Raw genomic sequence first — 55,903 nt, 5'->3', positions numbered from 1 at the left:
GCCGCAGGCCGAACTCCAGATCGGGCAGGACCTCCTGCGCGAACTCGGTCTGCGGCGCGCCGACGGATTCGAAGGTGCCGTCGTCGATCATGCTGGCCAGGATCGGGTACTGACCGGTCCGCGCGCCGAGCGTCAGCGCGGTGGCGAAGTCCTCCAGCGGCTTGAGGTCGACCGCGAGCCGCGCGAGGCTGAAGGTGGCGGCGTTGACGAACATCGTCACGCTGATCCGTTCTCCCTTGTCCAGCCCCGATCCTTCCAGCGCGCGCAGCGCCGCCTCCAGCCAGGCGAGCCCCTGCGGCCCTGACGGCGGGCCCTCGATCTTCACCGACATCAGCCACGAATGGGCGCGGTAGCCGTCCCAGAGCGCACGCACCCAGGCTTCGATCTCCTCGCGCCAGTCCCCGCCCCCGGGTCCGGGCGGCGGGCCGAGCGCGGCGTCGGCCATCAGCGCGACGAGCTGGTCCTTGCCGGAAACGTAGCGGTAGAGCGACATCGTGGTGTAACCGAGTTCGCCCGCGACACGCTGCATGGACAGCGCTTCGAGCCCCTCGCTGTCGGCCACCCGCACCCCGGCCCGCACGATCTCGTCCAGCGTGAGCCCCGGCCGCGGTCCTCGCGACGGCCGCTCCCGGCTCCCCCACATCAGTTCCAGATTGCTGGCCCGGTCCTTCGGCATCTCCCACCCATCTTCGGCACGCTTGACGGCCATCCTAGAACTGTGTATCACTTACACCATTGTGTGTACGAGATACACAGTTCGAGGGGATGACCATGATCGAAGTGCACGGGCTGGCGAAGTCCTTCGCCGGTCACCGCGTGCTCACCGGGGTCGACCTGCGGGTCGGGCCCGGTGAGATGCTCGCGCTGCTCGGCCCGAACGGGGCCGGGAAGACCACCGTGGTGCGCATACTGAGCACGCTGCTCAAGGCGGACGCCGGGCGCGCCGCGGTGCTGGGGTTCGACGTGGCGCGGCAGGCCGCGCGGGTCCGGCGGTCCATCGGGCTGACCGGGCAGTTCTCCGCGGTGGACAAGCTGCTCACCGGCCGCGAGAACCTGGTGCTGATGGCGAAGCTGCACCACCTCGGCCGTGGCGCGAAGGCACGCGCCGACGAACTGCTGGAGCAGTTCGACCTGACCGAGGCGGCGGACCGGCCGGCGAAGACCTACTCGGGTGGCATGTTCCGGCGGCTGGACCTGGCGGCGAGCCTGATCACGGCGCCGCCGGTGCTGTTCCTCGACGAGCCGACCACCGGGCTCGACCCGCGCAGCCGCACCGGCATGTGGGAGGCGATCCGGCAGCTGCTCGCCGGGGGCACCACGATCCTGCTGACCACGCAGTACCTGGAGGAAGCCGACCAACTGGCCGACCGGATCGCGGTGCTCGACGGCGGGCGGGTGATCGCCGAAGGCTCGGCCGACCAGCTGAAGGCGAAGGTCGGCGACGAGCGCGCCGAACTGTCCTTCGCGGACACGGCGGCCACCGAACGGGCGTACGCCGTGCTCGCCGGGGAGGACGTGCTGCGCGGAGACGGCCTGTCGGTGCGGATCGGCGGTGTGCGGGAACTGCGGCTGCTGCTGGAAAAACTCGACCGGGCCGGGCTCGAACCGGTGGCGCTCCGGATGAAGAAGCCGACGCTGGACGACGTGTTCCTGAGCCTGACCGGTGAGAAGGCGGGTGCGGCATGACCACGGCGCTGAGTGATTCCCGTGCGCTGATCGGCCGTTCGCTGCGGCACATCGTGCGGAACCCGGAGCAGGTGGTGGTCGCCGTGCTGATGCCGGCGGCGATCCTGCTGATCTTCCGGTACATGTTCGGTGGCGCGATGAACACCGGCTCCACGGCGTACGCCGACTACCTGATCGCGGGCATGATCGTGCTGAGCGTGTCGATGAACGCGACCGCCACCACGACGGGCGTGCACGCGGACCTGTCGGAGGGCTTCGTCGACCGGCTGCGCTCGATGCCGGTGCTCAGCTCGGCGGTGATCATCGGGCACGTGGCCGCGGCGGTGGTGCGGAACCTGCTCTCCACGCTGGTCATGCTGGGCGTCGGCATGCTGGTGGGCTTCCGGCCGCGCGCGGACCTCGACGGCTGGCTGGGGGTGGCCGGGCTGCTGCTGTTGTACTCGGTCGCGATCGCCTTCCTGGCCGCGATCCTCGGCATGATCGCGAAAACCGTGGAGGGCGCGAGCGGGCTGAGCGTGCTGCTGGTCTTCGCGCCGTACCTGAGCAGCGCCTTCGCCCCGGCGGACACGCTGCCGGGCTGGTTGCGCGTGGTGGTGGAGAACCAGCCGATCACGCTGGTGATGGACACCGTGCGGCCGCTCCTGCTGGGCCTGCCCACCACCGGCGACGGCTGGCTAGCGGTGGTGTGGTGGACAGCCATCCTGCTGGTCGCCGTGCCGCTGGCCGGTCACCTCTTCCGCCGGCGCTGACCGCACGCCGGGGTCAGCGGGCGGTGGCGGCGAGGCGGCCGCCGAGCACCGCGTGCCGCATGGCGCGTGCCATGCCGGGCGGGTCCGGCGCGGTCGCCACGGCGGTGTTGACCAGCACGGCGTCCGCGCCGAGTTCGAGGGCCCTGGCGGCGTGCGCGACCGAGCCGATGCCGCATTCGACCACGATCGGCACGGTCGCCACGCCGAGCACCGTGCGCAGCGCGTGCTCGTCGGTGATGCCGCGCCCGCTGCCCACCGGTGACGCGACCACGCGGATCGCCGCGCACCCGGCGTCGGCGAGCCGCGTGACCAGGTGCGGATCGGCCTCGACCAAGGGAAGCACGGCGAAGCCCTCCGCGAGCAACTGCTCGGCGACGGTCACCGTGGCCGGGCCGTCCGGCAGGTTCGCCACGTCGCGGACGTCGAGCTTGACGATGTCGACGCCGAGCGAGGACCGCAGCAGCCGCGCGGTGCGGAGCGCCTCGTCACCGGTGCGCGCGAAGGAGGTCGTGCCGACCCAGGTGAAGGTGTCCACGTCGACGAACCGGGACAGTTCCGACAGCGCCACCCCGGACCGCCCGGCCCCGAGGTCGAGCGTGGTGATGAACGCGTCGCAACCGCCTGCCTCGAGCACCTCACCGATCAATTTGGCCGAATCGTAGAGTTCCGCACCGAGCAGCAACCGCGACCGGAACTCCCTGCCCTTCACCCGCAACCAGGCGTGCACACCCCAACCGTACCCCGATTCCGCCGAATTCGACCTTTATTGCACAATGCGCAATCCGCCATTGTGTGAAATGAATTTCATCATCCACCGGCCGGGCGCGGCGACCATTTTCCGACGAAGCTGCCGCAGGTGACCGGCTGCCCGGTCAGGATGGCCCTGATGTCGTTCTCCAGGTCCGCGTGGTCGAAGATCGGCGCGTCCGGGCTGGTCCAGCGCGGGACCTCCCCGCCAGCCGCCAGCACTTCCGGCTTCACCGTCTGGAACAGCACCAGGTAGTCGCCCTCGTGGTTGAGCTGGTGGGTCCGCTCGATCATCCTGGCCGGCCCGTCGCCGACCAGTTCCAGCGGCAGCGGCCATTCCAGCGGATACGGATTCCGCAGGCCGAACACCGGATAGGCGAACGGATTGTCCGGCAGCACCGCCACCTTCGACGCCGGGAACCGCCGCAGGCAGGAATTCAGCTGCGAAACGTAGCGGTAGGTGGCCGGATTTGTCATCACCCCGCGCATTTCCGGGGTGATGAGCCCGAGGTCCTCGGTCAGCCGTTCGCGCGGCTGGTCCAGGTACGGCGCGCGGTCGTGGCGGTGCACCACGGTGAACCCGGCGACGGCGAACACCACCACCCCGGCGAGCGCGGTGATCGCGCGGCCCGGCGACGGCACCGGCGGCATGCCCTCCACCAGCAACAGCACCGTGGTCAGCCCCAGGGTCCCGGCGAGCAGCGTGGGCGTGTCCACGCCCCACGACAGGCTGATCATGTACCCGAGCGCCACCACCAGCAGCGCCGCGGGCGGCACGCGCCGCCGTGACACGGTGGCCACCGCCAGCGCGGCGACCGCCGCCCACCACAGCACGTCGGCCCAGCGCGGCTCGCGGGCGAAGAAGCCCCAGCCCAGGGCGGCCACCACCGTCGCCGTGCCCGCGAGCACCAGCGCGCGGTCGAGCAGCGGCCACCGCCCGGCGAGCCGGACCACCACCAGCAGTCCGGCGATCACCGCGGACACCACGATCAACGGCACCGGCGTGTGCGGCAGCGGCACGCCGTGCGGCGTGAAGAAGAACTCGTCCACCCAGAACGCGACCAGCCGCTCGCCGTACGCCGGGAACCCGGTCGCCACCTGCGCGTACATCGACTCGTACCCGTCCGCCAGCCACACCACCGCCACGTAGGCCAGCGGGAAGGCGCCGAGCACCAGCAGATCCGCCACGGTCCGCCGCCACCACCGCCAGGTCCGCAGCGCACCCGCCCGGCTCGCCGGGTGCAGCAGCAGCCACACCGCCGCCAGCACGATCCCGACCAGGAAGCCCTGCTTGACGAACCCGGCGACGCCGAACAGGAACAACCCGAGCCGCCGCGGCCACGCCCGGCCCGACCGCAGGCCTGTGTCGAGCGCCCACGCCCCGCACGCCACCAGCGCGATCCCGTCGATGGTGTGCCAGGCCATCATCGGGAACCCGTTCAGGTTCACCAGCGCCGCCGCGGCCACCAGTGCGGTGAACCCGGGCCCCCAGGTCAGCACCGGGCGCCGGGTGACCAGCGCGGCGAGCGCCACGGTGGCCACCGTGAGCTCCAGCATCGACAGCACCCCGGAGACCACGAAGAGCGGGCCTGGGACGAAGAAGTCGACGGTGTGCAGCAGTGCCGAAGCCAGTGGCCGCGCCGAGACGATGTCCGCGTGCGGGATCTCGCCGTGCAGGATCCGCCAGCTCTGCGCCAGCACGAAGCCCTGGTCGGAGGGGTGGAAGCCGAACCGGCCGATGCGCAGTTCGGCGAGCACCGCGAGCGCGAGGATCCAGCTCGCGTGCAGCAGGATCCGGCCGCGCCGGGGCACCGTGGCGGTTCGCCGGACGGGTGGCAGTTGCTCACGAACCGGACTGGCAACGACCACGCGCGCGTCCCCCCGACGGGTGTGCGGATTTCACCGGATCAACGGCCGCGGGCTCCCCCAGGTTTCCGCGGCCCCACACCTTTTCCTTTGCCGGACCTTCCCACAGCGTTTCACTCTTGTGATTCAGATCACAGTTCAGCGAAAAGAAGTGGCCCGCCGATCCGCCCGGAAACTGGGGCCCGGCCCCAGTCCGAGGAGGATCGCCCGTGCGCATCACCGTCGCAGGCTCGATCGCCACCGACCACCTGATGACCTTTCCGGGAAAGTTCCGGGAACTGTTCATCGCCGACCACCTCGACCGCGTCTCGCTGTCGTTCCTGGCCGACCGGCTGGAGGTCCGGCGTGGCGGGGTGGCCGCCAACATCGCCTTCGGCCTCGGCAGGCTCGGGCTGCGCCCGCTGCTGGCCGGCGCGGTCGGCCCCGACTTCGGCGACTACGGCACCTGGCTGCGCGAGCACGGCGTCGACACCAGCGCGGTGCTGGTCAGCGCGCACCGGCACACCGCGCGGTTCACCTGCACCACCGATCTCGAGCAGAACCAGATCGCCACCTTCTACCCCGGCGCGATGGCCGAGGCCAAGGAGATCGACCTGACCCGCGTCGGCCCGATCGACCTGGCCGTGCTCGCGCCCGACGATCCCGAGGCGATGCTGCGGCACACCGGGCAGTGCCGTGAGCTGGGCGTGCCGTTCGCCGCCGATCCGTCGCAGCAGCTGGCCACGCTGGACCGCGAGCAGACCAGGCAGCTGGTGACCGGCGCGCAGTTCCTGTTCACCAACGAGTACGAAGCCGCGTTGCTCTGCGAACGCACCGGCTGGACGCGGCTGCAGGTGCTCGACCGCGTGCGCACCTGGATCACCACCTACGGCGGTGAGGGCGTGGCCATCGACGGCGGGCGGTCGCTGCGCGTGCCCGCGGTGCCCGCGCACGACGTCGCCGATCCGACCGGGGTCGGCGACGCCTTCCGCGCCGGCTACCTGGCCGGGTTCGCCTGGGGCTGGCCGGACGACCGCGCCGCGCAGCTCGGCTGCACGCTGGCCACCGCCGTGCTGGAGACGGTCGGGCCGCAGGAGTACAAGCTGGTCGCCGCCGATCTCGCCGCCCGCGCGGCGGAGAGCTACGGGCAGGCGGCCGCCGACGAAATCGAGACGCGATTGGCGGACCTCGCATGACGGACCGGGTACGCGCGCTGCGTGAAGCGCTGGCCAGCCGGGTGGTGGTCGCGGACGGCGCGATGGGCACCATGCTCCAGGAGCAGAACCCGACCATGGACGACTTCCAGCAGCTCGAAGGCTGCAACGAAGTCCTCAACGTGACGCGGCCGGACATCGTGCGCTCGGTGCACGAGGCGTACTTCGCGGTCGGCGTGGACTGCGTGGAGACCAACACCTTCGGCACGAACCTGGCCGCACTGGGCGAGTACGAGATCGCGCACCGCATCTTCGAACTGGCCGAAGCTGGCGCGAAGATCGCCAGGGAGGTGGCCGACGAGTTCGCCGCCGACGGCCGCCCGCGCTGGGTGCTCGGCTCGATCGGCCCCGGCACCAAGCTGCCCACGCTCGGCCACGCGCCCTACGCCGACCTGCGTGACGCCTACCGCGACAACGCCGCCGGGCTGATCTCCGGTGGCGCCGACGCGCTGCTGGTCGAGACCACCCAGGACCTGTTGCAAACCAAGGCCGCGGTGATCGGCGCCAAGCGGGCGCTCGCCGAAGCCGGTGCGGACCTGCCGCTGCTGGTGCAGGTCACCGTGGAGACCACCGGCACGATGCTGCTCGGCTCGGAGATCGGCGCCGCGCTGACCGCGCTCGAACCGCTCGGCATCGACATGATCGGGCTGAACTGCGCCACCGGTCCCGCCGAGATGAGCGAGCACCTGCGGTACCTCGCGCGTCACGCGCGGACCCGCGTGTCCGCGATGCCGAACGCCGGGCTGCCGGTGCTCGGCGCGAACGGCGCGCACTACCCGCTGAGCCCGGCCGAACTCGCCGACGCGCACGAGTCGTTCATCCGCGACTACGGCCTTTCCCTGGTCGGCGGCTGCTGCGGCACCACACCGGAACACCTGCGGCAGGTGGTCGAACGGGTCCGCGGCCTGAGCCCGTCGCCGCGTGACCCGCGGCCCGAACCCGGCGCCGCCTCGCTGTACCAGTCCGTGCCGTTCCGCCAGGACACCGCGTACCTCGCCATCGGCGAACGCACGAACGCCAACGGTTCCAAGAAGTTCCGCGAGGCCATGCTCGACGGCCGCTGGGACGACTGCGTCGAACTGGCCCGCGAGCAGATCCGCGAAGGCGCGCACCTGCTCGACCTCTGCGTGGACTACGTGGGCCGCGACGGCGTCGCCGACATGGCCGAGATCGCCAGCCGGTTCGCCACCAGCTCCACACTGCCGATCGTGCTGGACTCCACCGAACCGGCCGTGCTCCAGGCGGGGCTCGAAAAGCTCGGCGGGCGCGCGGTGATCAACTCGGTCAACTACGAGGACGGCGACGGCCCGGACTCGCGGTTCGCCAGGATCACCAAGCTGGCCGTGGAGCACGGCGCCGCGTTGATCGCGCTGACCATCGACGAAGAGGGCCAGGCCCGCACGCCGGAGCACAAGGTCGCGGTGGCCGAGCGGCTGATCGCCGACCTCACCGGGAACTGGGGCGTGCGGGAGTGCGACATCATCGTCGACTGCCTCACCTTCACCATCGCCACCGGGCAGGAGGAGTCGCGAAAGGACGGTATCGCCACGATCGAGGCGATCCGCGAGCTGAAGCGGCGTCACCCCGAGGTCCAGACCACGCTGGGGCTGTCCAACATCTCGTTCGGCCTCAACCCGGCCGCGCGCATGGTGCTGAATTCGGTGTTCCTCAACGAATGCGTCGAAGCCGGGCTGGATTCGGCGATCGTGCACGCGGCGAAGATCCTGCCGATCGCGCGGCTGGCCGACGAGCAGCGCGAAGTGGCGCTGGACCTGATCTACGACCGCCGCCGCGAAGGTTACGACCCGCTGCAGAAGTTCCTCGCCCTGTTCGAGGGTGTGGACAGCAAGTCCATGCAGGCCGGGAAAACCGAGGAACTGCTCGCGTTGCCGCTGGACGAACGCCTGCAGCGCCGCATCATCGACGGTGAGCGCAACGGGCTGGAAGCCGATCTCGACGAGGCGCTGGAGTCGCGGCCCGCACTGGACATCGTCAACCTCACGCTGCTCGAAGGCATGAAGGTGGTCGGCGAGCTGTTCGGCTCGGGGCAGATGCAGCTGCCGTTCGTGCTGCAGTCCGCCGAGGTGATGAAAACCGCGGTGGCCTATCTCGAACCGCACATGGAGAAGTCCGACGCGGCGGGCAAGGGCACCATCGTGCTCGCCACGGTGCGCGGCGATGTGCACGACATCGGCAAGAACCTGGTCGACATCATCCTGTCCAACAACGGTTACACCGTGGTGAACCTGGGCATCAAGCAGCCGGTGTCGGCGATCCTGGAGGCCGCCGCCGAGCACAAGGCGGACGTGATCGGCATGTCCGGCCTGCTGGTGAAGTCCACGGTGATCATGAAGGAGAACCTGGAGGAGCTGAACCAGCGCAAGCTGGCGGCGGAGTACCCGGTCATCCTCGGCGGGGCCGCGCTCACCCGTGCCTACGTGGAGCAGGACCTGCACGAGATCTACGACGGCGAAGTCCGGTACGCGCGCGACGCGTTCGAGGGGCTGCGCCTGATGGACGCGTTGATCGCGGTGAAGCGCGGTGTGCCGGGCGCGAAGCTACCCGAGCTGAAACCACGGCGGGTGGCGAAAACTTCTACCGCCGAGGTGCTGGCGCCGCCGCCGGACGAGGGTTCGGTGCGTTCCGACGTCGCCGTCGACAACCCGATCCCGGAGCCGCCGTTCTGGGGAACGCGGGTGGTCAAGGGCATTCCGCTGAAGGACTACGCGTCCTGGTTGGACGAAGACGCGTTGTTCAAGGGGCAGTGGGGGCTCAAGCAGGCACGCGGGAACGGACCGTCCTATGCGGAACTGGCGGAAACCGAAAGCAGGCCGCGGCTGCGTGGCTGGCTGGACGAGCTGCACACGGCGAACCTGCTCGAGGCCGCGGTGGTCTACGGGTACTTCCCCTGCGTGTCCAAAGGGGACGATCTGATCCTGCTGTCCGAGACCGGTTCCGAGCGCACCCGGTTCACCTTCCCCCGCCAGCCGCGCGGGCGCAGGCTGTGCCTCGCGGACTTCTTCCGGCCGGAGGAATCGGGTGAGGTCGACGTGGTCGGCTTGCAGATCGTCACGGTCGGCTCACGGATCGGTCAGCGGACGGCCGAGCTTTTTGCCGCCGACGCCTACCGGGACTACCTGGAGCTGCACGGGTTGTCGGTGCAGCTGGCCGAGGCGCTCGCCGAGTACTGGCACGCGCGGGTGCGCGCGGAACTGGGGTACGCGCACGAGGACCCGGCGGCGGTGGAGGACATGTTCGCGTTGAAGTACCGTGGTGCGCGGTTCTCGCTCGGTTACGGGGCGTGCCCGGACCTGGAGGACCGCGCGAAGATCGCCGCGCTGCTCGACCCGTCGCGCATCGGTGTCGAACTGTCCGAGGAGTACCAGCTGCACCCGGAGCAGTCGACCGACGCGATCGTGCTGCACCACCCGGAGGCGAAGTACTTCAACACGGGAGCCCGCCGATGAGCACGCTGCGTGAGGAACTGGCCACCGGCCGCCCCAGCTTCTCTTTCGAGTTCTTCCCGCCGAAAACCGAGGCGGGCGAACGTCGGTTCTGGGACTCGGTGCGGCGGGTGGAGGCGCTCGCGCCAACCTTCGTCTCGGTGACCTACGGCGCGGGCGGTTCGTCGCGGGAGCGCACGGTGAAGGTGACCGAGGCGATCGTCGCGGACACGACGCTGCGCGCGGTGGCGCACCTGACCGCCGTCGGGCATTCGGTGGCGGAGCTGCGGCAGATCATCGGGCAGTACGCGGGCGCGGGCATCCGGGACGTGCTGGTGCTGCGCGGGGATCCGCCCGGCGACCCGCGGGCGCGGTGGATCGCGCACCCGCAGGGCTTCACCTACGCGGCCGAGCTGGTCTCGATGGTGAAGTCGATGGGCGACTTCTCGGTCGGCGTGGCGGCGTACCCGGAGCTGCACCCGCGTTCGTCCGATGTGGACAGCGACACCCGGCACTTCGTGGCGAAGTGCCGCGCGGGAGCCGACTACGCGGTGACGCAGATGTTCTTCGACGTGACGCACTACCTGCGGCTACGGGACCGCGTCGAGGCGGCGGGCTGCAGCACGCCGATCATCCCGGAGATCATGCCCGCCACCGACTTCAGGCAGATCCACCGGTTCGCCGAACTGAGCGACGCGTCCTTCCCGCCGGAGCTGGCGCGGGCACTGGAACACGCCACCCCGGCGGACGCGTATCGAATCGGCGTCGACCACGCCACCGCCATGGCTGACCGGCTACTGGCCGAAGGCGCGCCGGGACTGCACTACATCACGCTCAACAAGTCGGATGCCGCCCTGGACATCCACCGCCACATCCTCACCGGCCCAGCCAGCCGCGCCGCCTGACCCGCCGGACACGAATGTCGCTTTCGCGAGCGTTTCGCCCCGACCGCTGATGTCACGAATGTGGCTTTCGAGACGCCAAAGGTCTCGAAAGCCACATTCGTGACGTCTTCACCGGTGCTGACCGGCGGAAACCGGGCGGTGAAAGATGTGGTCGTGACCGTCGTAGCCGGGGCCGTCCAGGTGGGTGGCTCTGGTCAGGCCCGCCCGTGCGGCGACCTTCGCCGAGGCGTGGTTGGCCGGGCGCACCCTGGCGATCACCGAATGCTCCGGCCGGTGCGCGGCGGCCCATTCCACCGCGGCGGTGGCGGCCTCGGTGGCCAGGCCGGCTCCCCAGTGCGCCGGGGCGAAGCGGTAGAAGAGGTTCAGCACCATCTGCCGCCGGAACTCCACCACTTTCAATCCGCAGAAACCCACCGGCTCGCCGGCCCCGGCGGGGCGCACGGTCCAATAGCCGAAGCCGTGGCCCGACCAATGCGCGTCCCAGCGGTGGAAAAGCTGTTCCGCTTCGTCACGCGCGGTGAGCTGGTCGGACGGATTGTGCGCGCAGGCGCGTGGATCGCGGTGAATGGCGAGGATGGCGTCGATATCGCCGGGAGCAGGGCGGCGCAGGCTCAGCCGCCTGGTCACCAGTTCCTCGTGCCCCACGGCGGAAGCCTAAACCGGGCGTGCGCCCCGGCGCCACCGGTCCGGAATGGAGGGTCCGGGTCCGGTGGCGCCGGAGGAACACCGCACTACTTCGCCGCGGCCTTCTTGCGGGTGGCGCGCTTGCGCGTGCCGCCCTTGGCAGCGGCCGGCTTGCGCTGCGCCTCTTCGTAGGCCTCGGTGATCTCGGCCGAGATCCGGCCGCGCTCGGAGACCTGGTAGCCGTTCTCCCTGGCCCACTCCCGGACCTGCCGCGCCCGCTCCCGGTCCGCCCCGCTGGAGGAGGAAGCCGACTCGCCGGTGGCCAGCCGCACCTTGCGGCCACCGGTGCGCCGCCCGGCCGCGATGAAACGCGCGAGCTCTTCGCGGAGGTTGGCGGCGTTCTCGTCGGACAGGTCGATCTCGTAGGACACACCGTCCAAACCGAACGGCACGGTCTGGGTGGCGATCTCGCCGTCGATGTCGTCGATCATCTCGACCAGAACCTTCTGCGCCATAATGTGCTCTCTTCCCGCTTCGTTGATCAGCCAGCCGCACCATAACGGGCGCGACCGTCGCGGCGTGCGAGGGCCCCGCCGTTTATAGTTTGTCATTCTCGCCGCCGAAGACGAAATCGGGATCACGAACAGCACGTCAATCCGGTTGCACGCCGGACAAGAAACGTGCGGTCCACACAGGACGCTGCAGTTCAGGGCCCCGCGCCAAGGCCGGCCGCGGCGCTCAGCGGGAAGGGCGAAGCGGCTGCGACGGCGAGAAGCGGGCGAACGCCGGGGCCGCCGGGGCGTAACTGTTCGTCGGATAGTCGTAAACCGTGCCGAACTCGGGGCCGAGGCGTCCGGCCTGCGCATTCAGCGTCCGCGGCGAAACCTCCGGCCAGCGGCCCGAATCGATCCGGGTGAACAAAACGCGCAGCGTGACGATCTCCTCGGCGGGCGTGAACGCGCAATGGGTGGCCCGATCGGCGTAGAGCTGACGCAGTTGCCGCGGCGAACCGTGCTGCCGCACCTGCCCGGCGTACCAGCGCTCGTGCTCGGCGACCGCGGCGTCCGCGGTGTTGTGCAAGGTCACCACCGGCGCCGGGGTCCTGCCTTCCGGCACGCCGTGGCTGTCCAGCCAGTGCTTCGCCGCCGGATCGGCGGCCACCCGCGGCGCCGCGTCGAGCCGGGCCAGATCCGCGGCCGGGTCCATTCCCGCCGCCCGGTACGCCTCCCGCACCAGGTCGCGCTGATCGGACTTGGCGAGCTGTCGCCGGTAATCGATTCCCACATTCCAGGACGGATTCCCGCCTGCCCGCTGTTCCAGATCCACGCGGCCCGTTGGGCCGAAAGCCCAGATGTGCACCGCGGCCAGTTCGGCCATTTGCCGGATGCGGTCGGCGAGCGCGGCCGGTTCGGGGTGGAGCGCGGAATTCCAGGACGGCACATTCCCGAGCGCACCGGCCAGCGCGAGCCGCGCCCGGCCCTCCGGTGTGGTCAGCGCCTCGTCCACCGCCGACTGGAGCGCCTGCGCGCTCCCGGCCGGATCCCGTGGCCGCACCAGGTCGATGTCCGCTTCCGGCGCCAGCAGGGTGCGCAGCGCGAAGGTGACGTCGAGAGAGAGGTTCCAACTGCCCGCCAGGTCCAGCGGGCCGCACAACGCCGCCACGCCGTGGATCCGCTCGGGATTCCGCTCGGCCAGCAATACCGAAAGCGCCGCCCCCATCGACGAGCCGAGCGCGACCGTCCGCCGCGGTTTCCCGATGTTCGCTTCGATCCAGTCCAGCAACGCCAGCTGATCACGCGGCGCCTGGTCGTAGACCGCGCCGACCCGCCCGGTGAAATCGGAGGCCGCCAGCGCGTAACCGGCGCCGAGCAGCCAGTTCTCGGTTTCCGGGCGGTTCGCCAGCCCGATTCCCGGCGGCATTCCCTCGACGTAGTACGGATGGCTGTAGAGCACCAGTGAACCGTTCCAGTGCTCGGGCATTTCCACCCGGTACTCCGCACCGCCGAGCCATCCGGTGTAACTGCGGCGCCCGCTTTCGGGGGCGGCCGACGCGGCATCCGGCGCGACGGCCAGTCCGGCGGTGAGCAAGGCAACGGCAGCGAGTGCGGTGAGTGCGCGTCTCATCACGGTGTCTCCATTCCAGCGACCAGTGCGGCACCGCGAAAGATACGTGACCATTTGGTCACATGTCAATGAGTGTCCTTTGTGGTGCGGTACGGGGTGAGCGGCCCGCCCGGCCAGGTGGAGAAGATCAGGTGCGTCTGCAGCCTGGCCACCTCCGGCCGGGCGGTGAACTCGTCGAGCACCAGCCGCTGCAGGTCCTGGCTGCTGCCGCAGGCCACGTGCACGATGAAGTCGTCGGGCCCGGTCACGTGGTGCACCGCCCTGGTCTCCGGCAGGCCGAGCACGTGCGTGACGAACGGGTCGACCAGCGGGCGCGCGTGCGGCTGGACCTGCACCGCGAGCAGCGCCTCGATCGGACGGCCGATCGCCGCGGGATCGACCTGCGCGGTGTACCCGGTGATCGCGCCGGCCCGCCGCAGCCGCGCCACGCGGTCCAGGCAGGTCGACGGCGCGATGCCGACCGCCGCCGCCAGCTCCTTGTTGGCCATCCGGCCGTCGTTCTGCAAGCGCCGCAGGATCTCGGCGTCCACCGAATCCAGGCGCACATTCTCCGTCATGCGCCGAACATAGTCCGGACCTCGTGGCCGTGTCCCGGCTCGCCTGCCAGGTTCGGCGCATGACCACACTGAACACCCGTGCCGTGCACGCCGGCCGCGACGACCTCGTGGAACTGGGCGTGCACGCGGTCCCGCTGGACCTGTCCACCACCTACCCCTCGCGCGACAGCCGGACCGAAGCCGACCGGCTCGACGTGCTCTGCACCGGCGCGCAGGTGGACGGCCCGCCGGTGTACGCCCGCGTCGGCAATCCGACCGTGGCCCGGTTCGAAACGGCGATGGCCGAACTGGAGGGCTGCGAGGCCGCGGTCGCCTTCGCCAGCGGCATGGCCGGGCTGTCGGCGTGCCTGCTCGCCGGGGTCTCGGCAGGCAAACCGCACGTGGTGGCGGTCCGGCCGCTGTACGGCAGCAGCGACCACCTGATCGCCTCCGGCCTGCTGGGCAACGAAGTCACCTTCGCCAGGCCGGACGAGGTGGCCGGCGCGATCCGCGACGACACCGGGCTGGTCATCGTGGAGACCCCGGCGAACCCGACGTTGTCCGAGACGAACCTGCGCCGCCTGTCCGACGCCTGCGGCCCGGTGCCGCTGCTCGCCGACAACACCTTCGCCACTCCCGCCCTGCAGCGCCCGGCCGAGCACGGCGCGCGGATCGTGCTGCACAGCGCGACCAAGTTCCTCGGCGGCCACGGTGACGTGCTCGGTGGTGTGGTCGCCTGCGACGAGGAGTACGCGCGCAAGCTGCGTCAGCTGCGCTTCCTCACCGGCGCGACGCTGCACCCGCTGGCCGGATACCTGCTGCTGCGCGGGCTTTCCACGCTGCCGCTGCGCATGCGGGCCGCGTCCGAAACGGCCGCCGAGCTGGCCGCGCGCCTGTCCGAGCACCCGCGGGTCGCCAAGGTGCACTACCCCGGCCGCAACGAGCACCGCCCGGAGAAGCAGATGACCGGCGGCGGCCCGATGCTCGCGGTCGAGGTGCACGGCGATCCGCACGCGGTGATCGGGGCCGTCCGGCTGTTCACGCCGGCGGTCAGCCTCGGCAGCGTGGACAGCCTGATCCAGCACCCCGGTTCGCTGAGCCACCACATCATGGACCCGGCCGACCGCGCCGACGGCGGCATCAGCGAGCAGCTGCTGCGGATCTCGGTCGGTCTCGAAGACGTCGAGGACCTGTGGGCGGACCTCGATCAGGCACTTGGGGGATCATCGACGGCGTGAACCTCGCTGAAGCCGCCGAAGCGAATCTCGCCGAGCACGCCTGCCACCTGCACCGCGGCACGGCGGGCATGACCGTGCGCGAACCCGGTGATGTGGTCGTCTCCGACAGCGGGCTCGACGACGACACGTTCAACATCATCGCCGCCGCCCGGTTCACCGAGCGGAACGCGGACCGGCGGATCGCGGAAACGCTGCGTGGCCTCGGCCCGCGCCCGTTTTCCTGGTGGGCAGGTCCCGCGTCCGGACCGCGGGACCTGCCCGCCCGGCTCGCCGCGGCCGGGCTGCCCGCGGCGGAGACCGAGGCCGCGATGTCCACCATTGTGGACGGTCCGCTACCGCGGGAACCGCATCCCGGCTTGGACATCCGCCTGGCACGGACGGCCGCCGAGCTGGCTGACTACGCGCGGGTGCTGGCGGCCAACTGGGATCCGCCGGCGGCGACCGTGGTGGAGTTCGTGGCCAGCACGGCCGCGCTCGCGCTGGCTCCCGGCTGCCCGGCGCGCTACCTGGTCGGGTACGCCGACGGCGTGCCCGTGTGCACCGGCGAGGTCTTCCTGCACGCCGGGGTCGCCGGGATCTACAACATCAGCACGCTCGCGAGCCACCGGCGGCGCGGCTTCGGCGGCGCGATGACGCTGGCGACCATGCGCACCGCCGTCGACGCGGGCTTCCCGGCGATCGTGCTCCAGGCCTCCCCCGAGGGTGAACCGGTCTACCGGCGGCTCGGGTTCACCGTGGACGGCTCGTTCACCGAGTACGCCGCTCGCCCGGCCGAGTCCGCCACGCTCGGTTAACTTGGGTGGATGAAGCGCATACTGCTGACCGTGGCGGGAGTGCTGATCCTGGCCATCGGCATCGTGCTGCTGGTGCTGCCCGGCCCCGGGCTCCTGCTGGTGCTGGCCGGACTGCTCATCCTCGCCTCGGAGTTCCCGAAGCTGGAGCGCTACGTCGATCCGGTGCGGGACCGCGCGATGAAGGCCGCCGAGGACAGCGTGTCCTCCCCGCTGCGGATCACCGGTTCGGTGCTGGCCGGGCTGGCGCTGATCGCCGCCGGCGTGGTGTGGGGACTGGTGCCCGGCCTGCCGCTGGCCGGGTGGAGCACCGGCACCAGCCTGATCCTGTCCGGCATCGTGCTGCTGGTCCTGCTCGGTTACAGCTACCGGCGAGTAAGGGCCCGGCGCGGCCTAGCATCGGGGACATGACAAAGAAGGCGTTCGCATCCTCGGCCGACCTGGAAGAGAAGCAGCGCACCCTGGAGGTGCTCGGCGACGGCGTCTACGCGCTGACCGCCGAGGGCGATCCGAACATCGGGGCGATCGAGGGCGAGGACTTCCTGGTCTGCTTCGAGGCTCTCGCCACCCCGGTCGCCGCCCGCGAATGGCTGGAGCTGCTGCGCCAGCACACCGGCAAACCCGTGCGCTACCTGGTGCTTTCCCACTACCACGCGGTCCGCGTGCTGGGCGCTTCGGCGTTCGACGCCGACGTGATCGTGGCCCACGAGAACACCCGCGCGCTGATCGCCGAACGCGGGCTCGCCGACTGGAAGAGCGAGTTCGGCCGGATGCCGCGCCTGGCCAAGGGCGCCGCTTCGGTGCCGGGCCTGACCTGGCCCACGCTGACCTTCTCCGACCGGCTGACCATCGATCTCGGCGGTGAGCGCGGTGATCTCGAGCTGCACTACTGCGGGCGCGGGCACACCGAAGGCGACCTGGTCGCCTGGCTGCCCCGGCAGCGCATTCTCTACGCCGGTGACCTGGTCGAGGCCGAGGCCGCGCTGTACACCGGCGACGCCTTCCACCACGACTGGTCGTCGTCCACTTTGGACCAGGTGCGGGCGTTCGAAGCCGAGGTGCTGATCGGCGGGCGCGGCGGGGTGAGCCGGGGTCGCGAGGCGGTCGACGCGGCGATCGAGCAGACGCGCGGTTTCCTGGAGGTGATGATCCGCGAGGTCGGTGCCGTGCGGGAGCGTGGCGGCACGCTCAAGGAAGCTTTCGACGCCACGCACGCGGCGCTGGTGGACGACTACGGCCACTGGCCGATCTTCGAGCACTGCCTGCCGTTCGACGTGTCACGACTGTGGGACGAGCTGTCCGGCATCGAGCGCCCGGTGATCTGGACGGCCGAACGGGATCGTGAGGTCTGGGCACAGTTGCAGGGATGACCGCCAGGACGCCGGTCGCGGTGCTCGGCAACGGGCCCGTCGGCCAGACCACCGCGCTGCTGCTCGCCCGCCGCGGCGTGCCCTCGCTGCTGCTGGACTCCCGGCCGCACCGCGATCTCAGCGGGTCGCGCTCGATCTGCCAGCAGCGGGACGTGCTCGACGTGTGGGACTTCGCCGGGCCGGGCAGGCGCATCGCCGCGGAAGGCGTCACCTGGACCACCGCGCGGACGTTCTACCGCGACCAGGAGCTGTTCTCCTACACGCTGCCCGATCACGGATCGTCGCCGTTTCCGCCGTTCGTGAATATCTCCCAGGCACGGACGGAGCAACTGCTCGACGAGCAGATCGCCGCGGAACCGCTGATCGGGGCACGCTGGGGTCACCACGTCGACCGGATCGAGCAGGACGAGCACGGCGTGACGATCGGCTGCGCCTCGGGGCTGGAGGTGCGCGCGGACTACGCGGTCGCCTGCACCGGGGCGCGGAGCGCCGACCTCCGCGCCGCGCTGGGCGTCGACTTCGCCGGGCGGTCCTACGACGACCGGTTCCTGATCTGCGACATCCGCGCCGAGCTGCCCGGCTGGGCACACGAACGGCGGTTCTACTTCGATCCGGCCTGGAACCCCGGGCGGCAGGTGCTGATCCACCCGTGCCCCGGCGCCACCTTCCGCATCGACTGGCAGGTGCCCGCGGACTACGACCTCACCACCGACTCGCTCGACGAACGCATCCGCGCGATCATCGGCGACCGGCCGTACGAGATCGTCTGGAAGTCGGTGTACCGGTTCCAGTCGCGGGTGGCCAGCCGCCTGCGCGTGGGCCGGGTGCTGCTGGCCGGGGACTGCGCGCACCTGTACTCGCCGTTCGGCGCGCGCGGGCTGAACTCGGGGGTGGCGGACGCGGAGAACGCCGCGTGGAAGCTGACCTACGTCCTCAGTGGACAGTCCGGCCCTGGACTGCTGGAGTCGTACCACACCGAACGGCACGCCGCCGCGCTGGAGAACCTGGAGATCACCACGGCGACGATGGACTTCCTGGTGCCGCACGATGAAGGGCAGCGGCGGCACCGGCTTTCGGTGCTGGAACGCGCTTCGGCGGACCCCGCCGCCCGTGCCGAGGTGAACTCCGGCAGGCTCTCGGAACCGTTCTGGTACCCGGATTCCCCACTGACCACTGTGGACCCGGCACGCCCGTTCGCTGGGCGGCCAGCCCGCGGTTCCGTGCCGCCGCCGGGACCCGGTGTGCTGGTCCCGGATGTTCCGGCCGACGGCAGGCGGTTGCGTGAGCTGGCCAGGGAAGGCTTTCTGGTGCTCAGCTCGGACGACCTGCCCGAGCCCCACCTCCGATTCACCCCGGCGCTGCGCGAGGCCCTCGGCGCGCGGGACGGCGAAATCTGGCTGCTGCGCCCGGATGCGTACGTGGCGGCGGTGCTCACCGACCCGGCCGAACTGCCCGCCGCCCGCGCCCGCGCGCTGGGCTGGTGACGCTCGGCCCGGCTACTTGTGGTGCAGGACCTTCTCCGCTCGGGCGAGCACGCGGTCGACCAAGGCGGACGACGCGCCGAGGTAGTCCTCCGGTGCGCTGAGGTCGGGCAGGCCGCTCAGTTCCTCGGCGCCATCCAGCGAACCTTCGCGGTTCAACCGTGCCAGCAGGTCCTTGGCCGCGGCCTTGCCCATGGTCGCCGCCAGCGCGATGTTCAGGCGTTCGGACACGATGCCACGGCCGGTCAGCGCGAGGTTCTCCCGCATGCGTTCCGGGTGGACCTCCAGCCCGCCGGTCAGTTCGGCCGCGGTGCGGGCGGCACCGGCGGTCAGCCGCAGGCATTCCCGCAGCGGCTGCCATTCCGCGTGCCAGCCACCGCCGTCGCGTTCGTCCTCGGCGACCAGGCTCTGCGCGAGCACCAGCGCGTTCGCCGGTACCTGCTTCGCCGCCGAGAGCAGCAGCGTGGCCAGCACCGGGTTCCGCTTCTGCGGCATGGCCGAGGACACCCCGCGTCCTTCGGCCGCCGGTTCGGTCACCTCGCCGATTTCCGTGCGGGACAGCGTTTGCACGTCCACCGCCAGCTTGCCCAGCGCACCCGTGGTGAACGACAGCGCGGCACCGAGGTCGGCGATCGGTGTGCGCGCGGTGTGCCACGGCAGCACCGGCACGGCCAGCCCGAGCTGCCGCGCGAACACCTCCATCAGCTCCGGCCCGTTCGGCTTCCGGCCCGCGTATTCCTCATACGAGGCAAGGGTTCCCGCCGCCCCGCCGAGCTGCGCCGGTACCACCACGGCCCGGACGCGCTCGAGCGCGTCCAGTACCAGCTGCAACCAGGTGGCGGCCTTGAGCCCGAACGAGATCGGCACGGCGTGCTGGGTCAGCGTGCGCCCGGCCATCGGCGTTTCGCGGTGCGCGGCAGCCAGTCCGGCCAGCGAACCGGCCGCGCGCCGCAGGTCGGCGTCGATCGCGTCGAGCGCCCGCCTGGCCACCAGCATCGAAGCGGAGTCGAAGATGTCCTGGCTGGTGCCGCCGCGGTGCACGTACTCGGCGGCCTCCGGCCCGGCGGCCGCGGTGAGCTGCTTGACCAGCGCCACCACCGGATTCGCCGCGCCACGGGCCTGCTCGGCGACCGCGGCCAGGTCGAACTGTCCCTTCTGGACGCATTCGGTGATCCGCTCGGCGGCGGCCGGCGGGATCACGCCCAGCTCCGCCTGTGCGCGCGCGAGCGCGGCCTCCGCTTCGAGCATCGCGCGCAGCCAGGCTTCGTCGGACACCAGGTCCGCGAGCCCGGTGCCCGCCCACACCGGCGCGAGCAGGCCGGAATCAGCGTTCATGCCCGCCATGCTAGTGGCTGGCGGAGACCCGCCACACCACGTTCCCCGCGTCGTCCGCGACCAGCAGGTCCCCCGCCTGGGTGCCGATCACCCCGACCGGGCGGCCGTAGGTGTCCGCATTGTCCGGGTCCGGCTTGAACCCGGTGAGGAAGTCCTCCGGCGGACCGCTCGGCATGCCGTCGCGGAACGGCACGAAGTTGACCGAGAAGCCCACCGAGTGACCGCGGTTCCACGAACCGTGCTCACCGATGAACGCGCCGCCGCGGAACCGTTCCGGGAAGGCTTCGCCCCGGTAGAAGGCCAGGCCCAGCGGGGCGGTGTGCGCACCGAGCGAATAGTCCGGGGTGATCGACTTCGCCACCAGGTCCGGCCGTTGCGGCTCGACCCGCTCGTCCACCCGCTGCCCCCAGTAGCTCCACGGCCAGCCGTAGAAGTCACCGTCGCGCACGCGGGTGAAGTAGTCCGGCGGCGCGTCGTCACCGAGCAGGTCGCGCTCGTTCACCACCGTCCACAATGTACCCGTGGTCGGCTCGAAGTCGAGGCCGTTCGGATTGCGCATGCCCGAGGCGAGCACCCGCTCCCCGCTGCCGTCCGGATTGATCTCGAGCACCATCGCGCGCCGGATCTCGTTGTCCAGCCCGTTTTCGGCGATGTTGCTGCCGGAACCGACGGTGATGTACAGCTTCGAGCCGTCCGGTGCCGCCACCACGTTGCGGGTCCAGTGATTGTTGTACCCGCCCGCGGGCAGGTCGAGGATCTTCTGCCCCGGCGCGCTGATCCGCGTCTCGCCTTCGGTGTACGGGTAGCGCCACACGCTGTCGGTGTTGCCCACGTACAGCGAACCGCCGGCCAGTGCCATGCCGAACGGCTGGCTCAGGTTCTCCAGGAACGGCGTGCGGAACTCGGCCACGCCGTCACCGTCGGCGTCACGCAGCAGGGTGATCCGGTTCGCGCTCTGCTTGCGTGAGCCGTCGTTGCCGCGGATGAGGTCGAACAGCGAGCCGAAGAGCGAATCGGCCGGGGCCGTCGCCGATTCGGCGGCCAGCACGTCACCATTGGGCAGCTGGTACAGCCAGCGCGGGTGGTCCAGCCCGGCGGCGAACCGGGTGACGGTGAACCCCGGCGGCGCGATCGGCGCCTTGTCATCCGGCCAGCCGATCACATTGGCCGCGTTGACCGTCGGAATGGTCTGCTCGTCGGGTGGCGCCACCTGCGGGTTCGCCCCCAGCCCCGCCGGATCGGGCGGATCACCGCCGGGATCGAGCGCGTACGCGCCCAGCCCGATCAGCAGCGCCACCACCAGCACAAATCCCAGCGCCACCCAGCCGAGTCGCCGCCGGAGCCGCCCCTTCGGTTTGCCGTTCTCCGGCATGACCGCCTCCTTGTCCGTTTGCCCGGTGACCCCAGCTTGGCCGAGGCGGCGGCACGCGGCATCTGTCAACTCGACTGGCCGAAGACCAGATCCAGCTGCGCGGTCAACGCGGCCCGCGCGGTTTCGATCGAGTGGTAACCGGAGACGACGTAGGCGGACAGGCCGGTGGCCAGCGCGAGCAGATTGGTCGCGACCAGCCGCGCTTCGGCCAGCCCGGCGGCCGCCAGCAGCTCGGTCAGCAGTGGGTGCAGTTCGTCGGGACCGGCGGCGTGCGGCTGCGCGGCGAGCAGCGGATCGGTCAGCGCGAGCGCGGCATACGCGGCGTGGACGCAGTACAGATCGGTGCTCGCCTCGTCGTTCGGGAGCAGCTCCGCCAGGATCGCGCGCACCCGTCGTTCGGGATCGCCGGGCAGCGCGTCGAGCCGCTCGCGCAGCCGTTCGGTGATCCGCTCGCGCACGTACACCAGCCCGCCCCGCAGCAGCGCTTCCTTGGTCGGGAAGTAGTACTGCACCAGGTTCAGCGAGACCCCGGCCTCGGCCGCGACCTCGCGGAACCCGGTCGCGTGCAGGCCGCGCTCCCGGGCGCAGCGCACCAGCGCGGCGGCGAACTCGCGGCGTCGCTGCTCGTGGTCCACTCGCTTCGGCACCTTTTTATCGTACCACGGTACGATAAAACCATGATCCCGACGCGCACCTGGAAGATCGCCGCCGTCACCGGGCTCGGCGCGCTGCTCGCGATGCTCGACTCGACCCTGGTCAATCTCGCGGTCGAGGCCGTGCGTGCGGACCTGGGCAGCACGCTGCCGGTGGTGCAGTGGATCGTCACCGGCTACCTCGTCGCGCTGGCGGTCTCGCTCCCCGCGTCCGGCTGGCTGGGCGGCCGCTTCGGCTACGGTCGCGTGTGGACGGTCGCGCTGGCCGTTTTTGTGCTGGCTTCGGCGTTGTGCGCGCTCGCGCCGGGCGTGCCCGCGTTGATCGCCGCCCGGGTCCTGCAGGGACTGGCCGCCGGGCTGCTGGTGCCCGCCGGGCAGGCGGTGCTCGGCGCGGTCGCCGGACCGGCGCAGCTCGGCAGGCTGATGGGCGCGCTCGGCGTGGTGGTCAGCCTCGGCCCGGCGGTCGGCCCCGCGCTGGGCGGGCTGCTGCTGGACCTGGCGTCGTGGCGCTGGCTGTTCTGGCTCAACCTGCCGATCGGGCTGTTCGCGCTGGCCGCCGCGCGTGGCCTGGTCCCGCCGGGCGAGCGCGACCACACCCGGCCGCTGGACCTGACCGGGCTGGTCCTGCTCGGCGGCGGTCTCCCGCTGCTGCTCTACGGCGCCACCAGCCGGTCGATCCCGCTCCTGCTGGCCGGCGGAGTGCTGATCGCGTGGTTCGCGCGGACCCCGCGATCGCTGCTCGACCTGCGGCTGCTGCGCGATCGTCGGTTCGCCGCGGCCACCGTGACCACCGGGTTCACCGGCGCGAACATGTACGCGGGCCTGCTGCTCCTGCCGTTGTTCCTCCAGCTCGACGCCGGCCTCGACAGCACGGCGACCGGATTGCAGCTGCTCGCGATGGGCCTGGGCAGCGCCGGCGCGCTCTACTTCGGCGGTGCGCTGACCGACCGGCACGGCGCCGGGCTGGTCACGCTCGCCGGTGCCGTGCTGCTCGTGGTCACCACGCTGCCGTTCCTGCTGCCGCTGCCCGTTCCGGTGCTGACCGCGTTGCTGGTGGTGCGCGGCGCCGCGCTGGCACTGGCCCAGCTGCCCGCGACAACGGCGGCCTACGCGTCGGTCACCGCCGACCGGCTCGGCGACGCGACCACCCTGGTCAACATCGTGCAGCGGGCGGGCGGCGCGATCGGCGCGGCCGGGATCGCCGTACTGCTCACCCAGTCCGGGTACGGGTGGGGGTTCGGCGCGCTGGCCGTCCTGTCCGGACTGACCGTGGCCAGTGCGGCCGTTCTGCACACCGGCGCCCGGTGAATTTGGCATATTCGCGGGCATGACCCAGGAGCACCCCGCCCACGCCAGCCTGTACGGGCTGCAGGTCGGTGACGCGTTCGGCGCGCAGATCAGGTTGCCGGGCGACCACCCGGACGTCGTCGGGCGTGTGCTGCCTCCGGCGCCTTGGGCGTGGAGCGACGACACCGAGATGGCGTGCTCGGTGTTCGCCGTGCTGACCCGGCACGGCCGCATCGACCAGGACGACCTGGCCTGGCACTTCCAGCACCACTTCGACCCGGACCGCGGATACGGCTCCGGCGCCGAGCGGGTGCTGCTGCGCTACCGGCGGGGCGAATCGTGGCGGGACGTCGCGCCGTCGGTCTTCGGAAACGGGTCATGGGGCAACGGTGGCGCGATGCGCGTGGCCCCGCTCGGCGCCTGGTTCGGCCCGGACCTGGACGCGGTGGTCGCCGAGGCCGCCCGCTCGGCCGAGGTCACGCACGCCCATCCCGAAGGCGTCGCCGGTGCGGTGGCGGTGGCCGTCGCGGCCGCGCTCGCGTGCACGACCTCGCTTACGGGCGGCGATCTGCTCCGGGCGGTGGCGGCCCGGGTGGCGCCGAGCGAGGTCCGGCGGCGGATCGAGGTGGCCGCCGGATCGGGTGGTCCCGCCGAGGAGGTCGCCCGCGAACTGGGCAACGGCCGGGAAGTGAGCGCGGCCGACACGGTCCCGCTCGCGCTTTGGCTGGCCGCGCACCATTTCGGCGATTTCCCCGGTGCGATGTGGACAGCCGCACGCGTCGCCGAGGACATCGACACGGTGTGCGCGATGACCGGCGGTGTGCTCACCGCACGCACCGGCAGCGGCGCGATCCCGGTCGAGTGGTGGAATTCCTGCGAACCGCTGCCGTTGTGGTTCACCGGTCCGCCCGCGCCGCCGCCGGACCAACCCCAGGTGGTGCAGTGGGACGAATGGCAGGTCATCCACCCGCCGCCCGACGTGTGGTCCGGCGGCATGACGATGGTCTGCGGGGACTTCGAAATCGGCGTGCCGAACTGGGTCTCGCGGGAGGACGCGCTCGACTACGCGCGCGCTGTCCGCGACGGGAAAAACCCCAAAGCGCCGTTCTGACACACCTTCGCACCAACAAAATCGCGCGCGGGTGATGAACACACCGTGACCGCGCGCACCGGACGGGTTCCGCGCGTGGCCCGCCTTCACCCCACCGGTGCCCCTTGCGCTCGGCCCCTTACCGGCACTCTGCGTTGCTGATACGTTACGTTTTGCAACGATTTGCCTTTCCCGCTTTTCTGCGATCGAGGGGATCACCATGCGCAAAACCTTTTCCATGGCCGCGGTGGTCGCGGTCATCGCGACTTTGCTCGGCACCGCACCCGCCTCCGCCGCGGCCGGCCGGGTGGTGGTGTTCGAACTGGAGGTCATCGAACTGACCGTGTACCGGAATCCGGACGGCTGCTACAAATTGCCGCTGGCCGCGCACGTGCTCATCAATGAGACGAACGACACCGTGCGCATTTACGGTGATCCGTTCTGCCTCACCCCGTCGCTGAGCGTCGCGCCCGACTACGGCTCACACGTGGCCCCCGGCAGCGGAAGCTTCTCCGTTTGACCGCCCTGGTGGTCATGGGGCTCGGTTACGTCGGCCTCCCGCTGGCCAGGCTCGGCTGCCGGACCGGCCTGCCCACCCGGGGCTTCGACCTGGCCGAACCGGTGGTGACCAGCCTGAACGCGGGCCGGTCACCAGTGCACGGGGTGAGTGACGACGACCTCGCCGAAATGCGTGCCGCGGGGTTCACCGCCACCACCGGCACCGCCGTGCTGGCCGATGCGGACACCGTGGTGATCTGCGTGCCGACCGGGCTGACCCCGCAGGGAAAACCGGATCTGCGGGCGGTCCGTTCGGCGGCGGAAATCCTGTCCGCCCGGTTGCGGCCCGGCACGCTGGTGGTGCTCGAATCCACCAGTTTTCCCGGTACCACGGAGGAGGTGGTGCGGCCCATTCTGGAAAACGGCAGCGGCCTGGTCGCCGGGGAGGATTTCCACCTGGTGTATTCACCGGAACGGATCGATCCGGGAAATCCGCGGTTCGACATCTCGAACACCCCGAAGGTGATCGGCGGATACACCCCGCTCTGCGCGAAGCACGGTGCCGCGTTCTACGGCGAACTGGTGGACACCGTGGTGATCGCCAGGGGCACCCGCGAGGCCGAGATGTCGAAACTGCTGGAAAACACCTACCGGTTCGTCAACATCGCGCTGGTGAACGAGATCGCGGTGTTCTGCGACCGGATGGGCATCGACGTGTGGGACGTGCTGGAATGCGCCGCGACCAAGCCGTTCGGCTTCGCGCCGTTCCGGCCGGGCCCCGGGATCGGCGGGCACTGCATCCCGGTCGATCCGCTGTACCTGACCAGCAAGGCGCAGCGTGAGGGGTTCTCGTTCAGCCTGGTGTCGGCGGCCAGGCAGATCAACGACGGCATGCCGGAGTACGTGGCCCGGCGGGCCGCGGCCATTCTCGCCGACCGAGGTGGGCGGCTGGCCGGCGCCGAGGTACTGCTGCTCGGTGTGACGTACAAGCCGGACGTGCCGGACGTGCGGGAGTCACCCGCGATCGCGGTGGCCGAAGCGTTCGCCGAGCGCGGAGCGAAGCTGCGGTACCACGATCCCCACATCGAACGGTTCGAAGTGGACGGTGTGGCGCTGGACCGGGTCACCGACCTGCCCGCCGCGCTCGCCGACGCCGAGTTGACCGTGTTGTTGCAGGACCACGCCTGCTACGAAAGCGCGCTGCTGGCGCGTGAAGCCCGCTGCCTGCTCGACACCCGTGGCCGGGTCGCCGGGCACCGCGTGCGGCTTCTCTGAAAAGGACTTCCGCCGGAACCATGCCGGTGGGGGCTGTTCGAAAAACAATCCGGAGTAGAGGAAAGGACATTTTCATGACCACCGCTGTTGCTCAGGATCGGCTCACCCAGCGCTTCGAGAAGTGGGACACCAACGGGGACGGCGCGCTCGAACTCGCCGACTTCCAGGAGGAGGCGCGCCGGATCGCGGAGGCCTTCGCCAAGGACAGCTCGTCACCGGAAACCAGGAACCTGCTGAACGCCTTCACCGGGTTGTTCGAATACCTCGCCACGCAGGCGGGGGTCGGCAAGAACGGCTCGCTGTCGGAGGAGCAGTTCCGCGCGGTGACCGAGCGGCTCATCTTCCAGGAGGGCGAGGCGAGCTTCAACCGCGTGATGCGCCCGGTGATCAAGGGCGTGATCGGCATGTGCGACGACAACCACGACGGCCAGATCAACGGTGACGAGTTCGCCATCTGGCTGGGCGCGGTCGGCGTGGACAAGGACGAGGCCCGCGCGGCGTTCGACCAGATCGACACCTCGGGTGACGGCCAGCTGTCCACTGAGGAACTGCTCGCCGCGGTGCGCAGCTTCCACTTCGGCAAGCTGAACGTGCCGCTACTGGGCTGAGGGAGCCGACACGAATGTGGCTTTCGGGGCGTTTTCCGCTCCGAAAGCCACATTCGTGTCCGGGGCGGGGCGGAAGGCGACCGGGGTTTCCGGGGTGAGCGCCAGGTCGGCGCCGGTCACCACTTCGGCGCGGGCGATCAGGATGTTGTAGTGGTTGGGGAAGTGGCAGGCGTCGAAGCCGAGCAGCGTGCCGACGAAACGGTCGCCGAGCCAGAACTCGTCGCCGCGGTCGAGCACGCCCGCGCAGGACATCTCGGCGAAACCGAGGAACCCGACGCGGTCGATTCGCGCGCCCGCCTCGGTTTCACGGTGGTCGGTGGTCACCAATTCGTGAACCTCGCCGCGGCGAACGCATCGGCTGGCGTGGGGTTCCAGGCTCATGCCGCGTTCGTCGCGGCGGTGCAGCAGGACTTTCACCAGCACTCCGGTGACGGCGCGCTTCGGCCCGTTTTCCTTCATTTGCCCTCCAACACGGCTTCGCGGCGATAGCTCGCGTCGACCAGTTCCAGCGCGGCGAGCCCTTGATCCGGTGCGCCGCCGAGGAAATCGGCGAGCACGCCCTCGTATTCGTGCCACAGCGAGTTCTTGAACCCGGTGAAGCCGTCGAGCAGGTCGGCCGTCCGGGTGGTGCCGTCGGCCAGCTCGACGCGGACGTCCTTGGTCTCGCCGGGATACGACCAGTCAAGCTCGACGCGGGCCGGGGTGCCGTCACCCGCCTGCAACCGGACCACCGCCACCCGATCGACGCCGGCGGGGTCGCGCTTGATGGCCACGTCTTCGACGGTCACGTCGCCGAGGAAGAGCCGCACGAGGTCGAACGCGTTGGGCCCGTTGTCAGCCACGCAGCCACCACCGCAGCGCGCGGCGTCGAGATACCACGCGTCCTCGCCGACGTGCTCCTCGATCTTTTCCAGGTAGCGGACGGTCAGTCCGGTGATTCCGGGGCCTCGCAGATCCCTGGTGAGTTGGCGCACGTTCCGGTTGTACCGCCGGTGGAAGGCGGTGAACACCCGCCCGCCGAGCGCGGCCACCCGCCGCCCGGCCTCGAGCTCGATTGCCAACGGCTTCTCGACGCACACCGACACCCCGGCTTCGACGGCTTCGCGGCAGAGCTGCTCGTGGGTGTCGTTGGGCGTGGTGACCACCAGGGTGTCGATCCGGGGGAGCATCGCGCGGTGGTCGGTGAAGCAGGCGGTCATGCCTTCGAAGGGCGTGAGGGCCTCCCGCCGCAGATCGCACACCGCCGCCAACTCGGTCGCGGGATTAGCGGAAATCGCGGCGAGGTAATACTTGGAGATAACGCCGAGCCCGACCACGCCCACCCGCACCACCTTCACCGCCGCCTCCACTGGCTCTGTGCCCCATTGGCCAACCGCCTCGCTGGCTTCGCTCCGGAGTGGCCCAGTGGCCCAGCCTCTTTCGCGCCCGAGTAGCTCGCTGGCCAAGTGGCACTCTCACCCGGCTGCCTCGCTGACCAACTGGCTTCCGCACCCGGGTGGCTCATCGGCCAAGTGGCTTTCGCGGCCCACTGGCTAAGTCGCCAGGTGGCGCTCGCACCCGAACGGCTGAATGGCCGAGTGACTCTCGTACCCCTGCCGCCCCACCACCAAGTGACTCTCGTGCCGCAGCAACTCAGCCGCCGCGTAGTTCTCGTGCCCCTGTGACTCAGCCACCAAGTGGCTTTCGCGCCCCACTGGCTAAGTGGCCAGGTCGCGCGCCGCTGGTTTGGTGGCCAAGTGGCAAAGTGGCTAGTCCACTCGGCCACTGGGCCACTGTGCCGCCCCTCTGAAGCGTTCCTCACGCGGCCAACGCTTCCCTCCGGCCACGCGGCCGCCGGGGCAGTGGGCAGCCCCGCTGCCCTGCTGGCTCCGCCGCGCCAGCGACCGCGAGGAGCGAGTCCCGGCCAAGCCTTCAAATCGAATAGGTGGGCAGCCGCGTGGGCTAGTGGCTGAGCCAGCAAGCCACTCGGCCACCGGACCATCGTGTCGGCTGCGGGCTCGGGGGCCTGGGTGTCCTCGGCTGAGGGTGGCTCGTTCCCCAAGAGAAGTGGCGTAGGAGCTGGGTGGTCTAGTGGATGAGCCACTTGGCCACTAGACCGCCCAGCCACTTGGCCACTCGGACATACAGCCACTTGACCACGCCGACTGCTCATCGGGGCAGGGAAAGGTCGGCGTGGACTGGGGTGGCCAGTGGGACGCCGGCCCGCAGGTTCGTCTCGGCCAGTTCCGCTTCTGGCCAGCCTGGGTATCGCACGGTGCCTGGGCAAGCCAGCAGGGCGCCGAACATCGTCCGCACGTCCAGTGTGAAGTCGGCCAGTTGAGGCGCGATGGCCAGCATGAAGAAACCGATGTCATCATCCCGCCCCCGGTCGCCGGCGACCGCGGCCGGGGAAGGGCCGTGGCCGGCGCCGGACAGGGACGCGGCCAGCAGTTCGACCACCAACCCGAGCCCGAAACCCTTGTACGCCCCCGTCTCCGGCCGACCACCCAGCCACTGCAGGTGCGCCTGCCCGTGGTCAAAAGCCGCCGGGTCGGTTACCGGGCGGCCCTCGTCGTCGGCCAGCCAGCCCGGCGGGACGGGCAGTCCATCCCGCGCGGCCGCCCGTACGCGACCCGTCGGCACCACCGTGGTGCTCATGTCCAACACAAACGGCCGCCGCGGCAGGGCGGGGGCGGCCACGCTCAGGGGATTCGTGCCCAGCATCGGCACCGTGCCGCCCGGCGGGCGCGCGATCCGCTGGTTCCCGCAGTTGCTCATCACCACCCCGACCATGCCCGCCCGCGCCGCCCGGCGGGCGTGGAAGCCGGCGCTGCCAAAATGCGTGGCACCCCGCACCGAGACCAGGCCGATCCCGTGCCACTCCGCGCGTTCCACCGCCGAGTCCATCGCCTCCGCCGCCGCCCACAGGCCCAGCGCCCGCTGCGCGTCGAGCACCGCGCAGGCGCCGAGGTCGCTCACCACCGCCGGCTCCGCGTCCGCGACTATGCGGCCCTCGTCGAACTGCTTGAGGTACAACGGTTTCAGGTTCGCCAGGCCATGCGAGCCCAGCCCGTGCAGATCGGCGTAGACCAGCGCCTCCGCCGCCAGCCTGGCCCGGTGCGACGGCACGCCGCGCCGGGTGAACTCCCCCGCGGTGAACGCCAGCAACTCGGCATAGGGCACGCGGATTGTCGAAGGCGCGACAAGTTCGGCGGTCATGGGGTTCCTTTCACGGCTGGAGCACGGACTCGCGCGAAGGCGAGCAGGATGCGCGAGACGGCCGCCGCGAACTCCTCCAGTTCGGCGAGTTCGGCGTATTCGCCCGCGGCGTGCGCGTTGTTCCCGTCCAGCGAGCCGGGGCCGAGCACCGCGGTGAACGCACCCGGCACCCCGTCCATCCAGATCGCGTCACAGGTGAACGCCTGTTCATCACTTCCCCAGGCAGCCACGCCCGCCTGGGTGGTCAGCAGGTTCTCGGCCCACCGGTCACCGCCGTCGAGACACGGCAGCCCGATCTTGAGCCAGTCCAGCCGGGTGATCTCCGCGGCGTCGGCGGCGGTCCGGCCGAACACCTGCGTCCCGCCGAACTTCGCGGCGAACTCCGCCAGCCCGGCGTGGTACACCCGCTCGACCCGGGCCGCCAGTTCCCGGCCCTCGGCCGACGACTCGTACGGCAGGTTCAGCAGCAACTGCCCCGTGCCGTAGACGCGGTTGTGCTGGTCACCGGTGTGCAGCCCGGCCACGCAGAAGCGCCCGCCGAGCGTGGCCGCCAGGTACTGCGCGAGAAAGCCCAGCAGCACGGTGGCGTTGTGCCCGGCTTCCGGCCGGTCGTCGATCGCGCCCTGCCCGGCCACCCGGACCCGCGCCGTCATCGCGGCCGTCGCCCTGGTCAGGTACCGCATGCCGGTGGGCTCGCAGAAGATGTTGAGCCGCCCGTGGAACCCGGCGGCGACCAGCCGCCGGGTGCCGATCGTGCCCAGCGCGCCACCCTCCTCACCGGACACCACCTGCAGGATGACCCCGATTTCACGCCCGACCGCCGGGCTCAGCTGGATCGCCTGGCGCACCCCGGCGAGCAGCGCCACCGCCGGCCCCTTCGCGTCGATCGCGCCTCGCCCGGTGAACCGGCGGCCGTCGAACGACACCGGTTCGAACCCGGCGACCGTGTCGAGGTGCACGTTGAACATGATCGTCGCGCCGAACGGCAGCGCCCGGCCCAGCCGCAGCACCAGGCTGGGCTGCCCGGCGAGAAAGCCCGGCGTGCCCGCCGCTTCCCGGACGGCCGCGGGCACGTCGTCGCGCAACACGTCGGCGGGCCGCGCGCAGTCGTGCCGGGCCGTCCGGAAGCCGATCGCCTGCGCGGCCTCCGCGTACAGCGTCTGCGCCTGCCACAGCTGCGCGGCCGGTTCCCCGTCACCGGCTTCGAGCGGGCTGATCGTCGGCGTGCGCAGCAACCGCAGCAGCAGGTCCTGATCGGACGGCAGCAGCAGCCCGGTCACCGCGGGATCTCCACGCCCAGCCGTTCCAGCTCGCGCCCGGCCGCGACAAAGGCGTCCGCCGCGGTGTCCCCGGCGACCTTTCCCTGGTGCGGCACCGTGGTCAGGTGCGGCTCGAGCGAAAACGCACCCCGGTACCCGCATTCGAGCAGCAACCGCAGCGAGTCGGCGACCCGCGCCTCCCCCTGTCCCGGCAGCCGGAACCGGGCCTCGCCGTCGACCACCACCGCGTCCTTGACGTGCACGTGCTCGACGTGTTCGACGACCTCAGCGAGCAGATCGTGCCCCGCGTATCCGTGCGCCACCCCGTTGCCGGTGTCGTAGAGCAACCGCAGGTACGGGCTGTCGACGGCGGCGAGCAGTTCGAGCGCGCGCTCGGCGCTCGAACCCGCCCAGCCGGAGCAGTTCTCGTGCAGCAGCACCACGTCCACCTCGGCCGCGCGGTCGACCAGCCGCCGCACCCGGTCGAGCACGCGCCGCCGCCATTCGTCCTCCGGCAGGTCCGCGTTCGGATACGACATGATCCGGATGAACCGCGTGTCCAGCGCGAGGCACCAGTCGAGCAGCTCGTCGAGTTCGTGCAGCTCACGGGCGAACGGCTCGGTGATCGGCCGCGCCCAGTTGCCGATCCGCGAATCGAGGCAGACCACCTCCAGCCCGGCGTCACTGATCGCGGTTTCCACCCGCCGCAGCCCGTCCAGGCCCAGGTCGGCGATCGCCCGGCCGTCCACGCTGCGCAGCTCCAGCTGCCGCCAGCCCAGCCGCCGGATCGCGCCCACCTGGGCCGCCAGTCTCGCGCCTGCCTCGTCACCGATCCCGGCGAAGGACAGCTCACGGCGCATGGGGGGCCACCAGCCCGCGCGCGCACCGCTCCTTCGCCTCGATCAGCAGCCGCGCGGCCCGTTCGTGCACCTCGATCCCGGTGGGCAGGCCGTCGCGGAAGGCGCGGTAGGTGCGCAGGAAGAACGCGGTGAGCGCGTCGTCGCGGAACACCTCGCGCTCGATCCGGTGCGGTGAGACCACCTCCAGCTGGGCGTGGTCGTCCTCACAGCTGAGCGGGTAGTGCCCGGTGACAATGCCGTGGTCGAAGCTGAGCGAAATGCTGCGCTCGCGGATCGGCGAGGTGAGATCGGACCGCAGCCTGCTGAGCACGCCGCCGTCGTGCCGCAGGGTCAGCGAAGCGCCGCCGAGGCGCGGGATCTCCCGTCCGTCGCAGGCCATGTCCGACCATTCCGCCTCCACCAGTTCGGCCGGACCGGCCAGCCGCAGCGCCACCGGCACCGCGTGCGGCAGTTCGACCTCGCAGGCGTTCGAGTGCCCCGGATTGGTGAGCGACCGGTGGAACCGCGGCTTGTGCTGGTTCACCGTCAGCGAGCGCAGGCTGCCGAACTCGCCCGACCGCGCCAGTTTCACCAGCCGTTCGGTGAGGCTCGCCGACAGCCAGGGCGCCACCACCGCGATCCGCAGGCCGAACCGGCGGCGCAGCACGCCGATCCGGTCGAGTTCGCGGCGCCCGGTGCCGAGCGGCTTTTCCACGATGAACCGGCGGAATCCGTTGCGCGCCAGTTCTTCGAGCAGGTTCAGCCGGGAACCCGGCGGCGTGCACAGGTGGGCGACCGCCGATCCGGGGTCCACCCGCCCCATCGCCTCGCCGAGGCTGGCCGCGACCCGGACCCGGGAAAGGTGCGGCAGTTCCACCGGCCGGGGGTCGTAGGCGAGAATCGGGTGATCCGCGAACACGCCCGGCAACCCGGTTTCGCCGATCCTGGCCAGTACCGGGAGGTGCAGCGCGGCACCCGCCCTGCCGAGGCCGAGCACCAGGGTTTGCAGCATGATTCTCTTCTCGATCGGGGAAGGCTGTCCGTCGTAATATCCGCCGGTCCGGCCGCCATAGTCGAGAACCGTGCCGGGAAACTGACCGCAAAGAGTGAAAACCGGACCGGTTACCATTCATCCCTTTTCGCCGCCCGGACACTCGGCTACTTTCGGTGCGTGACCCCGCAGCGGAGAGTGATGCTCGACGAGCCCCGTCAAACCCGTGCTGAAGTGCGGTTTTTCGCGCAGAATGCCACGTTCGAGCGACTGTGGCCCCTCATCCGCGCCCGGGTCGGCGAGGTTTTCGACAACGGAAAGTTCTCGCACGGCAAACAGGTCGCTCAATTGGAGCAGCGGCTGCGTGAATACACCGGGGCGCAATACGTCGTCGGGGTGAACAGCGGCACCGACGCGCTCGTTCTTTTGCTCCGGGCGGCCGGCTTGAAACCCGGTGACGGTGTCATCGTGCCCGCTTTCTCCTTCGTCGCCACCGCTTCCGCGGTGGTGCTCGCCGGCGGGGTCCCGCAATTCGCCGACATAGATCCCGGCAATTACGCACTCAACCCCGGTGCCATCGAAACGGCGCTCACCCCGGCCAGCCGGTTCGTGCTCCCGGCGCACCTGTTCACCTCCATCGCCGACATGGCCTCCATCAGGGAAATCGCCGGGCGGAACGAGCTGACCGTGCTGGAGGACAGCGCCGAAGGCATCGGCATGCGGCAACGCGGCATACATTCCGGTCTGCACGGAAAAGGCGGCGTGCTGTCGTTCTTCCCGAGCAAGACACTCGGCGCGCTCGGCGACGCGGGCGCGGTGCTCACCAACGATCCCGGCATCGCCGGGCGGGTGGCGGCGTTGCGCCACCACGGCCGCGGCGGCCGCACCCTCGACCACTTCCCCGGCATTTCCACCGAATCCGGGCTCATCGGCACCAACAGCAAAATGGACGACATCCAGGCAGCGATCCTGCTGGCCAAGCTCACCTGCCTGGACGAGGACATCGCCCGGCGGCGTGCCCTGGCCCTCGAATACGGCGCCGGCCTCGCCGGGATTCCCGGCATCCGGCGGAGACCGGAGCTTGGGCCCGACGACGTCTGCTACGTCTACCTGATCGAAGCCGACCGCCGCGACGAACTGGCCGCGTACCTGGCGGAAGCCGGGATCGGCACGGAGACCTACTACCCCATCCCCCTGCACCGGCAGCCCTGCTTCGCCGAGTTCGGCCCGCATCCCGACCTGCCACACGCCGAAGCGGCGTGTGCCCGCGCGCTGGCCCTCCCGCTCTACCCGGATCTCGAAGCCCGCGACGTGCACACCGTCTGCGCGCACATCCGCCGGTTCTACGCCGAGGTCGCGGCATGAGCATCCCGTTCTTCCCGCCCGACCTGTTCGAACAGGACCGCGAGGTGCTGCTGGACCTGCTTCACCGCATCGGCACCGCCCACGAACAGCGGTTCATCCTCGGCGAGCACACCGCCCGCTTCGAGCAGCTGCTCCGCACCGAACTGCCCGCCGCCGACGTGATCGCCTGCGCCACCGGCACCTCCGCGCTCACGCTCACGCTGCGGGCGATGGGCGTCGGCCAGGGGGACGAAGTGGTGGTGCCCGCGTTCGGCTGCGCCCCGCTCGCCTCGGCCGTGGCCGAGCTCGGTGCCACCCCGGTGTTCACCGACATCCGCCCGCACACCATGGTGCTCGACCCGGACCTGGCGGAGGCGGCGATCACCCCGCGCACCAAGGTCCTGATGCCCGCGCACCTGTTCTCCGTGATGGCCGACATGCCGCGGTTCACCGCGCTCGGCAGGGCGCACGGCCTGCGTGTGCTGGAGGACTCGGCCGTCGCGCAGGGCGCCGTGCTCGGCGGTCGCAAGGCCGGTACCTGGGGCGACGCCGGGGTGTTCTCCTTCGTGCAGGTCAAGTCGTTCGGCATGCCGGGTGAGGGCGGCGCGGTGGTCACCGACGACGCCGAGCTGGCACGGACGGTCCGGCTGCTGCGCAACCACGGCCAGGACGGCAGAACCCGGTTCCTGCACCACCGGATCGGCTACAACAGCCGGTTCGACGAGATCCAGGCCGCCTTCCAGCTGCACCGCTACGACGGGCTGGCCGCCCGCCTCGAGCGCCGCGCGCGCATCGCCGAGTACTACACCGAACAGTTCACCCCGCTCGCCGACGACGGCATCGTGCCGCCGCCCACCGGCCGCGACGGCCGCTGCTACTACGTCTACACGCTGCTCGCCGACCAGCGGGACGCGTTGCGCGCGCACCTGCGGGCGCGGGGTGTCGAGACGCACGTCTACTACCCGCTCCCCTTGCCGCGCCAGCCCGCGTTCGCCCGGTTCGCGCCGCCGGGACGGCGCTGGCCGCAGGCCGAACTGGCTGCCGCGCGCATCCTCTCGCTGCCGGTGTACCCGCAGCTGAGCGATGCCGAAGTCGAGCGGATCGCCGACGCGGTCCGCGCCTTCGTCCCGTCCCGCCAGCTCGCCGATCAGGAGGCAAGATGACCAGGAGTCAGGACCGGCTGCTCGCCCAGTGGCGGGCCGAGCCGATCCGGGAGAGCAAGTTCCGGAGCTACGTCCGGCTCGCGAAGCTCGACGTGTTCGACTACTACCTGAGCCTTTTTGTGGTGCTCGCCGCGATCCTGGCCACCACCACGCAGTTCAGCGTCGAAGTGTTCCCGATGCTGCTGTGCTTTGTGGCCGGTGAGATCTGCGTGCTCGCCTCGCTGGTCGCCTTCGACGACTACACCGGCTTCGCCGACGGCAGCGACGTCGCCAACTACGGGCCCGACGCGCCGCTGCGGCGGAAGCTGCGCAAGCCGCTGGTCGCGGGTACGTTGACGCCCGCGGAGGCGCTGCGGTTCGCCTGGGGCGCGGCGGCCGCGGGCGCTGCGCTGTGGACCGCGGCGATCCTGATCGGACCGTACCGTCCGATGTGGACCGTCATCTTGCTGGTGGTCACCTTTGTCGTTTCGCTCCAGTACTCGTACGGCATCAAGCTGAGCTACCACGGGTTCCAGGAGATCTACCTGGCCGCGCTCGGCTGGGTGCTGGTGCTCGCGCCGTACGCGCTGGCCACCGGCACGATCAACGCCTTCGTGGTGGTGCAGGCGCTGATCTTCGGCCTCGGCCCGCTGCTGTTCGGCGTCTACTCCAACACCAACGACATCGAGGGCGACCGCAGCGTCGGGCGGACCACGGTCGCGTCCACGGTTTCCCCGCGTGCCAACGCGCGGTTCGTCGCGGCGCTTTCGCTGGCGGAGTTCGCGATCGGCGCCGTCGGCTCGCTGACCGGCGCCGCGCCCTGGTGGTTCGTGCTGGCGATGGCCCCGGCCACGATGATGCGCGCGAGGCAGTGGCACCGCGGGTTCAAGCTGGGCGACATCATGACCGCCCGGCGGATGGGCTTCCGCGTGCACCGGCTTTCGGTGCTGCTGCTGGTGCTGGCCAACCTGCTCGTGCTGGCGCTCGGATGAGCGGGGCACCGGACGTGGCCGTGGTCGGCGCCGGTATCGCCGGGCTGACCGTGGCGCACGAACTGCGGCGAGCCGGGCTGTCGGTGCGGGTGTTCGAGGCGACCGGGCAGGTCGGCGGGCGGATGGCCAGCGTGCGTCACGGCGGCTACACCATCGACACCGGCGCCGAGCAGCTCTCCGCCGAGGGTTACCGCGCCACCTGGGAACTCCTGCGCCGCGCCGGGGTGCCGATCGCGGACGTGCCGTCGATCCGTAGCTCGGTCGGGGTCTGGCGCGACGGCCGCGCGCACGCCGCGCTCACCCCGCAAAGCACCGCGCTGTCACTTCGCGCGCGCTGGGAGCTGACGCGATTCCTGATGCGCGCCAAACGGAATCGGCGCCGGTTCGACACGGACCGTCCAGAAGAGACGCCGCTGGGCGCGGCCACCGTCGCCGAGTTCACCGAGCGCTTCCACCGCGACCTGCACGACTACCTCTTCCAGCCGCTCGGCGCGAACTTCTTCGGCTGGCGGGCGGACCGCTCCACCATCGCGCCGATGGCCTGCCTGATGCTGGCGGTCGGCCCGGCCACCGCCTGGCGCACGTACGCCGACGGCATGGACACGCTCGCGCGGCGGCTGGCCGCCGATCTCGACGTCGAAACCGATCACCCGGTCGAAGAAGTGGTCACCGAGGGCTCGCACGCCAGGGTGACCACCGCGGCAGGCACCTTCCACGCGCGGGCGGCGGTGTTGTGCGTGCCCGCGCCGGTCGCGACGGAACTGCACGCCAACCCGGCTCCGGCGGCCGAACCGTATCTCGCCGCGTGTTCGTTCACGCCGATGCTCAAGCTCAGCTGCCTGCTGGACCGGCCGCTCGGCCTGACCGCGAACCGCCCGCTGTACGTGCTGCTCACCCCCGCCGCCGAGGAATCCGTGCTGTCCGGGGTGATCGTCGACCACGAGAAGCACAGCTCCCGCGCGCCGGACGGCCGTGGCCTGGTCAGCCTCTGCGCGGCGCCTTCGGTGGCCGCCGAACTGATCGACGCGCCGGAGGGCGACATCGTGCCGCGCCTGCTCGGCGCGGGCGAACGGTTCCTGCCCGGGCTGGGCGCGGCGACCAGGGACACCCTGGTGCACCGCTTCCGGCACGGCCTGCCCGAGGCGACCCCGGCCGCGCTCGCGTTGCGCGCCGGGTTCGAGGCGCGGCCGATCGGGCCGGTCGAGTACGCGGGCGACTGGATTTCCCTGCGGCCCAGCAGCGAAGGCGCGATCCGCGCCGGGGCGCTGGCCGCCTCGAGGGTGCTGCACCACCTGCACCACTGCCGCATCGGCATGAAGGAGGCGGTGTGAGGCCGTACGACATGGGCGTGCTCTTCGACGAATGCGCCGATCGCGGGTCCGGCACCCGCGTCCGGCTCGACCGGCCCTTCGACATCGCGCCCGCCGGTGGGGTCGACTACGGCGTGGGTGAGCTGGCCGCGCTGGTGGCCGAGGTGTCGGGCTGGCTGGCCGCGGCGGGCGCCCGGCCCGGCGACCGGGTCGCCATCGTCAAGCCGAACCACTGGGACTACGACCTGATCGCCTGCGCGGCCATCCGGCTCGGCGCGGTCCCGGCGCAGCTTTCCGCGCATCTGCCCCCCGAATCGCTGGCGGAGCTGCTGCGGCGGCTCTCGCCCGCGGTGCTGGTGACCACCGCCGAGCACGCCAGGCTCGGCGCGGCCTTCGCCGCCCGGGTGATCACTTTGGACACTCCGGAACCCGGCGCGCTGCACGTGGACCGGCTGCGCGGGCACCGCCCGCCCCCGCCGCGGCGGCCGAGCGAGCACGAACCGCTGGTGATCAACCACACCTCGGGCACCACCGGGGTGCCGAAACTGGTGGTGCACTCGACTTCGACCATCATCCGCAAGCTCGCCGGGCTGGAGTCGGTGCGGCTGCCCGCGGTCGGCGTCCGCCGTGACGACACGCTCGCCAACGCCAGCTCCTACGCGCACGGCCGGACCTTCTGCTGGACTGCGAGCGTGTTCTGCCTGGCCCCGGCCCGGATCGTGATCCTTTCCGGACCGGAGCCGGATGCCGCCGACGTGCTGCTACGCCGATTTCCGCCGACCTTTGTCGAGGCGCTGCCCGCCACCTTCGTCCGGTTCCGCCCGCTTCTGTCGCGTTTGGACAACCCGTTCCGCGACGTGCGGTTCTACCTGAGCACCTACGACGCGATGCATCCGCCGGTGATCCGCGACTACCTGCACGCGTCACGCCGCCGCCGTCCACTGTGGATGCAGGGCTGGGGGCAGACCGAGACCGGGCCGATCACCTTCCGCTTCTTCACCAGGAAGTCGCTGGCCACCCGGCGCGGCAGGCATCCGTCCACCCGGGACCTCGGCCGCGCGATCCCGATCCGCACCCGGCTGAAGGTGGTCGATCCCGCCACCTTCGAGCCGGTGCCGCGCGGGCAAGCCGGACTGGTGCTGGCCCGCACGCCGGCGCGCTGCCTCGGCTACGTCGGGGAAAACCAGCGCTGGCAGGAGAAGCACGACGGCGGCTGGTGGAACACCGGGGACATCGCGGTGCACCGGCGCGACGGCCGGGTGCTGCTGCTCGACCGCGAGGTGGACACCAGTCCCGGCCTGAGCTGCCTGGAACTGGAGGACGTGCTCGAGGACCGGCTGCCCGGCGTGCTCGAATGCGTGGTGCTGGCCATGCCCGGCAAGGACCCGCTGCCGGTGGTGGTCACCGAAACCGGCCGCGTGGACCCGGCGGAGTGGTCCGGCGCCGTGCACGACCTGCCCGCGCTCCAGCCCCCGCGTGTGCTGACCTGGGACGAGATCCCCCGCACCGGCACCGGCAAGGTCCGGCGGCTCGCGCTGCTGACCATGCTCACCGGCTGCGCCGACACCCCGGGGACCGGCCGATGGACGTGACCACCCCGCCGTACGTCTTCGGTGAGCGCGCGGACGCCCGCCGCGAGCAGGCCCGCTGCCTGTCCGCCGCCTACGACCCGCTGACCATCGAGGGGCTGGTGGCCACCGGGGTCGGTGACGGCTGGCGGTGCCTGGAACTGGGCGCGGGCGGCGGGTCGATCGCGCGCTGGCTGGCCGAGCGGACCGCACCGAGCGGCTGGGTGCTGGCCACCGATCTGCGGCCGGACGAGGAAGTCCAGGCGCCGGGGTTGTCCTGGGCCCGGCACGACGTGGTCACCGATCCGCTGCCACCGTCCACTTTCGACCTGGTGCACGCGCGCCTGGTGCTGCGGCACCTGCCCCAGCGGCAGTCCGTGCTCACCAAACTGGCGGAGTCGCTGGTGCCGGGTGGCTGGTTGCAGCTCGACGAGTTCGACACCTCGTACGGCCACTGCCTGCGAGCGTCCACTTCGGACGCGGCGGCGTTGTACCAGCGCTTTCTCGACGCGGTGGCCACCGTGATGAACCGGGCCGGAGCCGACCGGACCTGGGGCCGCCGGGCCGCGGCGGCGCTGACCGAGGCCGGGTTCACCGAGGTCGGCGTGCGCCCGTCGCTGGAGGTGTGGACCGCGGATTCACCCGGTCTGCGGTTGCTCGTCCACCACACGGACCACCTCCGGGACGAACTGCTGGCGGCCGGGCTGACCGAACGGCAGCTCGGCGAGGTGCGCGCGGTGATGACCGATCCGCGGTTCCTCGCCGTGTCGTGCCCGATGTACGTGGTCCACGGCAGGCGCCGATGACGTCGGTCGCCGCTCCCGGGCTCACCTGGGCCGGGCCGATCTCGCTCCCGCTGGCCGACGAGCCGATGGTGCAGGCGGCGTGCGGGCTGATGCACGTCCACGGCCGCCGGTACGGGCGCCCCGAGCCGATCGCCGTGGACTACGCGCGCACGGTCGCCGGGGTCTTCGCCCGGCAGGGCGCGCTGGCGGCGTCGATCGCCACGGCCCGCGGCCTGCCGCTGCGGCTCGTGCGGACTTCGGTGGCGCAGGCCGCGCTGCACGCGGTGGCGCAGTACCTGGCCGTCGCGACCGCCGACGACGACTGGACGGAGATCCGCGGGACCGGTGGGCCGCCGTTCACCACCGCCGACGGGGTGCACGTGGAGGTCGAGACGCTGAAGGCCGAGGACTGGGCGCGGTTCTGGAGCCTGCTCGGCGCCTCCCCCGCGGCCATCCGCGCCGGGTGGCCACCGTTCCAGCAGCGCTTCGGCACCGCGGTGTGCCCGCTGCCGGACGAACTGGCCGCCCGGGTGGCCGCCCGGATCTTCCGCTCGGTGGCCGAGGCGGGGGCGGCGGCGGGGGTGAGCGTGCTGCCGGCCCGCGAGTGCCCACGGGACCTGCCCGGCCCCGCGTTCCGAGTCACCCCGGCGGGTGATCCGGGGCCCGGCTGGCCACCACCGGGTGACCTGCCGCTGGCGGGCCTGGTGGTGGTCGAGTCGGCTCGCCGGGTGCAGGGACCGCTGGCCGGGCACGTGCTGAGCCTGCTCGGCGCCGAGGTCGTCCGGGTCGAGCCGCCGGGCGGCGATCCCGCGCGCTGGGTGCCGCCGATCGTGGACGGCTGCTCGGCACGCTTCCTCGCGCTGAACCGGAGCAAGTCGGCCGTCGAGCTGGACCTGTCCACCCCTTCCGGCCGGGCCGGACTGGTGGAACTGCTGGCCGGAGCCCACGTTTTCCTGCACAACTGGGCGCCGGGCAAGGCCGCCTCCTGGGGCCTCGACGACCTCCCGTCCGTCCACTCCGGACTGGTCTACGCGTGGGCCGGCGGCTGGGGCGGGGCGTTCGGCGACAATCCCCCGCTCGGCACCGACTACCTCGTGCAGGCACACAGCGGACTCGCCGCGGCGCTACGACCCGGCGCGCCCGCGCCGTCACTGATGACGCTGACCGACGTGCTGGGCGGGCTGGTCTGCGCCGAAGGAATCCTGACCGCGCTGCTCGACCGTGTCCGGACCGGCCGCGGCGCCCGTGTCGATTCGTCGCTTTGGTCCGCCATTTCGCTGGTGCCGCAACGCCGTCCACAGTGGACAAGCTCGATCGAGCTGCGGGACGGCAGGCTGTACGGCGCCACCGAGCCGATCGAGGTGTGCACCGATCTCGCCGAACTGGCCGCCGATCCGCGGTTCGCCACCGCGCTCGGCCGCGACGGTTACGCGTATCCGCTGCCACCCTGGGAGTTCGCTTGACCGAGTGGGTGTCGAACAGCGGTCTCCGGCTGCGCGACCTGGTGCCCGCCGACTGCCGCGCGGAGTGGGTCCGGCGTGGGTTCTGTCCGGACCGCGACCTGTTTTCCCTGTTCACCGCGCATGCCGAGGCGCACCCGCGGCGTGCCGCGGTGATCGATTCCCGGGGCGTGCTCGACTACGCCGGGCTGCTGGCGCTGACCGGCCGGGCCGCCGCCGGCCTGCACCGGGCGGGATTCGGGCAGCGGGACGTGATCGCCATCCACCTGCCCAACGGCCGTGACGCCGTCGCGGTCGAACTGGCCGCCTACGCGCTCGGCGCGGTCGCCCTGCCCATTCCGCTGAGCTCCCGCGCCCGCGACCTGCGTGCCCTGCTGGAGCGGTCGCGCGCACGCGGGCTGATCACCGCGGTTCCGTACGGCTCCGGTTCGTGGCCACGGCCGGAGGTGCACCCCGAGCACCCGGCGCGGCTGCTGGTGTCCACCGGCTCGGAGGCCACGCCGAAGCTGGTGGCCTACTCGCACAACGCCTTCGCCGGGGGCCGGGCGAACTACGTCCGCGCGCTGGGTGCCGACCGCAACCTGGTGCTGGTGCCGCTGGCCTCGTCGTTCGGGTCGTGCGGGGTGCCGGTGGGCATCGCGGCGCTCGGCACCACGCTGATCGTGCAGGACTCCTTCGACGCGGCGGGCGCGGTCCGCGCGCTGACCGCGCACCGGCCGACGCACGTGTTCGCGGTGCCGACGATGCTCGGCCGGATGGCCGCGATACCAGCGGATCCAGCGGAAGATCTGTCCGATTTGGACGTTCTGGTGAGCAGTGGGGCCGCGCTCCCCGAACGGGTCCGGCTGGCCGCCGAAGCCCGGTTCGGCAGGCCGGTGCGCACGGTCTACGGCTCGTCCGACGGGGTCAACTGCCGCGACGGCGTGCCGGATCCGGCGGTCACCAGCATCCGGATCGTCGGCGGTGAGATCCAGGCACGCGGCCCGATGAGCCCGCTCTGCTACGCCGGGGCACCCGAACTCGACGCGCGGTACCGGACGCCGGACGGCTGGGTGCGCACCGGCGACCGCGGCCGCTTCGACGCCGGCGGGCGGCTGCACGTGCTCGGCAGGCTGCGGCAGGTGGTGATCCGCGGTGGGTACAACATCAGCCCCGCCGAGGTGGAGGGGGAACTGGGCGCCCACCCCGAGATCGCCGAGGTCGCCTGCGTCGGCGTGCCGGACGACGACCTCGGCGAACGGCTGTGCGCGTGCGTGGTGCCGCGCGGGCCCGGCCTCACCCTCGCCGGGCTCACCGGGTTCCTCGAAGCCCGCGGCCTCGAACGCCGCAAGCTGCCGGAATCGCTGGTGCTGCTGCCCGAACTGCCGCTGGGCCCGACCGGCAAGATCTGCCGGAAATCCCTGGTCAGCCTGGTGCGGGAACGCTGGTGAGGCGGCGGTCCAGCGCCGCGCACACGCCGTCCCACAGCCGCACCCGCGCCCGGAGCACCTCGCGTGCGGCTTCGGCGCACTCACGCCACTTCGACTCGTCGTCACCGCACAACCCGGCGAGCACCCGCATCGCCATCGGGGTGTGCCGCCGCTGGTCGGCCACCACGTGCCGGTCGAGGTAGAGCCGGAACAACGCCAGCCTGTCCTCGGCGGCGACCTGGGCGAACATCGCCGGGCCCAGCTCGGCGCGGCCGAAGGCGAAGGCCGCCGCCTGCTGGTGCACGGTGCCCTCGCTGACCAGCGACCAGCTCGCGCGCACGAACTCCGCGGCGGGTTCCGGCGCGTCCGCGGTGACCAAGGCCCGCGGAACCGGAATGCCGCTGCGGAGCAGTCCGAGGAACTCGTCGATCGGCGCGGTGTCCGCCCCGGCCGCCGCCATCGCCTGCCGGTACAGCTCGAAGTGGCTGGTGAACCCGCATTCCAGCGCGTCGCTCTCCTCGACCAGCACGAGCTCGTTGACCAGCCTGCCGCCGATCGGCTGGTCACGCGGCACCCACGGCACACGCACGCAGGTCAGCCTGCCCTGCAGCGCCTTGAGCAGCGACATGGACTCCCAGACGGCGAACACGTGGTGCGTCATGAAGGTGGCCACGTCGGCCCGGCGGCGCAGCAGGCCGTACAGCCGGTGCCCGGTGACCTCCGCGCGAATACCGCTGATCGAGACGCGGAGGCGCTCGATTTCCCGGCCTGCCGACTTCCACTGATATCCGGACAAAACGTTCCACCAGTCCTGTCGGGGTTCGTTCCGGTGTGCGTTCTGTTCGAGAAAAGCACAGAGCTTTGCCCATTTCCACATATCGATAGGTCGAACCCGGCCGACTCGATCGGGGGAGGTAGGGTACCGGCGTGACAGAGCGGATCGTGGAGATCTACACCGACGGTGCGTGCAGCGGCAATCCCGGCCCCGGTGGCTGGGGCGCGGTCCTGCGGTACGGCACGCACGAGAAGGAGCTCTACGGCGGTCAGGCGGCCGAGACCACGAACAACCGGATGGAGCTGACCGCGCCGATCCGCGCGCTGGAGAGCCTCAAGCGCCCGGTCGAGGTCCGGCTGTACACCGACAGCACCTACGTCCGCAACGGCATCACCTCGTGGCTGCCGCGGTGGAAGAGCAACGGCTGGCAGACCTCGGGCAGGACCCCGGTGAAGAACGCCGACCTGTGGCAGCGGCTCGAGCAGGCCGCCGCCCGCCACCAGGTGGAATGGCATTGGGTCAAGGGCCACGCCGGGCACCCGGAGAACGAGCGCGCCGACCGGCTGGCGGTCAAGGGCCTGGAAGAGGCCGTCGCCGCCGGGTGATCACAGCTCGCAGGCAGTGGCCTCGCCAGGGGCTCGCCGGACCGTCTTCGACGGCGGCGGCGTGTGCCCGTCGAGCCAGCCGCCCATCGCCTCGACCGCGCTGAGGAAGCACGGGCCGATCGGGCGGAGGCGGTCCGGGTAGGTGTCGTAGAGCGCGTCGGTGTGCGTGCCGCCCTCGATCCGGTAGTAGCGGTGGGGCCGGTCGCCGACCATCTGGGCGTAGACGTCGGAGTCGCGGCTGATCGGCAGCAGCGCGTCCAGCGTGCCGTGCAGGGTGATCAGCGGCTTGCCGATGCGGCCGGTCAGCTCGACCCGCTCCACCGCCCGGTGCACCCGCCGCGGCCGGTCCGCGTACGCGTAATCGGCGTCGGAACCGCGGTATTCCGGGTCGAATTCGGTGCGGTAGATGCGCTGCGTCAGTCCCCAGTAGACCTGATCGTGATAGGGCCAGAGAAATTCGGAACCGGGCGCGAAACCGGCGTCGAGAATGGCTTGGTGTGCTTCGGCGGAACCGGCGGAATAGGCCGGGTAATTCCGGATCGCCGCCGGGAGGAAGGTGAACAGGTTCGGACCACCGGCGGTCCAGAGCGTGCCTTCCCAGTCCACCCCGCCGTCGTAGAGCCAGGCCCGGTTCTCCAGCTGCCAGCGCACCAGGTAGCCGCCGTTGGAGATGCCCGCCATGAGTGTCCTTTGTGGAAGCCTGCCGTACCGCTGGGCGACGGTGGCCTTGGCCGCCAAGGTCAGCTGGGTCACCCGGTGGTTCCACTCCGCCACCGCGTCGCCCGGCCGGTGGCCGTCGGTGAAGAACTCCAGGCCGGTGTTGCCCTTGTCCGTGGCGGCGTAGGCGTACCCGGCGGCGAGCACGTGGTCGGCGATGGCCCGGTCGTTGGCGTACTGCGCGCGGTTGCCGGGTGAACCCGCCACCACCAGGCCGCCGTTCCACCGCGCGGGCAGGCGGAGCACGAACTGCGCGTCGTGCGCCCAGCCGTGGTGCTGGTTCGTGGTGGAGGAATCCGGGAAGTAGCCGTCGATCTGCACACCCGGCACCGCGCCGGGCCGTGGCAGCGCGGCCGAGGTGAGCCCGGCCCAGTCCGCGGGCACGGTGTGGCCCGAAGCGACGGTGCCCGCGGTGGTCAGGTCGGCCAGGCAGGCGGCGACCTGCTTGGCCGCGCCCGGCACCCGCGGCGGCGCGCAGTCGTCCGCGGTGGCGGTGCCCGGCAGCAGAACCGTGGCCAAGAGCGCGCCGGCCAGCGCCAGTTTCGACAGCATGCGGTGAACCTAGGCCGCACGGAGAGGTTGGACCATGTCGTCGGGCCACACAGTGCCGGGCCAGATTGTGTGCGCTCGACCGTCGGTTACCCGGCGATGCGTTCGTATCGTGAGCTGGATGCGAACGCTGACGATCGCCTTGACCCTGCTGGCAGCGCTGCTGACGGGTGCCGTCCCGGCTTCGGCGGCGAACATCGTGGAGGTGACCGGTTTCGGGACCAATCCGGGGGCGCTCAAGATGTTCCGGTACGTGCCGGACGGGCTGCCGGCCGGGCGGCCGATCGTGGTCGCGATGCACGGGTGCACGCAGAACGCGGCCGGTTACGGGGAGCAGACCGGGTGGCGCGCGCTGGCCGACAGCGGGCGGTTCAGCCTGGTGCTGCCGGAGCAGCAGCCGGGCAACAATTTCAACCGGTGCTTCAACTGGTTCCAGTCCGGGGACACCGCGCGGGGTTCGGGTGAGGCCGAGTCGATCGCGCAGATGGTGCGCCGGACGCGGGCCGACACCGGCGGCACGACGGCGTACGCCACCGGGTTGTCGGCCGGTGGTGGCATGACGTCGGAGGTGCTGGCGTCCTATCCGGACCTGTTCGCGGGCGGTGCCGTGGTCGCCGGGCTGCCGCAGGGGTGCGCCACCACGATGGTGGACGCGTTCTCGTGCATGAACCCCGGTAAGGACCGCAGCCCGGCGGCGTGGGGTGACAGCGTGCGCGCGGCGAGCGGTCACCAGGGGCGGTGGCCGGTGGTCAGCCTCTGGCAGGGCACCGCCGACTACACCGTCGCCGCGGCGAACCAGCGGGAGCTGGTCGAGCAGTGGACCAACGTGCACGGCATCCCGGCCACGCCGAGCGAGACCGATTCGGTGGCGGGCTACCCGCACGCGGTCTACCGCGACGGCGGCGGCCGGGCGGTGGTCGAGACGTACTCGCTGACCGGGATGGGGCACGGGCAGCCGGTCGATCCGCCCGCCTGCGGCACGGCGGCGGCGTACATCCTGGACGTGGGGATCTGCGCGGCTGCGCGGATCGGTGCGTTCTGGGGGCTGGGCTGACACTAGGGTTCGGGCCATGGCTCGACTCACCCGCGAGGACTGGACAACGGCGGCCCTGCGCGCGCTGGCGAAGGGCGGCGTGGCCGCCGTCTCCGTGGACGCGCTCGCCGGGGAACTCGGCATCACGCGCGGCAGTTTCTACTGGCACTTCAAGGATCGCGACGCGCTGCTGACCGCGGCGATGGAAACCTGGGAGCGGCGGACCACGGCCGAGTTGATCACCCGGCTGGAGCCGCTGGACGACCCGCGGGAGAAGCTGCGCGAAGGTTTCCTGGCGGCGCTGGGCACGGAGGTGATCGCCGGGTTGGAGCCCGCTTTGATGGCGCAGGCGGAACACCCGGCGGTCGCGCCGGTACTGCGGCGCGTGATCGACCGGCGGATCTCGTTCTTGGCTTCGCTGTACGGCGAGCTGGGGCTGACACCCGCGGTGGCGCGCCGACAGGCGGTTTTTGCGTACTCGGCGTATTTGGGCTGGTCGGACCTGCGACGGGCGGCGGGCTCGGTGGTGCCGGAGGTCGCGGTCGAGGGTGCGCGGGGACGGGCTGGGCTGAAGCACCTCATCGACCAGCTGACCACCCTGCCCTGACCGGCGACTGCCGGGGCGGACACGAATGTGGCTTTCGGGGCGGCTTGAGGGACACGAATGTGGCTTTCGCAGCACCGGGCGGCACGAACGCGACTTCCCGAGCGGGCCGACGGCGGCCGCCGCGCCATCCGGGCGGGGCGCGCGCCGGGGACACGAATGTGGCTTTCGGGGCGTTTTCTGCTCCGAAAGCCACATTCGTGTTCGGCGGGCCATACACACCTGTATGGTCGCGCACCATACAGGTGTGTATGGTTGTCCCCCGTGAAGACGTTCAGGATCGGGGCGTGGGCGTGGATCGCCACTGGCGCCGGGCATCTGGCCACCGCGGCCCTGCTGGCCGCCAAAGCCGCAACCCCGGAAGCGGACCGCGCGATGACGGCGATGCGCGAGTACGGCATCGAGTTGCTCGGCCTCCAGCGAAGCCTGGCGGACCTCGACCGCGGCATGTCGCTGGTGATGGGCGTGGCGTTGATCTTCGCCGGGGCGGTGTGCCTGTTCGTCCCCGAAGCCAGCCGGAAGCTGGCCGGGTTGGCGCTCGCCGCGTCCGTGGTCGCGCTCGGGTTGTCGGCGTGGTTGCTGCCCCTTCCGCCGATCGTGCTGTTCGCGGTCGCCTGCATTGCCTTCGGGTGGTCGCTGGCCAAGCCCCAGCCCCGGCGTTAATCTCCTGGGAGCGCTCCCGAAATGAAGGAGGCTCCATGTACCGCTCCACGCTCGCCCTGCTCAGCCTGCTGGCCGCGCTCCTGTTCCCGGTGTCCGCCGCCGCGGAGGCACCGGTCCGGGTCATGCCGCTCGGCGACTCGATCACCGGCTCACCCGGCTGCTGGCGCGCGCTGCTCTGGCAGCACCTCCAGCAAACCGGCCACACCGCCGTCGACTTCGTCGGCACGCTGCCCGCCCAGGGCTGCGGCTTCCCCCACGACGGCGACAATGAAGGCCACGGCGGCTTCCTCGCCACCGGCATCGCCGACCAGAACCTCCTGCCCGGCTGGCTGTCCGCCACCGACCCGGACATCGTGCTGATGCACCTGGGCACCAACGACGTCTGGAACAACCAGAGCCCAGCCACCATTCTCACCGCGTTCGGCAAGCTGCTCGGCCAGATGCGCGCGCAGAACCCGACGACGAAACTGCTCGTCGCGCAGATCATCCCGATGGCACCGGCGAACTGCGCCGCCTGCGCGCAGCGCGTGATCGACCTCAACGCCGCCATTCCCGCCTGGGCGCAGGCGAACAGCACCGCCCAGTCCCCGATCACCGTGGTCGACCAGTGGACCGGCTTCAGCCCGGCCGCCGACACCTACGACGGCGTGCACCCGAACGGCACCAGCGGCATCCAGAAGATCGAAGGCCGCTGGTACCCGGCACTGACCGCGGCGCTCGGCTAGCACACCTTCTGCGTGCTGTTCACCAGCGTGTTGTTCACGAAGTTCGTGTTGACCCCACACGGGTTCTCGGTGATCGCGGAGTTCGTCACGGTCAGGTTCCGCACCGTGACGTCCGAGGTCACCGGGAACTCCGCACGCGAAGCGAGCCGGATGTCGCCCGGCCCGGCGACCTTCCCGCTCTGCGCGGCCAGGTTCACGTTGTAGCAGTTCTCCAGCAGGATCGCGTTGCCGCCGGTCTGCGCGATGTCCAGCCGGTCGATCACCATGCCGCCGCTTTCCGACACGCAGAACACGCCGCGCCCGCCACCGCGCGCGATCACCTCGCCGACGCGGATGTTGACCGGATAGGAGTTGCCGATCCGGCCGTTGCGGTTCGCCGTGCGAAACGCGGCGTACCCGGTGCCCGTACCGGCGCCGCTACCGTCCACTTTGGATACCGTAGCGTTGATGGTCTCGTTGAGCAGCAACCCGGACCCGCCGGTGTTGCGGGCGGTCACCGTGCCGATGGTGAGCCCGTCCACGCCGTAGGTCTCCACCCCGTGCGTGCTCGAACCCTGCACGTAGACGTTGTCGATGCGCACGTTCCTGGTCCACCGCGAGGTGTCGCCGCGGTTGTCGATGCGCACCCCGAGCCCGCTGGACAAGCGCAGGTCCAGCTGCCCCAGCGTGACGTTCTCGGCGTTGCGGATGAACACGCCGTAGAGCGGCGAGCCGGTCAGGTTCAGGTGCTGCACTTCGATGTCGCGCACGTTCCTGGCGTAGACCGGCGCCTGGTCACCCGAGCCGGTCCCGGTCACGTTGATCGTGCCGCACACGTCCAGCACGGTGTAGCTGGGCAGCGAGAACCGGCTGCCGGCGCTCATCGAGCCGGAGCCGCGGACCACGATCCGCTCCTTCCACGTGCGCCCGGCGCTGAGGCTGCCCGCCGCCGACTGCAACGCCGACAGCAGGCTGGTGCCGGTGTAGACGGTCTTGCCGCCGTTGCGCACGGTCCAGGTGCCGCCGTTGTTCACCGCTTCGGCGTTGAACGAGCCGGTGCCGCAGTCGGCGAGCGGCCCGGCAGCCGCCGACGGCACGGCCGGCAGGGTGGCCACCAGCCCGACGGCGAAGCCGGCTGTAAGCGCTTTCCTGATCCACGACCGCATTGTCGCTCCTTGTCTCCAGACATCGCCTGGGAGCGCTCCCAGGCGACCGGCGACTCTACCGCAGATAATCCAGGTGCACCCCGTCGATGGACCAGATGCCGGACGCGTCCCCGCCGTGCGCGGCGAGCAGCGCCGGGAAGTAGTCACGCAGCGCTTGCTCGTAGCTCACCGTTCCGGCGGACAGCTCCACGGCCGCGCTGACGATGCGGTCGAGGTCGGCTTCGATCCGCGCGCGGCTCATCGACGGCGTCCGCGGACCGTCGTCGCCGTCCACCACCTCGGCCGCGTCGAACTGGCTGTAGCTGGGGAAACGCGACGTGTCCGGGATGATCGAGCGGAACGGCACGCCGTTGAAGAAGTACTCGAACCAGCGCCCGCCGGAGATGGTCAGCCAGGGCGTGCCGACGGCCAGCACGGCGAGCCCGAACCCGGTGTGCGGCGACAGGAAAACATCACTCGCTCGGACCAGGGCCAGTTGTTCGACCAGTGGGACATCCACCGCGTTCACCGGCTTCGACCGGTGCGCGAGCAGCTCCCGCATCCCGCGCTCCCCCATCGAGGTGGTGGTCCGCCCGTCCTGGCCGGTCTTGCCGAGCAGCACGATCTCCGCGTCGGGCAGCGCCTCGGTCAGCGCGTCCAGGATCAGCAGCCACGACCCGGCCGACGGGTACAGCGCGGGCTCGCTCGACCCGCCGGGCAGCACCGCGATCCTCGGCACCCGCGGCACGCTCACCGGAAGCTCGAACCGCAGCTGTTGCCGCGGCAGGTAACCGACGCGCGGATCACCGGTGAAGGTGCGCTTCTCCCGCGCGATCAGGTGCTCGTCGGCCGCGGCGTAGTAGTCGCGCATCCCGGGGAACAACTCCAGCTGGAAGTCCTGGTAGCGCCGGCCGTCCTCGATCACGTGGTCCCATTCGCGCGGCAGCACCGCGAGGCGGTCCGCCGAATCGGGGCACGGGTCCACAAAGGAATGGTCCATCGCGTACTTCGCCGAAACGAAGGGGCAGTAGTCGGCGAACTCCACCGCGGTGGCCGAGTTCAGCGCGACGGCGATCTCCCGGTCCGGCCGGGCCGCGTGGTGCCCGTTCGCGTAGTACAACGCCTCCACCGCGTGCCCGATCGGGTGCGCGTAGAAGAAGTTCACCAGGGTGCGGTCGGTCATCGGCCCACCTTGGCAGCCGGGTCCGCGGTGACGACACCTATTTTCTGGTCATCGGCCCGCGGACCGGGACGGTCAGCCGAGCCCGCCGGCCGGTTCGGTGGTCCGCCAGTGCTCGATCACCGGCTTGAGGCCGTCGGCGAGCAGCGGCAGTTCCGGCACCATCGCCAGGCAGCCGACGATCTGCAGGTTCCGCAGGGCTTCCATGGCCCGCAGCAGCCGCGGGTCCACCGGCCGCAGCCCGAACTTGGCGGCCTCGGCGTCGTAGGCGGCCACGCCCTCGTCCCCGATCGAGGCCAGGTCCCATTCCACCGGCCCGCGCGTGACGTGCTCGAAATCCGAGAAGTACACCCGTCCGGGGGTCTCGATCAGGTTGTAGTACGGAGCGTCGCCGTGCACGACCTGCAGGTCGGCGTCCGGGAATTCGGCGAGGAAGGCGTCTTCCGAGGCGAGCAGCGGCTCGAACACCGCCCACTCGCGGCGCGCCCGCGCCAGGTCCTCGGGCGGCAGCAGGTCGGGACGCTCGGCGAGCTGCGCGAGCGCGTCGTCCATGAACCCGTCCATCATCGACAGGAAACCCGGGTCGCCGGGGTATTCGCGGAGCACCGAGTGCAGGCGCGCGGTGAGCGCGAACCGCGGCCCCAGCTCCAGTTCCGGCTCCGTGACGCCCTCGATCAGCTCCCAGAAGGTGATGCCGAAGCCGTCGCGGCGCACCGGTTCGGCGGGCACCAGCGGGCTCGGCACCACGGTCGGCTCACCGCGGTCGGCGAGCCAGCGGGTGACGGCGAGTTCGTTGCGCTGGAAACCGGCCTGCTGCTCCGGGGTGACCGAACGCGGCAGCACGGCCGGCACGCGGGCGATGACCGGCGCCGGGTCCAGGACCACCACCACGGAGAACACGTCGTAGATGGCCCTGGGCTCGGTCACCGTCACCCCGAGTTCCCGCGCCGCGTCAGCGGCGGCGCGGGTGGCTCGTTCGGTACGGGCGGCGAGTTCCTCGGGCGAGCGCATCCGCCTACCCTACGTGAGCGGTCAGCGAGCTCCGGTGAGATGGTCCAGCGCCAGCTGGGCGAGCCGCACGAAGCCGTAACCACGCTCCGCTGCCTTGTCCGGGTCGAAGTCCTCGAACGCGGACCGGTCGGCGAGCAGGTCGGCGGCGGTCTCGCCCTCGTTCAGCGTGGGCACCGCCAGCTCCGGCACCAGCGCGGCGGCCAGCGCCTCCTGCACCTCGGGATCGGCGCGGAAGGCACGCGAGCGCTCGGCGAAGATGAGGTAGCTGCGCATGTTCGCGGCCGCGCTCTCCCACACGCCGTCCATGTTCTCGGTGCGCAGCGGCTTGTAGTCGAAGTGGCGCGGGCCGTCGTAGCCGCCGTGTTCGAGCAGGTCGACCAGGAAGAACGAGGACAGCACGTCCCCGTGGCCGAAGACCAGGTCCTGGTCGAAGCGGGGGCCGCGCTGGCCGTTGAGGTCGACGTGGAACAGCTTGCCCTGCCACAGCGCCTGCCCGAAGCCGTGCACCACGTTCAGCCCGGCCATCTGCTCGTGGCCGACCTCCGGGTTGACGCCGACGATCTCGTGGTTCTGCAGGGTGGAGATGAACGCCAGCGCGTGGCCGACGGTGGGCAGCAGGATGTCGCCACGCGGCTCGTTCGGCTTCGGCTCGAGCGCGAGGCGCAGGCCGAGGCCCTGGTCGAGCACGTACTGCGCGAGGAAGTCGATGCCCTCGCGGTAGCGGTCCATCGCCGCCTTGATGTCCTTGGCGGCGTCGGTCTCGGCGCCTTCGCGGCCGCCCCAGAGCACGTAGGTGGACGCGCCCAGCTCGGCGGCCAGCTCCATGTTGCGCATGACCTTGCGCAGCGCGAACCGGCGGACCGCGCGGTCGTTGCTGGTCAGGCCGCCGTCCTTGAAGATCGGGTGGCTGAACAGGTTCGTGGTGACCGTCGGCACCACCATCCCGGTCTCGGCCAGCGCCGCCCGGAAGCGCTTGAGCCGCCGCTCGCGCTCGTCGTCGGCCGAGCCGAACGGGATCAGGTCGTCGTCGTGGAAGGTGATGCCCCAGGCGCCGAGCTCGGAGAGCCGGTGCACGGCCTCCACCGCGTCCAGCGGCGGACGGCTGGCCGAGCCGAACATGTCGTTCGCCTGCCAGCCCACCGTCCACAGCCCGAAGCTGAACTTGTCCTCGCGCGTCGGTGCCTGCGTCATCACGCCTCCATGAATAAGTTTGATGCCTGAACTTATCGGCGGCGCGGCAGCCGGGTCAAGGCTTTCGTTCAGGCATCGAACGAATACAATCGCCCGATGATCGGGCCCGCCGGACAGCACACCGTGCGCCAGCACAACTCCGCCCTCGTGCTGCGGGCGATCGCCGACGGCCCCGGGGTCTCGCGGGCCGGGCTGGCCGCGGCCACCGGGCTGACCAAGGCGACCGTGTCCAGCGTGGTCGACGCGCTGATCGCGGCCGGGCTGGTCGCCGAGGGTGAGCCCGAACGGCGCAACGGGCCGGGCAGGCGCGGCACCGTGGTGTCCCTGTCCCCCACCGGCCCGCACGGGCTCGGCGTGGAGGTGGGCGTGGACTACCTCGCGTACTGCCTGGTCGACCTGACCGGCGCGGTGCGCGCGGAGGAGGTCCGGTTCGCCGACAACCGCACGCCGCGGGTGTTCCGCCGCACCAAGGATTTCCTGGCTTCGGCACGGAAGCGGGCCGAGGCGCTGGGCGTGCCGGTGGGCGGGGTGAGCATCGCGGTGCCGGGGCTGGTGGAGTCGAGCACGGGCGTGGTGCGGCTGGCGCCGAACCTCGGCTGGCACGACGTCGACCTCGCCGCGAAGCTCGGCGGCACCTTTTCCGTGGGGAACGAGGCGAACTTCGCCGCGCTCGCCGAACTGTGGCACGGTTCGGGGCTGCCGGATTTTGTGCACGTGTCCGGGGAGATCGGCATCGGCGCGGGCCTGGTGCTCGGGCGCTCGCTGTTCGAGGGCGTGCGCGGGCTGGGCGGGGAAATCGGGCACCTGCCAGTGAACCCGCGCGGGCCGCGGTGTTCGTGTGGGGCGCAGGGGTGCCTGGAACGGATGGCGGGGCAGGAGGAAATCCTGCGCCTGGCCGGTACCTCTTCGGTGGACGAACTGATCTCGCGGCTCGAAGACGGTGACGCCACAGCGGTTTCGGCGGTCACCGAAGCGGCGCGGTGGCTCGGGATCGGACTGTCCACAGTGGTCAACCTGGTGGACGTGCCGGCGGTGGTGCTCGGGGGGACGTATGCCCGGTTGGAGCCGTGGTTGCGGGAGCCGTTGCTGGCGGAGCTGGAACAGCGGGTGGCGAGCACGGCCTGGTCACCGGTGCGGTTGGTGCGTTCGCCGCTGGGGACGGGGGCGGCGGTTCGCGGGGCGGCGGCTTCGGTGATCCGGCGCATTCTGGCGGGGGCCCACCCCGGCAATTGAGCCCGGCTGCGCGTGAGGTGCCCGGTTTGTGCGTGCCCGGCTAGGCGCGGCGGGCGGCGGGTGGGCCGAGTGGACACGAATGTGGCTTTCGGGGCGGATTCGGCCCCGAAAGCCACATTCGTGTCCATCGGGAGGGAGCGGCGGGGCCCGGCGAAGCGGGAAGCGCGGGCTGGGCGAGGCGCGAGCGGAGCGGGTGGCGCGAGCGGAGCGGGTGGCGCGGGCCCGGCGGAGTGGGCGCGGCGAAGCGTGAGGTTATCGGCGGGCTTGCGGGCGGCGCGGGCGTTGCTGCGGGCGCTGGGGCTGCCGTGGCTGCTGACGCTGCTGGGGCGCACGTGCCGGGCGTTGCTGCGCGGGCCGCTGCTGGGCCGGGCGCTGGCGGTTCGCCGGGGGCGGGGTTCGCCTGCCGCCGGTGTCGTCGTCCTCGAGTTCGGGGCGGGGGCGGTTGGCCCACGAGTCGAACACGAGGAGTAACACCGCGAGCACGGCGAGGCCGATACCGACGTCACGAAGTCCGACAAACACGATCAAAACGACCGAAACGACCACCATCGGGACCACAACGACCCAGCAGAGGGGGTCGATCCGCCCGAACTTCGGACTCCCTGCCATCGCCGTCTCCCTTCGCCTTTGCATTCGAAAGGCGTCACTGGGCGTTCACCCTAACCTGCCCCGCAGCCCCCGAGTACCGTCACGCCATGCCAATTCTGGGGGCCCTCATCGGTGCCGTTTTCGGGACGGTGTTCGTCATGGTGAACGCCAACGAACCGCTCAATCCTACGTTCGCCCTGATCGTCCGTGCACTGGCCGGTCTCGCGCTGGCCTCGTTCCTGATCATGGCCGTGGTCGCGCTGCGGCGTGGGCTGGCCGCGCCGCCGTCGCCGGGTGATCGCGGCGCCACCTGGTTCGGGGTGAAGTACTGGATCGTGGTCGTCGGCGAGCTGGTGTTGTTCGCGGCGGGGTCGGCGGTGCTCCGCCTGCTCGACGCGCCGTCACAGACCGGAGTCGCCTGGGTGGCTCTCGTGGTCGGGATCCACTTCATCCCGTTCGCCTCGATCTGGCGGCAGCGGAGCATCCTGGTCCCGGCCTGGCTGCTCACCGCCTACGGCGCGATCGGCCTGATCATGGCCCTGACCTCGGCGGTCGCCTGGATTCCGATCGTCAGCGGGGTGCTGTCCGGGCTCACCCTGCTGACCGGCAGTTTGTACGTTGCGTCACGTCTGACCCGGTCGAACACGGCAAATTCACCAACCGCCAATTAGACTCGGGTGCCGACCCGGGAGGTACAGCACGGTGTGCGGAATTGTCGCTGCGGTCGGTGAAGTCGA

The 55,903-nt window shown here is 71.1% G+C and carries 53 protein-coding genes (1 of these 53 cut by a window edge); 30 read left to right on the top strand and 23 right to left on the bottom strand.

Translation table 11 applies throughout. The features are described 5' to 3' along the window. Positions 1 to 709 carry the 5' portion of a TetR/AcrR family transcriptional regulator gene (locus A4R43_RS41560; RefSeq protein WP_113697099.1) on the bottom strand. The gene continues 59 nt to the left of window position 1, outside the view, so the window shows 709 of its 768 coding nt (coding positions 1-709); the start codon lies at positions 707 to 709; its stop codon lies off the left edge, out of view. Positions 710 to 771: 62 nt separating this feature from the next. Between A4R43_RS41560 and A4R43_RS41555 the strand changes: the two genes are divergently transcribed. After that, on the top strand, positions 772 to 1,686 hold the full coding sequence (locus A4R43_RS41555) for an ATP-binding cassette domain-containing protein (RefSeq protein ID WP_113698232.1): 915 nt from the start codon (positions 772 to 774) through the stop codon (positions 1,684 to 1,686). Continuing rightward, positions 1,683 to 2,435, top strand: coding sequence for an ABC transporter permease (locus tag A4R43_RS41550; protein WP_113697098.1), 753 nt, complete (start codon positions 1,683 to 1,685; stop codon positions 2,433 to 2,435). The genes A4R43_RS41555 and A4R43_RS41550 overlap by 4 nt, the downstream gene beginning before the upstream one ends. Positions 2,436 to 2,448: 13 nt before the next feature. On the opposite strand, the gene A4R43_RS41545 is transcribed toward A4R43_RS41550, so the two are convergent. Both A4R43_RS41545 and A4R43_RS41540 read right to left on the bottom strand, forming a co-directional pair. Beyond that, positions 2,449 to 3,162, bottom strand: a complete 714-nt coding sequence (locus tag A4R43_RS41545; protein WP_113697097.1) for a beta/alpha barrel domain-containing protein — start codon at positions 3,160 to 3,162, stop codon at positions 2,449 to 2,451. Between the two features lie 80 nt (positions 3,163 to 3,242). Then, positions 3,243 to 5,051: a hypothetical protein gene (locus A4R43_RS41540; RefSeq protein ID WP_236808619.1), complete on the bottom strand. Its 1,809-nt coding sequence runs from the start codon at positions 5,049 to 5,051 to the stop codon at positions 3,243 to 3,245. Between the two features lie 206 nt (positions 5,052 to 5,257). Here A4R43_RS41540 and A4R43_RS41535 point away from each other — a divergent pair, with 206 nt between their 5' ends. The 3 genes from A4R43_RS41535 to metF are packed head-to-tail and all read left to right on the top strand — an operon-like array spanning position 5,258 to position 10,589. Further along, a complete protein-coding gene (locus tag A4R43_RS41535) occupies positions 5,258 to 6,223 on the top strand; it encodes a carbohydrate kinase family protein (protein ID WP_113697095.1) in 966 nt (321 codons plus the stop codon). Next, a complete protein-coding gene (gene metH / locus A4R43_RS41530) occupies positions 6,220 to 9,708 on the top strand; it encodes a methionine synthase (RefSeq protein WP_113697094.1) in 3,489 nt (1,162 codons plus the stop codon). The genes A4R43_RS41535 and metH overlap by 4 nt, the downstream gene beginning before the upstream one ends. After that, on the top strand, positions 9,705 to 10,589 hold the full coding sequence (gene metF / locus A4R43_RS41525) for a methylenetetrahydrofolate reductase [NAD(P)H] (protein WP_113697093.1): 885 nt from the start codon (positions 9,705 to 9,707) through the stop codon (positions 10,587 to 10,589). The genes metH and metF overlap by 4 nt, the downstream gene beginning before the upstream one ends. Before the next feature lie 108 nt (positions 10,590 to 10,697). On the opposite strand, the gene A4R43_RS41520 is transcribed toward metF, so the two are convergent. From A4R43_RS41520 to A4R43_RS41505, 4 genes are all read right to left on the bottom strand, one after another. Continuing rightward, complete coding sequence (locus tag A4R43_RS41520; protein WP_113697092.1) at positions 10,698 to 11,234, bottom strand: GNAT family N-acetyltransferase; 537 nt, start codon at positions 11,232 to 11,234, stop codon at positions 10,698 to 10,700. Between the two features lie 86 nt (positions 11,235 to 11,320). Then, positions 11,321 to 11,728, bottom strand: a complete 408-nt coding sequence (locus tag A4R43_RS41515) for a histone-like nucleoid-structuring protein Lsr2 (RefSeq protein WP_113697091.1) — start codon at positions 11,726 to 11,728, stop codon at positions 11,321 to 11,323. 223 nt (positions 11,729 to 11,951) lie between these two features. Beyond that, a complete protein-coding gene (locus A4R43_RS44530; protein WP_261342080.1) occupies positions 11,952 to 13,337 on the bottom strand; it encodes an alpha/beta hydrolase family protein in 1,386 nt (461 codons plus the stop codon). Between the two features lie 65 nt (positions 13,338 to 13,402). After that, positions 13,403 to 13,894 carry an Lrp/AsnC family transcriptional regulator gene (locus A4R43_RS41505; protein WP_113697089.1) on the bottom strand — a complete coding sequence of 164 codons (492 nt, stop codon included), beginning with the start codon at positions 13,892 to 13,894 and terminating at the stop codon, positions 13,403 to 13,405. Between the two features lie 59 nt (positions 13,895 to 13,953). On the opposite strand from A4R43_RS41505, the gene A4R43_RS41500 reads away from it, so the two are divergent. The 5 genes from A4R43_RS41500 to A4R43_RS41480 are packed head-to-tail and all read left to right on the top strand — an operon-like array spanning position 13,954 to position 18,756. Further along, positions 13,954 to 15,111, top strand: coding sequence for a trans-sulfuration enzyme family protein (locus tag A4R43_RS41500; RefSeq protein WP_113697088.1), 1,158 nt, complete (start codon positions 13,954 to 13,956; stop codon positions 15,109 to 15,111). Continuing rightward, positions 15,108 to 15,905: a GNAT family N-acetyltransferase gene (locus A4R43_RS41495; protein WP_236808616.1), complete on the top strand. Its 798-nt coding sequence runs from the start codon at positions 15,108 to 15,110 to the stop codon at positions 15,903 to 15,905. Before A4R43_RS41500 ends, A4R43_RS41495 begins: the two co-directional genes overlap by 4 nt. 9 nt (positions 15,906 to 15,914) lie before the next feature. Next, positions 15,915 to 16,313, top strand: a complete 399-nt coding sequence (locus A4R43_RS41490; protein ID WP_113697087.1) for a PGPGW domain-containing protein — start codon at positions 15,915 to 15,917, stop codon at positions 16,311 to 16,313. Further along, on the top strand, positions 16,310 to 17,272 hold the full coding sequence (locus tag A4R43_RS41485) for an MBL fold metallo-hydrolase (protein ID WP_113697086.1): 963 nt from the start codon (positions 16,310 to 16,312) through the stop codon (positions 17,270 to 17,272). Before A4R43_RS41490 ends, A4R43_RS41485 begins: the two co-directional genes overlap by 4 nt. After that, complete coding sequence (locus tag A4R43_RS41480; RefSeq protein ID WP_113697085.1) at positions 17,269 to 18,756, top strand: FAD-dependent monooxygenase; 1,488 nt, start codon at positions 17,269 to 17,271, stop codon at positions 18,754 to 18,756. Before A4R43_RS41485 ends, A4R43_RS41480 begins: the two co-directional genes overlap by 4 nt. A 12-nt stretch (positions 18,757 to 18,768) precedes the next feature. Here A4R43_RS41480 and pcaB read toward each other — a convergent pair whose 3' ends face one another. The 3 genes from pcaB to A4R43_RS41465 form a co-directional block, all read right to left on the bottom strand. After that, positions 18,769 to 20,088, bottom strand: coding sequence for a 3-carboxy-cis,cis-muconate cycloisomerase (gene pcaB / locus A4R43_RS41475; RefSeq protein WP_205215180.1), 1,320 nt, complete (start codon positions 20,086 to 20,088; stop codon positions 18,769 to 18,771). Positions 20,089 to 20,098: 10 nt separating this feature from the next. After that, positions 20,099 to 21,460 (bottom strand): PQQ-dependent sugar dehydrogenase, encoded by a 1,362-nt coding sequence (locus tag A4R43_RS41470; protein WP_113697083.1) that lies wholly within the window; start codon positions 21,458 to 21,460, stop codon positions 20,099 to 20,101. A 65-nt stretch (positions 21,461 to 21,525) separates the two neighbouring features. Beyond that, positions 21,526 to 22,107, bottom strand: coding sequence for a TetR/AcrR family transcriptional regulator (locus tag A4R43_RS41465; protein WP_113697082.1), 582 nt, complete (start codon positions 22,105 to 22,107; stop codon positions 21,526 to 21,528). 30 nt (positions 22,108 to 22,137) lie between these two features. Here A4R43_RS41465 and A4R43_RS41460 point away from each other — a divergent pair, with 30 nt between their 5' ends. The 5 genes from A4R43_RS41460 (at position 22,138) to A4R43_RS41440 (ending at position 26,871) form a co-directional block, all read left to right on the top strand. Continuing rightward, the gene (locus tag A4R43_RS41460; protein WP_113697081.1) at positions 22,138 to 23,421 is read left to right on the top strand and encodes a DHA2 family efflux MFS transporter permease subunit; all 1,284 of its coding nucleotides are present in this window, start codon (positions 22,138 to 22,140) and stop codon (positions 23,419 to 23,421) included. A gap of 19 nt (positions 23,422 to 23,440) precedes the next feature. Then, entirely contained in the window at positions 23,441 to 24,511 is a 1,071-nt protein-coding gene (locus A4R43_RS41455) for an ADP-ribosylglycohydrolase family protein (RefSeq protein WP_113697080.1), read from the top strand. A 97-nt stretch (positions 24,512 to 24,608) separates the two neighbouring features. Next, on the top strand, positions 24,609 to 25,010 hold the full coding sequence (locus A4R43_RS41450; protein WP_236808615.1) for a hypothetical protein: 402 nt from the start codon (positions 24,609 to 24,611) through the stop codon (positions 25,008 to 25,010). A gap of 14 nt (positions 25,011 to 25,024) precedes the next feature. After that, complete coding sequence (locus A4R43_RS41445; protein ID WP_113698229.1) at positions 25,025 to 26,263, top strand: nucleotide sugar dehydrogenase; 1,239 nt, start codon at positions 25,025 to 25,027, stop codon at positions 26,261 to 26,263. Between the two features lie 74 nt (positions 26,264 to 26,337). Further along, on the top strand, positions 26,338 to 26,871 hold the full coding sequence (locus A4R43_RS41440) for an EF-hand domain-containing protein (protein WP_113697079.1): 534 nt from the start codon (positions 26,338 to 26,340) through the stop codon (positions 26,869 to 26,871). Here A4R43_RS41440 and A4R43_RS41435 read toward each other — a convergent pair. The 6 genes from A4R43_RS41435 to A4R43_RS41410 form a co-directional block, all read right to left on the bottom strand. Further along, positions 26,860 to 27,330, bottom strand: coding sequence for a DUF6917 domain-containing protein (locus A4R43_RS41435; protein ID WP_236808613.1), 471 nt, complete (start codon positions 27,328 to 27,330; stop codon positions 26,860 to 26,862). The two genes, A4R43_RS41440 and A4R43_RS41435, sit on opposite strands and share 12 nt — an antisense overlap. Next, positions 27,327 to 28,208, bottom strand: coding sequence for a Gfo/Idh/MocA family protein (locus A4R43_RS41430; RefSeq protein ID WP_113698228.1), 882 nt, complete (start codon positions 28,206 to 28,208; stop codon positions 27,327 to 27,329). Before A4R43_RS41430 ends, A4R43_RS41435 begins: the two co-directional genes overlap by 4 nt. Before the next feature lie 811 nt (positions 28,209 to 29,019). Beyond that, on the bottom strand, positions 29,020 to 30,069 hold the full coding sequence (locus tag A4R43_RS41425; RefSeq protein ID WP_113697078.1) for an Ldh family oxidoreductase: 1,050 nt from the start codon (positions 30,067 to 30,069) through the stop codon (positions 29,020 to 29,022). Next, a complete protein-coding gene (locus tag A4R43_RS41420) occupies positions 30,066 to 31,349 on the bottom strand; it encodes a M20/M25/M40 family metallo-hydrolase (RefSeq protein ID WP_113697077.1) in 1,284 nt (427 codons plus the stop codon). The genes A4R43_RS41425 and A4R43_RS41420 overlap by 4 nt, the downstream gene beginning before the upstream one ends. Beyond that, complete coding sequence (locus A4R43_RS41415; RefSeq protein ID WP_113697076.1) at positions 31,346 to 32,188, bottom strand: sugar phosphate isomerase/epimerase family protein; 843 nt, start codon at positions 32,186 to 32,188, stop codon at positions 31,346 to 31,348. The genes A4R43_RS41420 and A4R43_RS41415 overlap by 4 nt, the downstream gene beginning before the upstream one ends. Beyond that, the gene (locus A4R43_RS41410; protein WP_113697075.1) at positions 32,178 to 33,179 is read right to left on the bottom strand and encodes a Gfo/Idh/MocA family oxidoreductase; all 1,002 of its coding nucleotides are present in this window, start codon (positions 33,177 to 33,179) and stop codon (positions 32,178 to 32,180) included. Before A4R43_RS41410 ends, A4R43_RS41415 begins: the two co-directional genes overlap by 11 nt. On the opposite strand from A4R43_RS41410, the gene A4R43_RS41405 reads away from it, so the two are divergent. From A4R43_RS41405 to A4R43_RS41370, 8 genes are read left to right on the top strand one after another with little or no spacing between them, the layout of a single operon-like run. Continuing rightward, entirely contained in the window at positions 33,129 to 34,523 is a 1,395-nt protein-coding gene (locus A4R43_RS41405; protein ID WP_335645138.1) for a DegT/DnrJ/EryC1/StrS family aminotransferase, read from the top strand. The two genes, A4R43_RS41410 and A4R43_RS41405, sit on opposite strands and share 51 nt — an antisense overlap. Continuing rightward, positions 34,520 to 35,665 (top strand): DegT/DnrJ/EryC1/StrS family aminotransferase, encoded by a 1,146-nt coding sequence (locus A4R43_RS41400; protein ID WP_113697073.1) that lies wholly within the window; start codon positions 34,520 to 34,522, stop codon positions 35,663 to 35,665. Before A4R43_RS41405 ends, A4R43_RS41400 begins: the two co-directional genes overlap by 4 nt. Beyond that, positions 35,662 to 36,636, top strand: a complete 975-nt coding sequence (locus A4R43_RS41395; protein ID WP_113697072.1) for a UbiA family prenyltransferase — start codon at positions 35,662 to 35,664, stop codon at positions 36,634 to 36,636. The genes A4R43_RS41400 and A4R43_RS41395 overlap by 4 nt, the downstream gene beginning before the upstream one ends. Continuing rightward, on the top strand, positions 36,633 to 37,967 hold the full coding sequence (locus A4R43_RS41390; RefSeq protein ID WP_113697071.1) for a protoporphyrinogen/coproporphyrinogen oxidase: 1,335 nt from the start codon (positions 36,633 to 36,635) through the stop codon (positions 37,965 to 37,967). The genes A4R43_RS41395 and A4R43_RS41390 overlap by 4 nt, the downstream gene beginning before the upstream one ends. Positions 37,968 to 37,978: 11 nt before the next feature. Then, entirely contained in the window at positions 37,979 to 39,538 is a 1,560-nt protein-coding gene (locus A4R43_RS41385) for a class I adenylate-forming enzyme family protein (RefSeq protein WP_113697070.1), read from the top strand. Next, positions 39,529 to 40,320, top strand: coding sequence for a class I SAM-dependent methyltransferase (locus tag A4R43_RS41380; protein WP_113697069.1), 792 nt, complete (start codon positions 39,529 to 39,531; stop codon positions 40,318 to 40,320). Before A4R43_RS41385 ends, A4R43_RS41380 begins: the two co-directional genes overlap by 10 nt. Continuing rightward, complete coding sequence (locus A4R43_RS41375; protein WP_113697068.1) at positions 40,317 to 41,762, top strand: CoA transferase; 1,446 nt, start codon at positions 40,317 to 40,319, stop codon at positions 41,760 to 41,762. The genes A4R43_RS41380 and A4R43_RS41375 overlap by 4 nt, the downstream gene beginning before the upstream one ends. Continuing rightward, complete coding sequence (locus A4R43_RS41370) at positions 41,759 to 43,189, top strand: class I adenylate-forming enzyme family protein (protein WP_205215179.1); 1,431 nt, start codon at positions 41,759 to 41,761, stop codon at positions 43,187 to 43,189. The genes A4R43_RS41375 and A4R43_RS41370 overlap by 4 nt, the downstream gene beginning before the upstream one ends. On the opposite strand, the gene A4R43_RS41365 is transcribed toward A4R43_RS41370, so the two are convergent. Then, positions 43,164 to 43,964 carry a DUF3050 domain-containing protein gene (locus tag A4R43_RS41365; RefSeq protein ID WP_236808611.1) on the bottom strand — a complete coding sequence of 267 codons (801 nt, stop codon included), beginning with the start codon at positions 43,962 to 43,964 and terminating at the stop codon, positions 43,164 to 43,166. The two genes, A4R43_RS41370 and A4R43_RS41365, sit on opposite strands and share 26 nt — an antisense overlap. A gap of 131 nt (positions 43,965 to 44,095) precedes the next feature. Between A4R43_RS41365 and rnhA the strand changes: the two genes are divergently transcribed. Further along, the gene (gene rnhA, locus A4R43_RS41360) at positions 44,096 to 44,548 is read left to right on the top strand and encodes a ribonuclease HI (RefSeq protein WP_162788787.1); all 453 of its coding nucleotides are present in this window, start codon (positions 44,096 to 44,098) and stop codon (positions 44,546 to 44,548) included. Here rnhA and A4R43_RS41355 read toward each other — a convergent pair whose 3' ends face one another. Beyond that, positions 44,549 to 45,817, bottom strand: a complete 1,269-nt coding sequence (locus A4R43_RS41355; RefSeq protein ID WP_113697065.1) for a tannase/feruloyl esterase family alpha/beta hydrolase — start codon at positions 45,815 to 45,817, stop codon at positions 44,549 to 44,551. Positions 45,818 to 45,935: 118 nt separating this feature from the next. Between A4R43_RS41355 and A4R43_RS41350 the strand changes: the two genes are divergently transcribed. The 4 genes from A4R43_RS41350 (at position 45,936) to A4R43_RS41335 (ending at position 48,839) form a co-directional block, all read left to right on the top strand. After that, on the top strand, positions 45,936 to 46,868 hold the full coding sequence (locus A4R43_RS41350; RefSeq protein ID WP_113697064.1) for an extracellular catalytic domain type 1 short-chain-length polyhydroxyalkanoate depolymerase: 933 nt from the start codon (positions 45,936 to 45,938) through the stop codon (positions 46,866 to 46,868). Between the two features lie 16 nt (positions 46,869 to 46,884). Next, on the top strand, positions 46,885 to 47,454 hold the full coding sequence (locus A4R43_RS41345) for a TetR/AcrR family transcriptional regulator (protein WP_113697063.1): 570 nt from the start codon (positions 46,885 to 46,887) through the stop codon (positions 47,452 to 47,454). 261 nt (positions 47,455 to 47,715) lie between these two features. Beyond that, the gene (locus tag A4R43_RS41340; protein WP_113697062.1) at positions 47,716 to 48,114 is read left to right on the top strand and encodes an LIC_13387 family protein; all 399 of its coding nucleotides are present in this window, start codon (positions 47,716 to 47,718) and stop codon (positions 48,112 to 48,114) included. A gap of 35 nt (positions 48,115 to 48,149) precedes the next feature. Further along, the gene (locus A4R43_RS41335; RefSeq protein ID WP_113697061.1) at positions 48,150 to 48,839 is read left to right on the top strand and encodes an SGNH/GDSL hydrolase family protein; all 690 of its coding nucleotides are present in this window, start codon (positions 48,150 to 48,152) and stop codon (positions 48,837 to 48,839) included. On the opposite strand, the gene A4R43_RS41330 is transcribed toward A4R43_RS41335, so the two are convergent. The 4 genes from A4R43_RS41330 to xylA all read right to left on the bottom strand — a co-directional run bounded on the left by A4R43_RS41330 (position 48,836) and on the right by xylA (position 53,345). Beyond that, positions 48,836 to 49,933 carry a hypothetical protein gene (locus A4R43_RS41330; protein ID WP_236808610.1) on the bottom strand — a complete coding sequence of 366 codons (1,098 nt, stop codon included), beginning with the start codon at positions 49,931 to 49,933 and terminating at the stop codon, positions 48,836 to 48,838. The two genes, A4R43_RS41335 and A4R43_RS41330, sit on opposite strands and share 4 nt — an antisense overlap. Before the next feature lie 106 nt (positions 49,934 to 50,039). Further along, a complete protein-coding gene (locus tag A4R43_RS41325; protein ID WP_113697059.1) occupies positions 50,040 to 51,146 on the bottom strand; it encodes a hypothetical protein in 1,107 nt (368 codons plus the stop codon). Between the two features lie 72 nt (positions 51,147 to 51,218). Then, complete coding sequence (locus A4R43_RS41320) at positions 51,219 to 52,154, bottom strand: phosphotransferase (protein ID WP_113697058.1); 936 nt, start codon at positions 52,152 to 52,154, stop codon at positions 51,219 to 51,221. A 21-nt stretch (positions 52,155 to 52,175) separates the two neighbouring features. Then, positions 52,176 to 53,345 carry a xylose isomerase gene (gene xylA, locus A4R43_RS41315; protein ID WP_113697057.1) on the bottom strand — a complete coding sequence of 390 codons (1,170 nt, stop codon included), beginning with the start codon at positions 53,343 to 53,345 and terminating at the stop codon, positions 52,176 to 52,178. A 96-nt stretch (positions 53,346 to 53,441) separates the two neighbouring features. On the opposite strand from xylA, the gene A4R43_RS41310 reads away from it, so the two are divergent. Beyond that, the gene (locus tag A4R43_RS41310; RefSeq protein WP_113697056.1) at positions 53,442 to 54,578 is read left to right on the top strand and encodes an ROK family transcriptional regulator; all 1,137 of its coding nucleotides are present in this window, start codon (positions 53,442 to 53,444) and stop codon (positions 54,576 to 54,578) included. 252 nt (positions 54,579 to 54,830) lie between these two features. Here the strand turns inward: A4R43_RS41310 and A4R43_RS41305 are convergent, their stop codons facing one another. Further along, positions 54,831 to 55,187 carry a hypothetical protein gene (locus A4R43_RS41305; protein WP_113697055.1) on the bottom strand — a complete coding sequence of 119 codons (357 nt, stop codon included), beginning with the start codon at positions 55,185 to 55,187 and terminating at the stop codon, positions 54,831 to 54,833. 86 nt (positions 55,188 to 55,273) lie between these two features. Here A4R43_RS41305 and A4R43_RS41300 point away from each other — a divergent pair, with 86 nt between their 5' ends. Continuing rightward, positions 55,274 to 55,837 carry a hypothetical protein gene (locus tag A4R43_RS41300; protein ID WP_113697054.1) on the top strand — a complete coding sequence of 188 codons (564 nt, stop codon included), beginning with the start codon at positions 55,274 to 55,276 and terminating at the stop codon, positions 55,835 to 55,837. Positions 55,838 to 55,903: the final 66 nt, after the last annotated feature.

Source organism: Amycolatopsis albispora (assembly GCF_003312875.1).
Taxonomy (GTDB): Bacteria; Actinomycetota; Actinomycetes; order Mycobacteriales; family Pseudonocardiaceae; genus Amycolatopsis; species Amycolatopsis albispora.
Note: the sequence above shows the minus strand (reverse complement) of the source record. Positions and strands in the feature narration are given on the sequence as shown.

Bases quoted from the DNA above. Each gene is read 5' to 3' on its own strand.
- A4R43_RS41555 (WP_113698232.1), top strand. From the start codon at position 772: ATGATCGAAGTGCACGGGCTGGCGAAGTCCTTCGCCGGTCACCGCGTG.
- A4R43_RS41550 (WP_113697098.1), top strand. From the start codon at position 1,683: ATGACCACGGCGCTGAGTGATTCCCGTGCGCTGATCGGCCGTTCGCTG.
- metH (WP_113697094.1), top strand. From the start codon at position 6,220: ATGACGGACCGGGTACGCGCGCTGCGTGAAGCGCTGGCCAGCCGGGTG.
- metF (WP_113697093.1), top strand. From the start codon at position 9,705: ATGAGCACGCTGCGTGAGGAACTGGCCACCGGCCGCCCCAGCTTCTCT.
- A4R43_RS41515 (WP_113697091.1), bottom strand. From the start codon at position 11,728: ATGGCGCAGAAGGTTCTGGTCGAGATGATCGACGACATCGACGGCGAG.
- A4R43_RS44530 (WP_261342080.1), bottom strand. From the start codon at position 13,337: ATGAGACGCGCACTCACCGCACTCGCTGCCGTTGCCTTGCTCACCGCC.
- A4R43_RS41505 (WP_113697089.1), bottom strand. From the start codon at position 13,894: ATGACGGAGAATGTGCGCCTGGATTCGGTGGACGCCGAGATCCTGCGG.
- A4R43_RS41500 (WP_113697088.1), top strand. From the start codon at position 13,954: ATGACCACACTGAACACCCGTGCCGTGCACGCCGGCCGCGACGACCTC.
- A4R43_RS41490 (WP_113697087.1), top strand. From the start codon at position 15,915: ATGAAGCGCATACTGCTGACCGTGGCGGGAGTGCTGATCCTGGCCATC.
- A4R43_RS41485 (WP_113697086.1), top strand. From the start codon at position 16,310: ATGACAAAGAAGGCGTTCGCATCCTCGGCCGACCTGGAAGAGAAGCAG.
- A4R43_RS41480 (WP_113697085.1), top strand. From the start codon at position 17,269: ATGACCGCCAGGACGCCGGTCGCGGTGCTCGGCAACGGGCCCGTCGGC.
- pcaB (WP_205215180.1), bottom strand. From the start codon at position 20,088: ATGAACGCTGATTCCGGCCTGCTCGCGCCGGTGTGGGCGGGCACCGGG.
- A4R43_RS41470 (WP_113697083.1), bottom strand. From the start codon at position 21,460: ATGCCGGAGAACGGCAAACCGAAGGGGCGGCTCCGGCGGCGACTCGGC.
- A4R43_RS41460 (WP_113697081.1), top strand. From the start codon at position 22,138: ATGATCCCGACGCGCACCTGGAAGATCGCCGCCGTCACCGGGCTCGGC.
- A4R43_RS41455 (WP_113697080.1), top strand. From the start codon at position 23,441: ATGACCCAGGAGCACCCCGCCCACGCCAGCCTGTACGGGCTGCAGGTC.
- A4R43_RS41445 (WP_113698229.1), top strand. From the start codon at position 25,025: ATGGGGCTCGGTTACGTCGGCCTCCCGCTGGCCAGGCTCGGCTGCCGG.
- A4R43_RS41440 (WP_113697079.1), top strand. From the start codon at position 26,338: ATGACCACCGCTGTTGCTCAGGATCGGCTCACCCAGCGCTTCGAGAAG.
- A4R43_RS41435 (WP_236808613.1), bottom strand. From the start codon at position 27,330: ATGAAGGAAAACGGGCCGAAGCGCGCCGTCACCGGAGTGCTGGTGAAA.
- A4R43_RS41425 (WP_113697078.1), bottom strand. From the start codon at position 30,069: ATGACCGCCGAACTTGTCGCGCCTTCGACAATCCGCGTGCCCTATGCC.
- A4R43_RS41415 (WP_113697076.1), bottom strand. From the start codon at position 32,188: ATGCGCCGTGAGCTGTCCTTCGCCGGGATCGGTGACGAGGCAGGCGCG.
- A4R43_RS41410 (WP_113697075.1), bottom strand. From the start codon at position 33,179: ATGCTGCAAACCCTGGTGCTCGGCCTCGGCAGGGCGGGTGCCGCGCTG.
- A4R43_RS41400 (WP_113697073.1), top strand. From the start codon at position 34,520: ATGAGCATCCCGTTCTTCCCGCCCGACCTGTTCGAACAGGACCGCGAG.
- A4R43_RS41395 (WP_113697072.1), top strand. From the start codon at position 35,662: ATGACCAGGAGTCAGGACCGGCTGCTCGCCCAGTGGCGGGCCGAGCCG.
- A4R43_RS41390 (WP_113697071.1), top strand. From the start codon at position 36,633: ATGAGCGGGGCACCGGACGTGGCCGTGGTCGGCGCCGGTATCGCCGGG.
- A4R43_RS41385 (WP_113697070.1), top strand. From the start codon at position 37,979: ATGGGCGTGCTCTTCGACGAATGCGCCGATCGCGGGTCCGGCACCCGC.
- A4R43_RS41380 (WP_113697069.1), top strand. From the start codon at position 39,529: ATGGACGTGACCACCCCGCCGTACGTCTTCGGTGAGCGCGCGGACGCC.
- A4R43_RS41375 (WP_113697068.1), top strand. From the start codon at position 40,317: ATGACGTCGGTCGCCGCTCCCGGGCTCACCTGGGCCGGGCCGATCTCG.
- A4R43_RS41355 (WP_113697065.1), bottom strand. From the start codon at position 45,817: ATGCTGTCGAAACTGGCGCTGGCCGGCGCGCTCTTGGCCACGGTTCTG.
- A4R43_RS41350 (WP_113697064.1), top strand. From the start codon at position 45,936: ATGCGAACGCTGACGATCGCCTTGACCCTGCTGGCAGCGCTGCTGACG.
- A4R43_RS41345 (WP_113697063.1), top strand. From the start codon at position 46,885: ATGGCTCGACTCACCCGCGAGGACTGGACAACGGCGGCCCTGCGCGCG.
- A4R43_RS41335 (WP_113697061.1), top strand. From the start codon at position 48,150: ATGTACCGCTCCACGCTCGCCCTGCTCAGCCTGCTGGCCGCGCTCCTG.
- A4R43_RS41325 (WP_113697059.1), bottom strand. From the start codon at position 51,146: ATGACCGACCGCACCCTGGTGAACTTCTTCTACGCGCACCCGATCGGG.
- A4R43_RS41320 (WP_113697058.1), bottom strand. From the start codon at position 52,154: ATGCGCTCGCCCGAGGAACTCGCCGCCCGTACCGAACGAGCCACCCGC.
- xylA (WP_113697057.1), bottom strand. From the start codon at position 53,345: ATGACGCAGGCACCGACGCGCGAGGACAAGTTCAGCTTCGGGCTGTGG.
- A4R43_RS41310 (WP_113697056.1), top strand. From the start codon at position 53,442: ATGATCGGGCCCGCCGGACAGCACACCGTGCGCCAGCACAACTCCGCC.
- A4R43_RS41305 (WP_113697055.1), bottom strand. From the start codon at position 55,187: ATGGCAGGGAGTCCGAAGTTCGGGCGGATCGACCCCCTCTGCTGGGTC.
- A4R43_RS41300 (WP_113697054.1), top strand. From the start codon at position 55,274: ATGCCAATTCTGGGGGCCCTCATCGGTGCCGTTTTCGGGACGGTGTTC.